Source organism: Streptomyces sp. M2CJ-2 (assembly GCF_016757295.1).
Taxonomy (GTDB): Bacteria; Actinomycetota; Actinomycetes; order Streptomycetales; family Streptomycetaceae; genus Streptomyces.
Window position 1 is genome coordinate 1 of record NZ_JAESIF010000008.1, and the last position, 57,671, is coordinate 57,671.

At 71.3% G+C, this 57,671-nt stretch carries 44 protein-coding genes, 1 tRNA gene and 2 pseudogenes (1 of these 47 running past the window's edge); 17 read left to right on the plus strand and 30 right to left on the minus strand.

Features of this window, described 5'->3' with window-relative positions; genetic code table 11:
• From JL475_RS39880 to JL475_RS09500, 3 genes are all read left to right on the plus strand, one after another.
• On the plus strand, positions 1–183 hold a 183-nt coding region (locus tag JL475_RS39880), incomplete at its 5' end, for a hypothetical protein (RefSeq protein ID WP_237406715.1).
• A 64-nt stretch (positions 184–247) separates the two neighbouring features.
• Positions 248–1,441 carry a hypothetical protein gene (locus JL475_RS09495; protein WP_237406717.1) on the plus strand — a complete coding sequence of 398 codons (1,194 nt, stop codon included), beginning with the start codon at positions 248–250 and terminating at the stop codon, positions 1,439–1,441.
• Positions 1,442–1,583: 142 nt separating this feature from the next.
• On the plus strand, positions 1,584–2,024 hold the full coding sequence (locus JL475_RS09500) for an ATP-binding protein (RefSeq protein ID WP_202277011.1): 441 nt from the start codon (positions 1,584–1,586) through the stop codon (positions 2,022–2,024).
• A gap of 54 nt (positions 2,025–2,078) precedes the next feature.
• Here JL475_RS09500 and JL475_RS09505 read toward each other — a convergent pair whose 3' ends face one another.
• The 4 genes and pseudogenes from JL475_RS09505 to JL475_RS41685 all read right to left on the minus strand — a co-directional run.
• Complete coding sequence (locus tag JL475_RS09505; protein ID WP_237406736.1) at positions 2,079–2,318, minus strand: DNA/RNA helicase domain-containing protein; 240 nt, start codon at positions 2,316–2,318, stop codon at positions 2,079–2,081.
• Positions 2,295–2,495 (minus strand): annotated as a pseudogene (locus tag JL475_RS09510) (ATP-binding protein); the annotation flags it as partial. The pseudogene JL475_RS09510 and the gene JL475_RS09505, both read right to left, overlap by 24 nt.
• A gap of 340 nt (positions 2,496–2,835) precedes the next feature.
• Complete coding sequence (locus JL475_RS09515; protein WP_202277012.1) at positions 2,836–4,956, minus strand: LamG domain-containing protein; 2,121 nt, start codon at positions 4,954–4,956, stop codon at positions 2,836–2,838.
• Positions 4,957–5,189: 233 nt separating this feature from the next.
• Positions 5,190–5,630, minus strand: a pseudogene (locus tag JL475_RS41685) (VOC family protein); the annotation flags it as partial.
• A 94-nt stretch (positions 5,631–5,724) separates the two neighbouring features.
• On the opposite strand from JL475_RS41685, the gene JL475_RS09525 reads away from it, so the two are divergent.
• Positions 5,725–7,329, plus strand: a complete 1,605-nt coding sequence (locus JL475_RS09525) for an acyl--CoA ligase family protein (RefSeq protein WP_202277013.1) — start codon at positions 5,725–5,727, stop codon at positions 7,327–7,329.
• Between the two features lie 144 nt (positions 7,330–7,473).
• Here the strand turns inward: JL475_RS09525 and JL475_RS09530 are convergent, their stop codons facing one another.
• The 3 genes from JL475_RS09530 to JL475_RS09540 form a co-directional block, all read right to left on the minus strand.
• Complete coding sequence (locus JL475_RS09530; protein WP_202277014.1) at positions 7,474–8,124, minus strand: YceI family protein; 651 nt, start codon at positions 8,122–8,124, stop codon at positions 7,474–7,476.
• 284 nt (positions 8,125–8,408) lie between these two features.
• Complete coding sequence (gene rbsK / locus JL475_RS09535; RefSeq protein ID WP_202277015.1) at positions 8,409–9,317, minus strand: ribokinase; 909 nt, start codon at positions 9,315–9,317, stop codon at positions 8,409–8,411.
• Complete coding sequence (locus JL475_RS09540) at positions 9,314–10,354, minus strand: LacI family DNA-binding transcriptional regulator (RefSeq protein ID WP_307825006.1); 1,041 nt, start codon at positions 10,352–10,354, stop codon at positions 9,314–9,316. The genes rbsK and JL475_RS09540 overlap by 4 nt, the downstream gene beginning before the upstream one ends.
• Positions 10,355–10,822: 468 nt before the next feature.
• Between JL475_RS09540 and JL475_RS09545 the strand changes: the two genes are divergently transcribed.
• The 3 genes from JL475_RS09545 (at position 10,823) to JL475_RS09555 (ending at position 14,963) form a co-directional block, all read left to right on the plus strand.
• Positions 10,823–11,770, plus strand: a complete 948-nt coding sequence (locus JL475_RS09545; protein WP_109379629.1) for a nucleoside hydrolase — start codon at positions 10,823–10,825, stop codon at positions 11,768–11,770.
• Positions 11,767–13,209, plus strand: a complete 1,443-nt coding sequence (locus tag JL475_RS09550; RefSeq protein ID WP_202277017.1) for an MFS transporter — start codon at positions 11,767–11,769, stop codon at positions 13,207–13,209. Before JL475_RS09545 ends, JL475_RS09550 begins: the two co-directional genes overlap by 4 nt.
• A gap of 344 nt (positions 13,210–13,553) precedes the next feature.
• A complete protein-coding gene (locus JL475_RS09555) occupies positions 13,554–14,963 on the plus strand; it encodes an MFS transporter (RefSeq protein WP_202277018.1) in 1,410 nt (469 codons plus the stop codon).
• Positions 14,964–15,121: 158 nt separating this feature from the next.
• Here JL475_RS09555 and JL475_RS09560 read toward each other — a convergent pair.
• The 4 genes from JL475_RS09560 to sucC form a co-directional block, all read right to left on the minus strand.
• Positions 15,122–15,206: transfer RNA gene (locus JL475_RS09560), tRNA-Leu, on the minus strand.
• 130 nt (positions 15,207–15,336) lie between these two features.
• Positions 15,337–16,893, minus strand: a complete 1,557-nt coding sequence (locus JL475_RS09565; protein WP_202277019.1) for an aldehyde dehydrogenase family protein — start codon at positions 16,891–16,893, stop codon at positions 15,337–15,339.
• Between the two features lie 77 nt (positions 16,894–16,970).
• Positions 16,971–17,855: a succinate--CoA ligase subunit alpha gene (gene sucD, locus JL475_RS09570; protein WP_202277020.1), complete on the minus strand. Its 885-nt coding sequence runs from the start codon at positions 17,853–17,855 to the stop codon at positions 16,971–16,973.
• 11 nt (positions 17,856–17,866) lie between these two features.
• On the minus strand, positions 17,867–18,997 hold the full coding sequence (gene sucC, locus JL475_RS09575; protein ID WP_202277021.1) for an ADP-forming succinate--CoA ligase subunit beta: 1,131 nt from the start codon (positions 18,995–18,997) through the stop codon (positions 17,867–17,869).
• Between the two features lie 224 nt (positions 18,998–19,221).
• Between sucC and JL475_RS09580 the strand changes: the two genes are divergently transcribed.
• From JL475_RS09580 to JL475_RS09595, 4 genes are all read left to right on the plus strand, one after another.
• Positions 19,222–20,904, plus strand: a complete 1,683-nt coding sequence (locus JL475_RS09580) for a thiamine pyrophosphate-binding protein (RefSeq protein WP_202277022.1) — start codon at positions 19,222–19,224, stop codon at positions 20,902–20,904.
• A gap of 11 nt (positions 20,905–20,915) precedes the next feature.
• On the plus strand, positions 20,916–22,148 hold the full coding sequence (frc, locus tag JL475_RS09585; protein ID WP_202277023.1) for a formyl-CoA transferase: 1,233 nt from the start codon (positions 20,916–20,918) through the stop codon (positions 22,146–22,148).
• A gap of 3 nt (positions 22,149–22,151) precedes the next feature.
• Positions 22,152–24,353 (plus strand): acetate--CoA ligase family protein, encoded by a 2,202-nt coding sequence (locus JL475_RS09590; protein WP_237406720.1) that lies wholly within the window; start codon positions 22,152–22,154, stop codon positions 24,351–24,353.
• 118 nt (positions 24,354–24,471) lie between these two features.
• Entirely contained in the window at positions 24,472–25,857 is a 1,386-nt protein-coding gene (locus tag JL475_RS09595; RefSeq protein ID WP_202277024.1) for an OFA family MFS transporter, read from the plus strand.
• A 143-nt stretch (positions 25,858–26,000) separates the two neighbouring features.
• On the opposite strand, the gene JL475_RS09600 is transcribed toward JL475_RS09595, so the two are convergent.
• The 19 genes from JL475_RS09600 to JL475_RS09690 all read right to left on the minus strand — a co-directional run bounded on the left by JL475_RS09600 (position 26,001) and on the right by JL475_RS09690 (position 50,082).
• Positions 26,001–27,218 carry a sugar phosphate isomerase/epimerase gene (locus JL475_RS09600; protein WP_202277025.1) on the minus strand — a complete coding sequence of 406 codons (1,218 nt, stop codon included), beginning with the start codon at positions 27,216–27,218 and terminating at the stop codon, positions 26,001–26,003.
• Positions 27,219–27,348: 130 nt separating this feature from the next.
• Positions 27,349–28,755, minus strand: coding sequence for a nucleotide pyrophosphatase/phosphodiesterase family protein (locus tag JL475_RS09605; protein ID WP_202277026.1), 1,407 nt, complete (start codon positions 28,753–28,755; stop codon positions 27,349–27,351).
• Complete coding sequence (gene eboE / locus JL475_RS09610) at positions 28,752–29,957, minus strand: metabolite traffic protein EboE (protein ID WP_202277027.1); 1,206 nt, start codon at positions 29,955–29,957, stop codon at positions 28,752–28,754. Before eboE ends, JL475_RS09605 begins: the two co-directional genes overlap by 4 nt.
• Positions 29,958–29,960: 3 nt before the next feature.
• Positions 29,961–30,854 carry a TatD family hydrolase gene (locus JL475_RS09615; RefSeq protein ID WP_202277028.1) on the minus strand — a complete coding sequence of 298 codons (894 nt, stop codon included), beginning with the start codon at positions 30,852–30,854 and terminating at the stop codon, positions 29,961–29,963.
• Positions 30,854–31,615 carry an EboA domain-containing protein gene (locus tag JL475_RS09620; RefSeq protein WP_202277029.1) on the minus strand — a complete coding sequence of 254 codons (762 nt, stop codon included), beginning with the start codon at positions 31,613–31,615 and terminating at the stop codon, positions 30,854–30,856. The genes JL475_RS09615 and JL475_RS09620 overlap by 1 nt, the downstream gene beginning before the upstream one ends.
• Before the next feature lie 14 nt (positions 31,616–31,629).
• Positions 31,630–32,544, minus strand: a complete 915-nt coding sequence (locus tag JL475_RS09625) for a sugar phosphate isomerase/epimerase (protein WP_202277030.1) — start codon at positions 32,542–32,544, stop codon at positions 31,630–31,632.
• Complete coding sequence (locus JL475_RS09630) at positions 32,541–33,614, minus strand: SCO3242 family prenyltransferase (RefSeq protein WP_202277031.1); 1,074 nt, start codon at positions 33,612–33,614, stop codon at positions 32,541–32,543. The genes JL475_RS09625 and JL475_RS09630 overlap by 4 nt, the downstream gene beginning before the upstream one ends.
• A complete protein-coding gene (locus JL475_RS09635) occupies positions 33,611–34,798 on the minus strand; it encodes an inositol-3-phosphate synthase (RefSeq protein ID WP_202277032.1) in 1,188 nt (395 codons plus the stop codon). Before JL475_RS09635 ends, JL475_RS09630 begins: the two co-directional genes overlap by 4 nt.
• 304 nt (positions 34,799–35,102) lie before the next feature.
• Positions 35,103–38,816 carry a ThuA domain-containing protein gene (locus JL475_RS09640; RefSeq protein WP_202277033.1) on the minus strand — a complete coding sequence of 1,238 codons (3,714 nt, stop codon included), beginning with the start codon at positions 38,814–38,816 and terminating at the stop codon, positions 35,103–35,105.
• A 268-nt stretch (positions 38,817–39,084) separates the two neighbouring features.
• The gene (locus JL475_RS09645; RefSeq protein WP_202277034.1) at positions 39,085–40,083 is read right to left on the minus strand and encodes a sugar phosphate isomerase/epimerase; all 999 of its coding nucleotides are present in this window, start codon (positions 40,081–40,083) and stop codon (positions 39,085–39,087) included.
• Positions 40,084–40,098: 15 nt separating this feature from the next.
• Complete coding sequence (locus tag JL475_RS09650; protein ID WP_202277035.1) at positions 40,099–41,325, minus strand: Gfo/Idh/MocA family protein; 1,227 nt, start codon at positions 41,323–41,325, stop codon at positions 40,099–40,101.
• Positions 41,326–41,405: 80 nt separating this feature from the next.
• The gene (locus JL475_RS09655) at positions 41,406–42,455 is read right to left on the minus strand and encodes a substrate-binding domain-containing protein (protein WP_202277036.1); all 1,050 of its coding nucleotides are present in this window, start codon (positions 42,453–42,455) and stop codon (positions 41,406–41,408) included.
• A 17-nt stretch (positions 42,456–42,472) separates the two neighbouring features.
• Positions 42,473–43,492 carry an ABC transporter permease gene (locus JL475_RS09660; RefSeq protein WP_202277037.1) on the minus strand — a complete coding sequence of 340 codons (1,020 nt, stop codon included), beginning with the start codon at positions 43,490–43,492 and terminating at the stop codon, positions 42,473–42,475.
• Positions 43,489–45,006, minus strand: a complete 1,518-nt coding sequence (locus JL475_RS09665; RefSeq protein ID WP_202277038.1) for a sugar ABC transporter ATP-binding protein — start codon at positions 45,004–45,006, stop codon at positions 43,489–43,491. The genes JL475_RS09660 and JL475_RS09665 overlap by 4 nt, the downstream gene beginning before the upstream one ends.
• A gap of 181 nt (positions 45,007–45,187) precedes the next feature.
• Complete coding sequence (locus tag JL475_RS09670) at positions 45,188–46,369, minus strand: ROK family protein (RefSeq protein WP_202277039.1); 1,182 nt, start codon at positions 46,367–46,369, stop codon at positions 45,188–45,190.
• Between the two features lie 288 nt (positions 46,370–46,657).
• On the minus strand, positions 46,658–47,335 hold the full coding sequence (locus JL475_RS09675) for a GntR family transcriptional regulator (RefSeq protein ID WP_202277149.1): 678 nt from the start codon (positions 47,333–47,335) through the stop codon (positions 46,658–46,660).
• A 149-nt stretch (positions 47,336–47,484) separates the two neighbouring features.
• On the minus strand, positions 47,485–48,432 hold the full coding sequence (locus JL475_RS09680) for a beta-ketoacyl-ACP synthase III (protein ID WP_202277040.1): 948 nt from the start codon (positions 48,430–48,432) through the stop codon (positions 47,485–47,487).
• A 164-nt stretch (positions 48,433–48,596) separates the two neighbouring features.
• Entirely contained in the window at positions 48,597–48,752 is a 156-nt protein-coding gene (locus JL475_RS09685; RefSeq protein WP_202277041.1) for a hypothetical protein, read from the minus strand.
• Complete coding sequence (locus JL475_RS09690; RefSeq protein WP_202277042.1) at positions 48,721–50,082, minus strand: OFA family MFS transporter; 1,362 nt, start codon at positions 50,080–50,082, stop codon at positions 48,721–48,723. The genes JL475_RS09685 and JL475_RS09690 overlap by 32 nt, the downstream gene beginning before the upstream one ends.
• Positions 50,083–50,322: 240 nt before the next feature.
• On the opposite strand from JL475_RS09690, the gene JL475_RS09695 reads away from it, so the two are divergent.
• The 6 genes from JL475_RS09695 to JL475_RS09720 form a co-directional block, all read left to right on the plus strand.
• On the plus strand, positions 50,323–51,294 hold the full coding sequence (locus JL475_RS09695) for a 2-dehydropantoate 2-reductase (protein WP_202277043.1): 972 nt from the start codon (positions 50,323–50,325) through the stop codon (positions 51,292–51,294).
• Positions 51,291–53,237 carry a molybdopterin oxidoreductase family protein gene (locus tag JL475_RS09700; RefSeq protein WP_202277044.1) on the plus strand — a complete coding sequence of 649 codons (1,947 nt, stop codon included), beginning with the start codon at positions 51,291–51,293 and terminating at the stop codon, positions 53,235–53,237. Before JL475_RS09695 ends, JL475_RS09700 begins: the two co-directional genes overlap by 4 nt.
• Before the next feature lie 10 nt (positions 53,238–53,247).
• Positions 53,248–55,080, plus strand: coding sequence for an NAD(P)H-dependent oxidoreductase subunit E (locus JL475_RS09705; RefSeq protein WP_202277045.1), 1,833 nt, complete (start codon positions 53,248–53,250; stop codon positions 55,078–55,080).
• Positions 55,077–55,937 carry a 2Fe-2S iron-sulfur cluster-binding protein gene (locus JL475_RS09710; protein ID WP_202277046.1) on the plus strand — a complete coding sequence of 287 codons (861 nt, stop codon included), beginning with the start codon at positions 55,077–55,079 and terminating at the stop codon, positions 55,935–55,937. Before JL475_RS09705 ends, JL475_RS09710 begins: the two co-directional genes overlap by 4 nt.
• 28 nt (positions 55,938–55,965) lie before the next feature.
• Positions 55,966–56,850: a formate dehydrogenase accessory sulfurtransferase FdhD gene (gene fdhD / locus JL475_RS09715; protein ID WP_202277047.1), complete on the plus strand. Its 885-nt coding sequence runs from the start codon at positions 55,966–55,968 to the stop codon at positions 56,848–56,850.
• A 169-nt stretch (positions 56,851–57,019) separates the two neighbouring features.
• Positions 57,020–57,671 carry the 5' portion of a DUF4185 domain-containing protein gene (locus JL475_RS09720; RefSeq protein WP_202277153.1) on the plus strand. The gene runs 578 nt beyond the window's last position, so the window shows 652 of its 1,230 coding nt (coding positions 1–652); it begins with the start codon at positions 57,020–57,022; its stop codon lies off the right edge, out of view.

Genomic DNA, 57,671 nt, shown 5'->3' on the forward strand with positions numbered 1-57,671 from the left:
GCTCCAGCTCGAACACGGCCGCACCACCTGAACGAAGATCACGAAACGTCACGAATGGTTACCGAGAAGGATTCAGTGCTGTTCACGGTGCCCAACCGACTCGGGGTTGCCTGGTGTGTGACGCAGTTGACCGCGGTGAAGGCGATCACGACGGAGGTCCACACAACGGCACCAACCGCATGATGACGCGCTAGGGTTTGCAGCTCACGGGACATCCGTCGACAGATGTGCCGGTTACTGAGTCACCATGTTGAGACGTCAGCGGGGTTGTCCGAACCAGGCGACCTGGCTACACGCTGAACCGCCCGGGGGGGCCATCATGACCGAAACTCCGGTTGACACTGCCGACACCGACGGCGACGAAGACGCCGACCGGAAGGTCGTCGAGCAAGAACAGGACGAGATACGAGAGTTCGTCAAAGGCCTGAGCGCGGACGATATCAAGTCCGGCAACTGGTTCACCAAGCTCAGTGCTCAGGCCATGAACTCCTACACCGCCAAGGTCGACTGGCAGTACTTCCAGGAGCGGTACGCGGGCGTACCCGCGGACGGCATCGTCGAACAGCGGATCAAGATGGCGGCCCGGTACGCCGCGCTCGAAGGCGGGCTCTCCGCCGGGGCCTACACGGCAGCCGTCGCCGCCACCATCGGAAGCCTTGGTGGCGCCTCGCCGGCGACTGTGCCGGCCGCCGTCGCGACCATGATGGTCGATGTCGCGTTCACCACCCGGCTCCAACTCCGCCTGGCCTACGACGTCTCAGTCCTCTATCGGGTCCCGCTCGACCTGTCCGATCCCGATGACATGTGGAAGCTCATTCGCGTGGCCTTCACGATCAAGAGCGGGGAAGTGGCCCGGGAAGGCGTGGTCAAGGCAGTCCCGGTCATGGTCCGGCCGGTGATCAAGCGCTTCTACTCCGGAGGGGTACTGACCGCCGCGAAAGGGCTCCCCGTCGTCGGTAAGCATCTCCTGCAGCGCAACGTCATCAAGATCGGTATCCCCCTGGTCGGCGTTCCCCTCGCGGCGCTGCTGAACCGCTATACGACGCTGCTCGCGGGCCGACACGCGCAGGCCGTCTTCCGGAACGAGGCGCGGGTGATCGAACTCGCAGAGAATCTGAGCAAGAGCAGCCGGCACCCGCAGTTGATGCTGTGGGTCGCGTGGCTCGTCATCAGGGCGAACCGCAAGATGGCCGACGATGAGACGCTGTTGATGCGGCACCTGGTGAGGGTGGTCCGGGAGCAGCATCAGGTGGTCGACGAACAGCTTGCTCAGCTTGTCGACATCGACCCCGCGGAGGTGTGGCGGCGGATAGACGCCGAGTCGGGGGATCTGAGCGACATCGTCGACGCGGCCGAGCGGGTGGCCGCCGTGGACGGTGACGTCAACGCGCGTGAGAAAGCCGTCATCTCCGAGCTTCGAGACCACTGCAACCGGGTCTGACTCCGCCCTGCCCTACCGAAGAGTGCGGTGGCTCACCAGTTCTACCGGCCGCCGCACTCTCCACCAGGCGCCTCCGTACGGTGACTCCCCGTACGCGGCGAGCTGCCGGCACCCGGCGCCCCACGCCCGTCACCGTGTCCCCATGAACGCAGCAACGCCCCAGCTCCCCACCGCCGTACGGACGTTCACGCAGCAGTTGTCGTCCACCCGCCGGGGTGCCCGTCTCGCCCGACTCCTCACCTACGAGCAGTTGCGCACCTGGCAGACGTCACCCGACGTCACCGATCGTGCCGAACAGATCGTCGCGGAACTCGCCAGCAACGCGGCGCTGCACCGCCGGGTCCAGGGCCGCGACTTCCGGCTCACCCTCACCCACGACCCGGCCGCCGGTCTCCTCCGTATCGCGGTCACGGACGCGTGCGGGAACCAACTGCCCTCACCCTTCCCCGTGACGGACTTCGCCACGCCACCGCACAGCGAGTCGGGCCGCGGCCTGCTCATCGTCACCGCCCTCGCCGACCGCTGGGACACGGAACCGTATCCGCCCTCCGGCAAGACTGTCTGGGCCGAGTGCGTGGGATGAAGAGGCAGGGCTTCGGGTCAGCTGCTCAGGCTTGAACGGGGCCGGGGACCAGCGTCAGCGGTAGTCGGCGAACATGCGGGCACCGTAGCCTTGGGAGCGACGGGCTTCCAGGAACGCCTCCATCTCCTGCGGGCTGTCGGCGACCAGTAGTTGCATGCGTCTGTCGGGTTCCTGGACGACCGGGCCGCCGGACTCGAGGCCAAGGAGCCTGACCACCCAGCGGAGGTGGGCGTCGCTGCCGCCGCACCGGGTGCACTCCGGCGAGCACGAGACATCGGCGCGCTTGCTGTTCAGCGGGAGGGCGTACTCGAGCATCATCTCCGCGTTGCCCGGACCCGCGTCGTTGAGCGCGGCGGCCGGAACGGGGAGGCTGCGTTCCCAGGAGCGGATCTCCGAGGTGCCGGGCCGGTAGCCGCGCATGTGGACGAACTGGTCGGTGAGGTGCAGGAACAGCGAACCGTCGAACGCCATGACGGCGACCGTTTTCGCGGACGCGCGGAACAGCGAGGACTTCTCCCAGACAGCACGAAATGACTCGTGCGGGTGGGGGGATGTCCTTCGAGACTCCACCAGGGTGGAGCGGAAGCCCGTCGGGCCGCGTTGACGACGCGTCCGAGATTACCTGGCGGCACTGACAACCGTGCAGGTGACCTGGAGCGGGAAAGGTGTCACCGCGACCACGCCCCGGAAACCGGGCACCGCACGGCTGTCGGCCCACTGGGCATCCGATCGGACTACCAAGTGGGCCGGGGCCTGGGGGACATATGGGAGGAGCGGGGTCGGGAACAGTCGGAGGATGCTCCCGCGGACCTCAGTAGAGGTAGGCGAACGACTTCGCCTGGGACGCGGTGAGGGCCCCGCTGAAGACGCGGACGGTGTCCGCCCCGCCGTGGAAGTGCTCGCCCCAGCCGCCGTCGGCGGTGTGGCCGCGGCCGATCTGAAGCGGGCCGGGAGCGCTCCAGGAGGCGTTGAACTCCGTGGTGGCCACCGCCTCGCCCCTGACGTACAAGGTGATGTGGCCCTCGGAGTCGTCGTACACGACGACCACTTCGTCGGTGTGGGACGTAGGAGCGCCAGGCCCGGCGACAACGGTCTCCGCGGCGCCCGGTTCGCTGCTGCCGGTGACGACCAGCTGCCACTCGGACGCGGCCGGGTCGTAGCGGACCTTGAAGGCGTCGCTGTCGGAGTCGCCCTGGGACAGGACGGTCATCGGCCGGTCGGGGGTGGTGTCGGCGAAGCGGACCCGCAGGCCCGCGCTGAAGCTGTCGGCGGTGTCGACGACGGGGCCGGCTGTGGCGGCGTAGTCGTCCGTGCCGTCCAGGGCGAGGTGGTCGTCGCCGTCGAGGGCGCCCGCCGGGAAGTCGACGCACTCGGGGTCTTCGAGGCAGGCGTCGTAGTCGGGGGTGTAGAAGCCGGCGCCGCCGTGCAGGGTGAGCGGCTTGTCGCCGTCCCGGTCGGGGATCACACCGTCATCGGTCCGCTCGATGTCCCAGGCGGCGACCAGTTCGGCGGGTCGGGAACCCAGCCTCTCGATCTCCTTGCGGGACACGACCCGGTCCCAGACGCGGACGTCGCCGATCTCGCCCTGCCAGCGCGCACCGGCGTCGCCGCGGGCGCGGCCGATCTGGAAGGCGCCGGGGGCGGTCACCGGGGCGACGCCGGCCTTGGAGGCGACCTCCTTGCCGTTGACGTAGAGGCGCAGGGTGTCGTCCTCGGTGTCGTACAGGCCGGTCAGGTGGGCCCAGCCGCCGGCGGAGGCGCTGCCGCCGGTGAGGGTGGTGGCGCCGTAGCGGAAGGCCCAGGCGGCCGGGGAGTCCGCGGTCGGGCGCAGGCCGAGGGTGAAGGCCGAGGTGCCGTCGGCGGCGTCCTGGCTGGCCACCGTCATCGGGGAGTCGGTGGCGGCGGGGCGGACCCAGGCGGAGAGGGCGAAGGTCCTGGCGGTGTCCGTCGCGGGGGCGTCCGGGGTGAGGTAGCTGTTGCCCCGGCCGTCGAGGGTGACGGTGGAGGTGAGGTCGGTGCGGGAGGGTGCGGGGGCGCCGAAGACGACGCCGTCCTCGGCGCGGGCCACGGGGCCGGCCTCGGCGGTGGCGTTGTCGGCTCCGGCCGGATCGGCGAGCGTCCAGTGGGCGACGGGGGCGCGGCCGGCGGCTACACGCATCCAGTGGGTCGTCTGGGAGCTGGACCGCCCGGCCCGGTCGACGGCGCGGACCTCCAGGTAGTAGGGCCCGCTGTCCTCCGGCATCCACCGGACGGTGACCGGTCCGCCCGGTTCCTCGGGCCGGACCCGCTTGGTTCCGGAGCCGAGGACGGAGTAGACGTACTCGACGACGTCCTCGGACGGGGAGTCGAACGTGAAGCTGCCGTAGACGCCGACGCCGTCGTGCCAGCCGCTGTCGTCGTCCGGGTACTGCTCCGAGACGACCGTCGCCGGCTCGGGGTTGACCGTGTCGATGACGAACCGGCAGGTGATGCCGGGGGACTCGTCGCTCCAGGCGGAGGTCGCGCCCTCGTCGTCGACGGCCCGGACATGCCAGGAGACGACGGTGTCGGCCGGGAGGTCGGAGGGGGTCCGCCACAGCCGGGTGATCGGGGAATGCACGATCCCGGAGGTGTAGGTGCGGCGCTGTTCGGCTCCGTCGCCGTCGGTCCACCAGGCCTCGAACTCGGCGCCGGCCCCGTTGGTCTCCCCCTCCTGGTTGTCCTCCGTCGTGTCCTCGACGACGGCCCGGAGTTCGGGCGCGCGGGGGACGTGGACGGGCTCGGCGGAGCAGGCCTTGGTCCAGTCGACGGTGAGGGTGTCGATGCTCGGCCGAAGCGGCGGAAGGTTCTCCCCGGCCGCCGTGGCGATGCCCGGGGTGGCGGCGAGCAGCACGGCTGCCAGTCCCGTGGCCGCGGCGGCGGTTCTGGCACGCCGGCCGGAATGCGGATTCATGCGGTGGGTCCCCCCTGTTTCGGTTGTCCGGTCCCGCGCGGGGGCGGTTCGCCGCCCTTCGGTTCGCGCAGGGGCCACGCGGACACCAACAGCTGTCATGCTCACCATCAGTCGCGGGCTGCACGACTATAGGGCGCTCTCCGAACGCGTTCAAAACGATTTCCGGTCCGGCGCGCAAGGCCCGTCACCGCAACCCGCCGCGCGCGGCGGGGCATGCCCGCGGAGCACCGCTGCTCGCTGTGCGCGATCTGGATCAGGTTGCCGCAGGTGTCGTCCAGGACCGCGGTGGTGACCGGGCCCGTTTCCAGCGGCTCCTGGGTGAAGTGCGTCCCGAGCCCGCGCAGCCGGCCGAGCTCCGCGTGTACGTCGTCCACGGCGAAGGAGGTGGCCGGGATGCCGTCCTTGACCAGGGCCGTCCTGTACGGCTTCACCACGGGGTGGCCGGAGGGCTCCAGCAGCAGTTCGGTCCCGTCGGGAGCCTCCGGCGGACCGCGGTGGCCCCGGTACGAGGGTGCCTGCACCGAGTCCACGACCTGCCTTCTCACCGGTGACGACCCACCTGATGACCATGCCGATGAGGAACGCCCCCGGACTTCCCCCGGCGACGCTCCCGGCAATCCCCCGGCCGGGCCGGTCAGTCCACCGTCACGAATGGCCGACACCACTCGGATCATGTCCCTTGCTTGCTCTTGACCGCGACCGGATCCCTGGCGTTGGATGATCTTCTTGAGTCAATTGCCCCATAGAGTCTTCGGAAAGTGGACCGCCATGCCCGAGACGTTCGTGACGCCGCTCACTCCCCTGTCGTTCCTGGAGAGATCGTCCGAGGTGTGGGCGAACAAGGTCGCGGTCCTGGATGACGACCGCAGCCTCACCTACGCAGAGCTCGGTGAGGAGGCCATGGGCGTGGCCCTCGGTCTGCGATCCCTGGGGCTGGAACCCGGTGACCGGGTCGCCTGCCTGCTCCCGAACAACTCGCCCATGCTGGTCGCCCACTTCGCGGTTCCCCTGGCGCGGTGCGTGCTCGTGGCCGTGAACACCCGCCTGTCCGCGGAGGAGATCCGGTACATCCTGGAGCACTCGGGCTCACGGATCCTCATCGCCGACCGGGGGTTCGAGGACCTCGCCCTCGGGGCCCTCGCCGGTGACACGGACGTGGAGCATGTGGTGTGGGTCGGCGACGGGAGCGCACCGCAGGACCGGCGGTCGATGTCCTACGAGGACCTGCGCGCGCGAGCCGCGGGCGGTGATCCTCTGACGTGGACGGTGGAGGACGAGAACTCCGTCATCTCGATCAACTACACGTCCGGCACCACCGGCCGCCCCAAGGGCGTCATGTACACGCACCGTGGGGCGTACCTCAACGCACTGGGCGAAGCGCTCCACTCCGGCTTCACGAAGGACTCCGTGTACCTGTGGACCCTGCCGATGTTCCATTGCAACGGGTGGTGCACTCCCTGGGCGATCACGGCCGTCGGCGCTCGTCACGTGTGCCTGCGTGAAGTCCGGCCGGAGGTGATCTGGGAGCGCATCCGGAATGCCGGGGTGACCCATCTCAACGCCGCTCCGACCGTGATCACCTCGATCCTCAACGCGACGACGGCCGGTCGCCTGGAGACGCCGGTCCAGGTGACGACGGCCGGTGCGCCGCCGAGCCCGACCACGATCGGGCAGATGGAGGAGATGGGCTTCGCCGTCACCCACGTCTACGGCCTGACCGAGGTCTACGGCCCCTACGCGGTCTGCGAGGAGCAAGCCGAGTGGGCGGACCTCGAACCGCCGGAGAGGGCGCGCCTCATCGCCCGTCAGGGCGTCGGCATGATCCAGGCCGAGCGGGTCCGGGTGGTCGACCCCGAGATGAAGGACGTTCCCGCCGACGGCGTCACCATGGGCGAGATCGTCATGCGCGGGAACAACGTGATGAAGGGGTACTTCAAGGACGCGGAAGGCACGGCGAAGGCCTTCGCGGGTGGCTGGTTCCACTCCGGTGACCTCGGCGTGATGCACCCCGACGGGTACGTCGAACTGCGGGACCGCAAGAAGGACATCGTGATCTCGGGCGGGGAGAACATCTCGACGGTCGAGGTCGAGCAGGCGCTGATGAGCCATCCCGCCGTTCTCGAGGTGGCCGTGGTCGGCGTTCCCGACGAGAAGTGGGGCGAGCGTCCGAAGGCCTTCGTCATCCCCAGGGCAGGCCGGACACCGAGTCCGGAGGAACTGATCGCGCACGTGCGGAGCAGGATCGCGCACTACAAGGCACCACGAGAGGTCGTCGTCGTGCCGGAGCTGCCGAAGACGTCGACCGGCAAGATCCAGAAGTTTGTCCTCCGCGACGGGGAGTGGGCGGGACAGGACAAGCGGATCCAGGGCTGAAACGGCCGGCGGCCCGCAGTGCGCACTGCGGGCCGCGAGCAACGGCGCTCCGGTCCGGGGGACGGATCGGGTCCGGCGGGCTTCTTGCCGGTCATAGGGAAAGCGAGCGTCTCACGTGAGGCGGGCGGCTCGAGCCGGGCGCGGTCAGGACGCGCGGACCGCCGAGATGTCGAACTCGAGCTCGATCTCCTCGCTGACCATCAGGCCGCCGGTCTCCAGCATCGCGTTCCAGGTGAGGTCCCACTGGGAGCGGTTGACGACGGCCGTGCCGTCGAAGCCGATCCGCTCGACGCCGAAGGCGTCGACCACCAGACCCGTGTAGAGGAGGTCGATGGTGATCGGATGCGTGCGGTCCTTGATGGTGAGGGCACCCGTCATCTGGAAGCGGTCCTCACCGACCTGTTCGGTGTAGGTGCTGCTGAAGGTGATGGTCGGGTAGCGCTCGACGTCGAGGAAGTCGGCGCTGCAGAGGTGACGGTCGCGCTGCGCGACGCGGGTGTCGACGGTGGCCGTCCGGACGACCACCCCGGCTCCGGAGCGTTCTGGTCGTTCACCGTCCAGGCGGAGCCAGCCGTCGAAGCCGTTGAAGCTCCCCCGGACCCGGGTGACCATGGCGTGCCGGGCGGCGAACCCGATGGTGCTGTGCGACTGGTCGAACAGCCATTCCCCGGAGAGCCAGGCCCGGGTGTGGCCGGCATCGAACGTCCGGGCGCCGGTGTCCGTCGGCGGGGCCGGTGCCGGTGTCGGCTTGGTGTCGGCAGACCGTGCTTTGCCGAAGAGCGAGCGGAGGACCATCAGATCTCCCGGTGAGGGTGCATGACAGCCGTAGGTGCGGCTTCAGGAGACCGCTATTCAACAGGTGCAGAGCACACCAAAACGATCTTGGCCGGATTCTTTCTCAAGTTGAGATCTTCGGCGCGGGCCGGGACCGGCGGCAGGGCTGGAGGGGCCGCGACTTCGGCGGTCCGCCGTGAGCCGCGCCGAGGCCCGGGCGCGGACCCGGTGTGGATCCCGCGCGGGCGGACCTCGGCCCGTGCCACGGCAACGGTCTCCCCGGCGCCTCCCGCCGGAACGGTGCTTCAGCTGTTCCCGGTGTTCCCGGCGAGGAAGGCCTCCACCTCGTCGCGGCGGGCGAGGGAGGGCTGGGCGCCCGCCCGCGTGGTGCTGATCGCCGCGGCGGCGCAGGCCCAGCGGGCGGACTGCTCGAGGGTGCGGCCCTCCGCGAGGGCGACGGCGAGCGCGCCGCAGAAGGAGTCACCGGCGGCGGTGGTGTCCACGGGCCGGACGGAGAAGGCGGGGACGTGCAGGTGCGCGGTGCCCTCGAGGAGGAGCACCCCGTCGCCGCCGAGCGTGACGATCACCGCGCCCGCACCGGTCAGCTTCCGGGCCGCGGCGACGACCTCGTCGATCGTCTCCGGTACGGGCGTGCCGGTGAGGGCCGCCAGTTCCGTGCGGTTGGGGACCAGCACGTCGACGTGGGGCGGCGGGACGGCGCCGGCGACGGCGGGGGCCGGGTTGTACAGCACGATGCCGCCGGCCAGCCGTGCGGCGGCGTGGTTGGCCTCGTCCGGGACCTCCTGCTGGAGGACGGTCACGGCCGCCTTCCGCAGCACGTCCGCGGCGGCCTCGCAGTCGGCGGCGCCCAGGCGGGCGTTGGCACCGGGGCTGACGATGATGGTGTTCTCGCCGGCCGGATCGACCGCGATCAGGGCGCGGCCGGTCGCCGTGTCCGGGGTGCGGGTGATGTGGGTGGTGTCCACGCCCTCCTCCCGGACGGCGCCGAGCATGACGTCGGCCGCGTCGTCCTCGCCGACCCGGCCGACGAAGGCGACGTTCCCGCCGAGCCGGGCGGCGGCGACCGCCTGGTTGGCGCCCTTGCCGCCGGGGTGCTGGGCGATGCCCCCGCCGAGGACCGTCTCGCCCGGCACCGGGTGCTGGGGAACCGGTACGACGAGATCCAGGTTGAGGCTTCCGACGACTGCGATCACTGGTTTTCCTCTGAGGTGCGGGTACTGCCGGTGTCCTGCGCCGAGGCGGCGCGGGGCGCGCTGGAGGCGCGTACGACGAGTTCGGGGGCAAGCCGGACCGACCGTCGCGGTCCGTCCGGGTGCCCGTTCTGCTGCCCGGCCAGCCGGTGGCCGAGCAGGTGCGCGGCCTCGGTGGCCAGTGCGCGCACGGGCTGGCGGACGGTGGTCAGGGGCGGTTCGGCGAGGTCCGCCACGGGGACGTCGTCGAAACCGGTGACGGCGATCTCACCCGGGACGTCCACGCCGAGTTGCCGCAGCCGTCGCAGCGCGCCGACCGCGATGAGGTCGTTGGCGCAGACGATGGCGTCCGGCCGGGAGGGCAGGATCCGGTCCACAGCGGCCCGCCCCCACTCCAACGAGAAGTCGCCGAGTTCGACGCGGCCGGGGGCTTCCGGGTCCAGGGCACCGGCTCCCGCCTTGTACGCCGCGAGCCGCTCGACCGCCGCCGAGGCGGTTCCGGCCGCGCCCACGAAGCACGGGCGACGGCGGCCGGTGGCGGCCAGGTGGTCCAGGACGAGCGCCATGCCGGCGGTGTTGTCGGTCGCGACCGAGTCGGCGACGCCGGGCCCGCAGCCGCGGTCCAGCAGCACCAGGGGCACGTGGGCCGCCGCCATCGCCACCGCCTCCCGGCTGTGCGTCTCGTCGACGGGGATGACCAGCAGGGCGTCGACCTGCCGGTCCAGCAGGGCGGTGATCCGGGTCGCCTCGGTCTCCGGGTCGTCGTCGCAGTCGGCGAACAGCACGGCGCGGCCCTCGGCGTGCAGCGCGTGCTCCACCTCCCTTACGAGGGAGGGGAAGAAGGGGTTGGTGATCTGCGGCAGGACGAGGCCGATGGTGCCGGTGGCGCGGCTGCGCAGGGCGCGGGCGACCTGGTTGGGCCGGTAACCGAGACGGTCGGCCGCCTCCTTGACCCGGCGGGCGATCTCGGGTCCGACCGGACGGGTTCCGCCCAGCACCCGGGACACCGTGGCAACGGAGCAGCCCGATGCGCGAGCCACGTCCTTCAGTGTGACCTCGGCCACTGCCGAGCCCCCCTTCACTCGGTGCGACTCCGCTTCGCTCGCCGGGCTTTCGCCGGGCGGGAAGCGGCCTTCCGGGACTGTTTCCGGCAAACGTTATCACCTGGGATTGCCGATCTTCAGTCCATCCGCGGGGAGTCGTGAGATATCGGTCATTGACAACTGCGGCTTCCATAAGCCAGTTTTCTGGAGAACGTTTTCCCAAACCGTTTCCAAGGAGGTGCTCAGTGTTCACCCCGATCACCCCGATCGCCGTCGGCGCCAGTCGATCGCCCCGTGCCGCTGCCATCCCTCCGGTGACGGTGACGGAGACGGCCACCACCTCCGGCGCCGGGCGTACCAGCCGGCCCGCCCTCCGGTAGCAGCCCTTCTTCGGCGCTCCAGAGACCCGCTTCACCCCCTGTTCCACCCGTTTCACCTGTTCCGCCTTGAGCAAAGGGGCTCCCGATGGCCAAAAAGATCATCCTCGACTGCGACCCCGGGCACGACGACGCCATCGCGATGCTGCTGGCGCACGGCAACCCGGACATCGACCTGGTCGCCGTCACGACCGTGGTCGGCAACCAGACGCTGGAGAAGGTGACCCGCAACGCCCTCTCCGTGGCGCGCATCGCCGGGATCACCGGTGTGCCCTTCGCCGCCGGCTGCCCGCGGCCGCTGGTGCGGGCCATCGAGACGGCCCCGGACATCCACGGCGAGACCGGTCTGGACGGACCGGAGCTGCCCGAGCCGACCCTCGAGCTGGACCGTCGGCACGCCGTCGACCTCATCATCGACACGGTGATGTCGCACGAGCCCGGCGAGATCACCATCGTCCCGACGGCGGGCCTGACCAACATCGCCCTCGCCGCGCGCAAGGAGCCCCGCATCGTCGAGCGGGTCCGCGAGGTCGTCCTGATGGGCGGCGGCTACCACGAGGGCAACTGGAGCGCGGTCGCCGAGTTCAACATCATCATCGACCCCGAGGCCGCCCACATCGTCTTCAACGAGAGCTGGCCGGTCACCATGGTCGGTCTCGACCTGACGCACCAGGCCCTGGCGACGCCCGAGGTCGCCGAGAAGATCGCCGCGGTCGGCACCAAGCCCGCCAAGTTCGTCGGCGAGCTGCTGGACTTCTTCGGCGCCACCTACAAGGAGGCGCAGGGCTTCGAGCACCCGCCCGTGCACGACCCGTGCGCGGTCGCGTACGTGATCGACCCCTCCGTCATGACGGTGCGCAAGGCTCCCGTGGACGTCGAGCTCAGCGGTGGTCTGACCCTGGGCATGACCGTGACGGACTTCCGTGCCCCGGCCCCGGCCGACTGCCACACCCAGGTCGCGGTCGAGCTCGACCGCGAGCGGTTCTGGGACCTCGTGGTGGACGCCCTCGAGCGGATCGGTGACGTCGAGGCATGAGCGCACCCACCACCGTGAACCGGCCCGACGAGGTGTCGGGCCGCCGCACGACCCGGGTGGGCGTGCTGATGGTCGCGCTCCTCGCGGCCTGTTTCGCCTTCCAGCTCAACGCGAGCATGCTCAGCCCCGCGCTGAAGAACATCGAGGAGAGCTTCGGGGCCAGCTCGGCCGAGATCGGGCTCACCCAGACCGCGTTCTTCACCTCGGCGGCCCTGTTCTCGCTCTTCCTGCCGAGGCTGGGCGACGTCATCGGCCGGCGCAAGGTGCTGGCCGGCATGCTGGCGCTCATGGCCGTCGGCTGTGTCGTCGCCGCACTGGCGCCGAGCGTGCCCGTGCTGTTCGTCGGCCGCATCATCCAGGGTGTGTCCGGCCCGGTCGTCCCCCTCTGCCTGATCATGCTGCGGCAGGAGGTGCGCGAACCGAAGAAGTACGGCACCCTGCTGGGCGTGATCACCGCCGTCAACGGCGGCATCGCCGGTATCGACGCCCTCGCCGGGGGCTACCTCGCCGACAACTACGGCTTCCGGTCGGTCTTCTGGACGATGGCCGTCGTGGCGGTCCTCGCCGCCGTGATGGTCGCCACCCTGACCCCGGAGACCAAGGCGCCCAACGCGACCCGGATGGACTGGCCCGGTGTCGCGCTCCTCGTCGTGTCCGTCGGCGCACTGCTCACCGCGCTGAACGAGGCCGGCAAGCTCGCCGACGCCGACTGGCTCCTCGTCGCCGTCCTCATCGTCGTCGGCGCGGTCGCCTTCGCCCTGTTCTGGCGGACCGAGGACCGCAGCACGCACCCGCTGGTCGCCACCCGGCACCTGAAGCAGCGCTCGACCTGGGCGACCCTGCTGACCACCCTGCTCACCATGACGGGCGTGTTCGCCGTCATGAACGGCCTGATCCCGGCACTCGCCCAGGACGGGAACGCCGGGCTCGGCATGGGCGCCGAGCAGTCCGCGTGGTGGACCCTCACCCCGTACGCCCTGGCGGGCCTGGCCATGGGGCCGATCGCCGGTCGGCTCGCCGCCACCTTCGGGTACGGCCGCATCCTGCGGCTGGGGCTGATCGGGGCCGTGGCGGGCGTGCTCCTGATGATCCTCACGGTCGACTCCCAGTCCCGCGCCATGCTGCTGCTGACCTCGGTCCTGGTCGGTATCGCCTACGCGGGTGTGGCGAACATCGTGCTCAACGGGCTCGGCATCGTCCTGTCCCCCAAGGAGAACCCGGGCTTCCTGCCCGGCCTCAACGCGGGGGCGTTCAACCTCGGCGCCGGTCTCAGCTTCGCGCTGCTGTACGCGGTCAAGACCGCGGCCCTGCCGGACGACCCCACGTCGCCCGCCGACTACACCGCCGCCATGATCGCCGGAGTGGTCATCCTGGCCGCCGCCTTCGCGACGTCCTTCATGATCCCGAAGCCGGTGGAGGCCGAAGCGCGCGACGACTGAGTCAGCCCTTCCGGTACCGCCGCGACCCGGCGGCGGTCCGGTCCGGCGACCTGACGACGGCCTGCGGCACGGGCCCGGGGATTCCTCCCGGGTTCCGTGCCGCAGGCCGTTCGCCGTTCGCCCACCGACTGCTCCGGCCCGCCCCTGCGCACGCTCAGGACACCCGGCACCACGAATTCGTCCCACATCCTGATACGGGCTGACTGGCACATGAGATGTTTGAGAACCTTGAAGTGCCTGTACCGTACACACGGCTTTCCTCCGGGAAGGCGCCTGCTGTCGGGCGGGCCGCCGACGGCACACCGTCGGCGTCTGTTCTCCGCCCTCGTGCGAAAGACCGAGAAATGCCCGCACCAGCCACCAGCCCAGCCCCGGCGCCCGTCAACTCGCGGTCCCGTGTCCTCGTCGCGAGCCTCATCGGCACGACGATCGAGTTCTACGACTTCTACATCTACGCGACCGCCGCCGTCCTGGTCTTCCCCGCCCTCTTCTTCCCGAACAGCGACCCGACCACCGCGCTGCTGTCGTCCTTCGCGGTGTTCGGCGCCGCCATGGTCGCCCGCCCGATCGGCGCCGTCGTCTTCGGACACCTCGGCGACCGGCTCGGCCGCAAGGGCACGCTGGTGGCCTCGCTTCTCACCATGGGCATCGCCACGTTCCTCATCGGCATGCTGCCCACCTACGAGCAGGCCGGCTGGATCGCCACCGCGCTGCTGGTGCTGATGCGGCTCGCCCAGGGCTTCGCGCTGGGCGGCGAGTGGAGCGGCGCCGCGCTGGTCGCCACGGAGAACGCCCCGAAGAACAAGCGCGCCCTCTACGGCACGTTCCCGCAGCTGGGTGCCCCGCTCGGCTTCATCATCGGCAACGGCCTCTTCCTGATCATCGGCGCGCTGCTGCCGTCCGCCGCGGGCGCCGACCCGTCGCAGCCCTCCGAGGCCTTCCTGAGCTGGGGCTGGCGCATCCCGTTCCTGTTCTCGGCCGTGATGGTCGTGATCGGCCTGTGGGTGCGGATGCGCCTGGTCGAGGCGCCGGTCTTCTCCAAGACCCGGGAGGCCGGGCTGGTGCGGAAGCTGCCGCTGGCCACCGTCTTCCGCAACCACTGGAGGCAGCTGGTCCTCGGCACCTTCTTCATGCTGGCCACCTACGTGCTCTTCTACCTGATGACCACGTTCTCGCTGAGCTACGGCCGTACCGCGACGGACGCCGCCGTGCCCGGCCTGGGGTACAGCTACACCACCTTCGTCCTGATGATGATCTTCGGAGTGCTGTTCTTCGCCGCGTTCACCCTGATCTCCGGTCCGCTCGCCGACAAGTACGGCCGCCGCACCACCCTGATCTGGGTCACCGCCGCGATCCTGGTCTTCGGTCTGGTGTGGGTGCCGCTGATCGGCCTCGGCACGCTCGGCGTGGTGCTGTGGCTGGTGCTCGGCTTCACGCTGATGGGCATGACCTTCGGCCCGATGGGCGCGCTCCTGCCGGAGCTGTTCCCGACGAGCGTGCGCTACACCGGCTCCGGCATCTCGTACAACGTCAGCTCGATCCTCGGCGCGGCCGTCGCCCCGTTCATCGCGGTGGCGCTGTGGGAGGCCGGCGACGGCTCGCCCTGGCTGGTCGGCGTCTACCTCTCCGCGATGGCACTGCTGACCCTGGTCTCGCTGCTGATCGGCAAGGAGACCAAGGACACCGCCCTCGACGAGGGCGAGGCTGCCGCCGACACCGACCGGGACGAGACCCCCGTTACTACGGCTTCCTGAACCGTCCGGCGTTCCACCGCGGCCTCCTTCCCCCCTTGTCCTGGGGGAAGGAGGCCGCGGTGTTTTCTGTGCGGGCGCCGTCGGGCGGGGCCGTGGACGCACGAAAAAGGGCCACGACCATAAGGTCGAAGCCCTTGCATCCGTATCGTCACTACGAGTGTCCGAGGGGGGACTTGAACCCCCACGCCCGATAAAGGGCACTAGCACCTCAAGCTAGCGCGTCTGCCATTCCGCCACCCGGACCAGGTGTGCCGCCTTGTCAGGGGCGTTCCCCTCGGCGACGTGGACAACCATACCAAGGTTTCGCAGTGCCTTTCACCTGCGTTTCCGTGCCCCGGGCAGGGGTCCGGACCTGCCCGGGGCACGGGGCTCGTCAGGGCATGAGGTGGTACTCCGGGAAGTTGCCCGGCAGCCGCTCCCCCGCCGGCCCCTGCGTCACGGCGCGGACCAGCAACTCGCCGCCGACGAAGGCGCCGCGCCAGGAGGCGCCGAACCCGCCGAACAGTTCGTCCCGGTCACCGCGGGAGCGCGGGGTGCCGTGGCCGACCTTGAAGGCGCGGATCTGCGGGGCGAGCCGGTCGTAGGTGGCCCGGTCGTCCGTGGACAGCGTGGCCACCAGCGCGCCGTTGGACGCGTTCATGGCGGCCAGCAGTTCCGCCTCGGTGTCGACCAGGACGATCGTGTCGACCGGCCCGAACGGCTCCGCGTGGTACAGCGGCGACGACGGGGGCGGGTCCAGCAGCGTGACGGGCTGGACGTACGCCGAGGTGTCCTGGCCGGGCAGGAAGCGGGCGTCCGCCTCGTCGCCGTGGTGCAGCGGTACGGCGCCGCGGTCGACGGCCTCGGTGACCTGGTCGCGCAGCTCCTTCGCCTTGGCCGCGTTGATCACCGGCCCGAAGTCCAGCCGCGGGTGGGGGTCGTCGGGGTGCTCCACGGCGAGCGGGTGACCGATCCTGAGCGTGCACACCGCGGGGAGGTACGCGGCCAGGAACTCGTCGAAGAGCTGTCGCTGGACGACGAAGCGCGGATACGCCGTGCAGCGCTGCTTGCCGTAGTCGAAGAGCTTGGGGACGACCGCCGCGAGCGCGTCCCAGTCCGAGTGGTTCCAGATGCCCCAGGTGTTGAGCCCCTCCTGTTCGAGGATGTGCCGCTTGCCGAGGTCGGCGACGGCCGTGGCCACCGCGGCGCCGGTGTCGCGGCCGCCGACGAAGGAGACGCAGCCGATCTCGGGCGCCCGCAGCAGGGCCTCCGACAGCTCGCCCCCGCTGCCGCTGACGAGGGTGACGGGGATCCCCTCGCGGGCGGCGAGCGCCGAGGCCAGGGTCAGACAGGCGACGCCGCCGTCGGTCGGGGTCTTGGCGATGACCGCGTTGCCCGCCAGTGCCTGGACCAGCAGGGCGTGGACGAGCACGCTCATCGGGTAGTTCCAGCTCGCGATGTTGGACACCGGCCCGTCCAGCGGGGCCCGGCCGGCGACCATGGCGTCGATGCCGTCGACGTACCAGCGCACACCGTCGATGGCCCGGTCGACGTCCGCCTGGGCGAGCCGCCAGGGTTTGCCGATCTCCCAGACGAGGAGGAGGGCGAGCAGTTCGCGGTGTTCGGTGAGGGCGTCCAGGGTGGCGGCGACGCGTGCGCGGCGTTCCGGCAGCGGGACGTGCCGCCAGGCGCGGTGCTGGTCGAGCGCGGCGCGTACGGCGTCCCGGGCGGTGGCCCGGTCCAGGCGCGGCGGGCCGACGACGGGGCTGCCGTCGACGGGGCTGACGGCGGGCAGTGTGCTGCCGTCAGCCTGCCAGGCGGCGTTCCAGAGGTTGAGGACGCGGTCGTCCCGGAAGGCCTCGGGGGCGACGGCGAGGCAGCGTCGCCAGGCGTCGGTCCAGGAGGTGCCGGCTTTGAGGGTGAGGGTGGATGGGGTGAAGGTGGATGCCATGCGGTTCTCTCCGCTCTCGGTGCACAGTCGAGAGGAGGGGGCCCGGGGGGCCGCCCTTGGCTGGGGTTCGCTCTGGGTCACCGTCCGGCTTCGAGGACGGCGAGTACGTGTCGTGCCGTTTCCGTGGGTGTGCCACCCACCCGGACGCCGACGGCTTCCAGGGCGTCCTGCTTCGCCTGAGCCGTGCCCGAGGAGCCGGAGACGATCGCGCCCGCATGGCCCATGGTACGGCCCTCCGGTGCGGTGAAGCCCGCGATGTAGGCGACGACCGGCTTGGTGACGTGCTCGCCGATGTAGGCGGCCGCGCGTTCCTCGGCGTCGCCGCCGATCTCGCCGATGAGGACGACGACGTCGGTTTCGGGGTCGTCCTGGAAGGCGGCGAGGCAGTCGATGTGGGTGGTGCCGACGACGGGGTCTCCGCCGATGCCGACGCAGGTCGAGAAGCCGATGTCCCGCAGCTCGTACATGAGCTGGTAGGTGAGCGTGCCGGACTTGGAGACCAGTCCGATGCGGCCCGGCTTGGTGATGTCGGCGGGGATGATGCCGGCGTTGGACTGCCCGGGGGTGATCAGACCGGGGCAGTTGGGGCCGATGACCCGGGTGCCCTTCTGCCGTGCGTACGTGGTGAAGGCGACGGAGTCGTGGACGGGGATGCCCTCGGTGATGACGACGGCCAGGCCGATACCGGCGTCGGCCGCCTCCATGACGGCGGCCTTGGCGTGGGCGGGCGGTACGAAGACGACCGTGACGTCGGCTCCGGTCTCCTGTATGCCGTCGGCGACCGATCCGAAGACGGGCACCGCACGGTCGTCGAAGTCGACGCTCCGGCCGGCTTTGCGCGGGTTGACTCCGCCGACGACGTTCGTGCCGGCGGCGAGCATCCGCCGGGTGTGCTTCATGCCCTCGCCGCCGGTCATGCCCTGGACGAGGACCTTGCTCTCCTTGGTGAGGTGGATCGCCATGTTCCGTCTCCTCAGGCTGTGGCGGCGAGTCGGGCCGCGCGGTTCGCGGCGCCGTCCATCGTGGTGGCCTGTTCGACCAGCGGGTGAGCGCGCTCGTCGAGGATGGCGCGGCCCCGGGCCGCGTTGTTGCCGTCGAGGCGTACGACGAGCGGTTTGGTCAGCCGGACGGTGTCCAGGGCGCGGACGATGCCGTCGGCCACCGCGTCGCAGGCGGTGATGCCGCCGAAGACATTGACGAAGACGGATTTCACGGCCGGGTCGGAGAGGATGACGGACAGTCCGTCCGCCATGATCTGCGCCGACGCCCCGCCGCCGATGTCGAGGAAGTTGGCGGGGCGGGCTCCGCAGCCGGCGACGACGTCGAGGGTCGACATGACCAGGCCGGCGCCGTTGCCGATGATGCCGACCTCGCCGTCCAGTTTGACGTAGTTGAGGCCCTTCGCCGCCGCGGCTGCCTCCAGCGGGTCGTCGTGGGCCGAGTCCTCCGCTCCCCACCGGGCCTGCCGGAAACGGGCGTTGTCGTCGAGGGTGACCTTGCCGTCGAGGGCCATGATCCGTCCGTCGCGCGTGCGGACGAGCGGGTTGACCTCGACGAGCAGGGCGTCCTCGCGGACGAGGACCTCCCAGAGCCGGACGAGGACGTCGACGGTCTGCGGTGGGAGGCCCGCCGCCTCGGCGATGCGGACCGCGGTCGCCGAGGTGACGCCCTCGGCGGGGTCGACGGGGATGCGCGCGACGGCCTCGGGGCGGGTGGCGGCGACCTCCTCGATGTCCATGCCGCCCTCGGCGGAGGCGATGGCGAGGAAGCGGCCGGCGGCGCGGTCGAGGACGTAGGAGACGTAGAACTCCTCCTCGATCTCCACGGGCTGGGCCAGCATGACCTTGCCGACGGTGTGTCCCTTGATGTCCATGCCGAGGATCTGGCGTGCCGTCAGTTCGGCGGCGGCCGGGTCGGCGGCGATCTTCACTCCGCCCGCCTTGCCGCGTCCGCCGGTCTTGACCTGTGCCTTGACGACGACGCGGCCGCCGAGCCGGCGGGCGATCGCGCGGGCCTCCTTGGGCGCGTCGGTGACCTCGGCCTTCGGCACCACGATGCCGTGTTCCTCGAAGAGTTGCCTTGCCTGGTGTTCGTACAGGTCCATCTCGGCTCCTGTCTGCGCATGTCTGCGAAGTCGCCGGAAGGTCGCTGGGAGAAGCCGGGGTCCGGCGTGGGAAAAGTGCCGCACACCCCCTGGACACCACTCATGGGATGCGGGATAACAAGCTTCATACAGTATTCGTCGACTGTATGCAATGTACTGCGAGAGCGGTACGCGAGCTGTACGCGAGAGCGTTCCCACCCCCTATGAAGGGACAGGACTTCGCCATGCCCGACGACACACAGGACCTGATCTCCGGCGGTCACCTCGTCGCCAAGGCCCTCAAGGCCGAGGGCGTCGACCGCATCTACACGCTGTGCGGCGGCCACATCATCGACATCTACGACGGCTGCGTGGACGAGGGCATCGAGGTCGTCGACGTACGTCACGAACAGGTGGCCGCGCACGCGGCCGACGGCTACGCGCGGATCACCGGCAAGCCCGGCTGCGCGGTCGTCACCGCGGGCCCCGGCACCACCGACGCCGTCACCGGCGTCGCCAACGCCTTCCGCGCCGAGTCGCCGATGCTGCTGATCGGCGGTCAGGGAGCCCTGACCCAGCACAAGATGGGGTCCCTGCAGGACCTGCCGCACGTCGACATGATGAACCCCATCACCAAGTTCGCGGCGACCGTGCCGGACACGGCGCGTGCGGCGGACATGGTGTCGATGGCCTACCGCGAGTGCTACCACGGCGCGCCCGGCCCCTCCTTCCTGGAGATCCCGCGCGACGTACTGGACGCCAAGGTCCCGGCGTCCGCGGCACGCGTGCCGCGGCAGGGCGCCTACCGTGCCTCGACGCGCTCGGCCGGCGACCCCGAGGCCGTCGAGAAGCTCGCCGACCTGCTGACGCACGCCGAGAAGCCGGCGATCCTGCTCGGCAGCCAGGTGTGGACCACCCGGGGCACCGAGGCGGCCGTCGAACTCGTCCGCACCCTCAACATCCCCGCGTACATGAACGGCGCGGGACGTGGCACCCTGCCGCCCGGCGACCCGCACCACTTCCAGCTGTCACGCCGGTACGCCTTCTCCAACGCCGACGTCATCGTGATCGTCGGCACGCCCTTCGACTTCCGCATGGGCTACGGCAAGCGGCTGTCGCCGACGGCGACCGTCGTGCAGATCGACCTCGACTACCGCACCGTCGGCAAGAACCGCGACATCGACCTCGGCATCGTCGGCGACGCGGGGCTGGTGCTGAAGTCGGTGACCGAGGCGGTGTCCGGAAGGATCAACGGCGGGGCCTCCCGGCGCAAGGAGTGGCTGGACGAGCTGCGCGCGGCCGAGCAGACCGCGCTGGAGAAGCGGCTGCCGCAGCTCAGGTCGGACGCCTCGCCCATCCACCCCTACCGGCTGGTCAGCGAGATCAACGACTTCCTCACCGAGGACTCGATCTACATCGGGGACGGCGGCGACATCGTCACCTTCTCCGGGCAGGTCGTCCAGCCCAAGTCGCCCGGCCACTGGATGGACCCGGGCCCGCTGGGCACCCTCGGCGTCGGTGTCCCCTTCGTGCTCGCGGCCAAGCAGGCGCGGCCCGACAAGGAGGTCGTCGCCCTCTTCGGCGACGGCGCCTTCTCCCTGACCGGCTGGGACTTCGAGACCCTCGTCCGCTACGACCTGCCCTTCGTCGGCATCGTCGGCAACAACTCCTCGATGAACCAGATCCGTTACGGCCAGGCCGCCAAGTACGGCAAGGAGCGGGAGCGGATCGGCAACACCCTCGGCGACGTCCCGTACGACCAGTTCGCGCGGATGCTGGGCGGTCACGGCGAGGAGGTCCGCGACCCCGCCGACATCGGCCCCGCGCTGCGCCGGGCCCGCGAGTCGGGCAAGCCGTCCCTGATCAACGTCTGGGTGGACCCGGACGCGTACGCCCCCGGAACCATGAACCAGACGATGTACAAGTGAGGTGAACGCCCATGACCGCCAAGGCACTTGACGGCATTCGCGTCCTGGACATGACGCACGTCCAGTCCGGGCCCTCCGCGACCCAGTTGCTGGCCTGGCTCGGCGCGGACGTCGTCAAACTGGAGGCCCCGACCGGGGACATCACGCGCAAACAGCTGCGCGACCTCCCGGACGTCGACTCCCTCTACTTCACGATGCTCAACTGCAACAAGCGGAGCATCACCCTCAACACCAAGACCGAGCGCGGCAAGGAGCTCCTCACCGAGCTGATCCGGCGCTCGGACGTCATGGTCGAGAACTTCGGACCGGGTGCCGTCGACCGGATGGGCTTCACCTGGGACCGCATCAAGGAGATCAATCCACGGATCGTCTACGCCTCCGTCAAGGGGTTCGGCGAGGGCCCGTACACCGACTTCAAGGCGTACGAGGTCGTCGCGCAGGCCATGGGCGGGTCGATGTCGACCACCGGTTTCGAGGACGGACCGCCGCTGGCGACGGGGGCCCAGATCGGGGACTCGGGCACGGGTATCCACGTGGTGGCGGGCATCCTCGCCGCACTGTTCCAGCGGGAGCACACCGGGCGCGGGCAGCGGGTGAACGTGGCCATGCAGCACGCGGTGCTCAACCTCTGCCGGGTGAAGCTGCGCGACCAGCAGCGCCTGACCCACGGTCCGCTCGCCGAATATCCCAACGAGGACTTCGGCGACGAGGTTCCCCGGTCCGGAAACGCCTCCGGCGGCGGGCAGCCCGGCTGGGCGGTCAAGTGCGCGCCGGGCGGGCCGAACGACTACGTGTACGTCATCGTGCAGCCCGTCGGCTGGAAGCCGATCAGTGAGCTGATCGGCCGGCCGGAGCTGGCCGAGGACCCCGAGTGGGCGACACCGGAGGCGCGGTTGCCCAAGCTCAACAAGATGTTCCAGCTGATCGAGGAATGGTCCTCGACGCTGCCCAAGTGGGAGGTGCTGGAGCGGCTGAACGCGCACAACATCCCGTGCGGGCCGATCCTGTCCACCAAGGAGATCATCGAGGACCCCTCGCTGGCCGCGAACGAGATGGTCGTCACCGTCCCGCACCCCGAGCGCGGCGAGTTCGTCACCGTCGGCAGCCCCCTGAAGCTCTCCGACTCCCCCGTCGACGTGGTCGCCTCCCCGCTGCTCGGCGAGCACAACGAAGAGGTGTTCGTCGGCGAGCTCGGGATCGGCGACGAGGAACTGCGTCTGCTCAAGTCGAACGGAGTGATCTGAGTGATGGCCGAGGACCGCACGCTCCGGGTGCGCGCGCTGCTCGACGCGGTGCGCGCCGACGGGCGCACCGCCCTCACCGCGCCCGAGGGCAAGGTGCTGGCGGACGCGTACGGGATCGCCGTACCGGGTGAGGAGTTGGCGACGGACGTCGAGGAGGCCGTGGCGTACGCGGCACGGTTCGGCGGGCCCGTCGTGATGAAGATCGTCTCACCGGACATCCTGCACAAGACCGACGCCGGCGGTGTGATCGTCGGTGTGGAGGGCGCGGCCGACGTGCGGGCGGCGTTCTGCCGGATCGTGGAGAACGCGCGCGCCTACGACCCCGCCGCCCGGATCGACGGTGTGCAGGTGCAGGAGCTGCTGCCGCAGGGGCAGGAGGTCATCGTCGGCGCGGTCACCGATCCGACGTTCGGGAAGGTGGTGGCGTTCGGGCTCGGCGGGGTGCTCGTCGAGGTGCTCAAGGACGTCACCTTCCGGCTCGCGCCGGTGGAGGCCGACGAGGCGCTGTCGATGCTGGACTCGATCCGGTCGGCGGAGATCCTGCGCGGGGTGCGCGGCCAGGAGGGCGTGGACCGGTGGGCGGTCGCCGAGCAGATCCGGCGGGTGTCGGAACTCGTCACGGACTTCCCGGAGATAGCCGAGGTGGACCTCAACCCGGTGATCGCCACCCCGGGCGGGGCCGTCGCCGCGGACATCCGCGTGATCCTGTCCACCGAGCCGCCCAGGGAACGCCGCCAGTACTCGCGCGAGGAGATCCTGACCTCGATGCGGCGGCTGATGCAGCCGCGTTCGGTGGCCGTGATCGGTGCCTCCAACGAGGCGGGCAAGATCGGCAACTCGGTGATGCGCAACCTCGTCGACGGCGGTTTCGCCGGGGAGATCCATCCGGTGAACCCCAAGGCCGATGACATTCTGGGCCGCAAGGCGTACAAGAGTGTCACGGACGTCCCCGGTGAGGTGGATGTGGCGGTCTTCGCGATCCCCGCCAAGTTCGTGGCCGCGGCGCTGGAGGAGGTGGGGCGCAAGAAGATCCCGAACGCCGTCCTCATCCCCTCCGGGTTCGCCGAGACCGGTGAGCAGGAACTCCAGGACGAGATCGTGGCGATCGCCGAGCGGCACGGCATCCGGCTGCTCGGGCCCAACATCTACGGCTACTACTCCACCTGGCAGGACCTGTGCGCCACGTTCTGCACGCCGTACGACGTCAAGGGCGGGGTCGCGCTGACCTCGCAGTCGGGCGGCATCGGGATGGCCATCCTGGGCTTCGCCCGCACCACCAGGACGGGTGTGTCGGCGATCGTCGGGCTGGGCAACAAGTCGGACCTGGACGAGGACGACCTGCTGACCTGGTTCGGGGAGGACCCGCGCACCGACTGCATCGCCATGCACCTGGAGGACCTCAAGGACGGGCGGGCGTTCGTGCGGGCCGCGCGGGAGACCGTGCCGAAGAAGCCGGTCGTGGTGCTGAAGGCGGGGCGTACGGCGGCGGGCGCGAAGGCCGCGGGCTCGCACACCGGCGCCCTGGCGGGTGACGACGCCGTGTACGACGACATCCTGCGGCAGGCCGGCGTGATCCGCGCGCCGGGACTGAACGACATGCTCGAGTACGCGCGCGCGTTGCCGGTGCTGCCCACCCCGAAGGGCGACAACGTCGTGATCATCACGGGGGCGGGCGGCAGCGGGGTGCTGCTGTCGGACGCGGTGACGGACAACGGGCTGTCGCTGATGGAGATCCCGCCGGATCTGGACGCGGCGTTCCGGGCGTTCATCCCGCCGTTCGGGGCGGCCGGCAACCCGGTGGACATCACCGGGGGCGAGCCGCCGTCGACGTACGAGGCGACGATCCGGCTGGGTCTCGAGGACCCGCGCATCCATGCGCTGGTGCTCGGTTACTGGCACACGATCGTCACGCCTCCCATGGTGTTCGCCGAGCTCACCGCGCGGGTGGTGGCCGAGTTCCGCGAACGGGGCATCGAGAAGCCGGTGGTGGCGTCGCTCGCGGGTGACGTGGAGGTCGAGGAGGCGTGCCAGTACCTCTTCGAGCGGGGGGTCGTGGCGTACCCGTACACGACCGAGCAGCCGGTGGCCGTGCTCGGCGCGAAGTACCGCTGGGCGCGTGCAGCGTCAAAGCTGGGGGCCGAAGGCCCCTCCGATAGGGCGGTGGCGGGCGACGGGCGGGATGTTGGGGGGCGGTTCATGAGGTGAGTGAACCGGGGGGCCGGCCGACGGTGCGCGTCGGCCGGCCCCGGGACCCGAGCGCGCACGAAAGGCATTGGACAGGGGGCGCTGGCCAGAACTTTCGACGCAAGGGGTGCAACACGACATGACAACGACCGATCTACCTGCTTCGGTTCCCTACCGGGAGGTGGCCGACGCGAACGGACGCGTCTACCGCCTCGGTGAGACCGACGTCGACATCATGGGCCGCAAACGCAAGTGGATGGTCATCCTGCCGTGGGTCGGCATGATGGGCATCAGCTCGGCGGAGTACGCGTTCGCGTCCGCCGAGGACACCCTGCACACGGCTCACTCGTGGAGCAGCGCGCACATCTTCTGGATGCTGGGAGTCTGGGTCTTCTTCCAGGCGGCGGTGGCCTTCCCGGCGGGCAAGCTGCGGGAGAGCGGCCGGCTGCCGGCCCGCTGGGCGATGATGTGCGGCGCGGTGGGGACGCTGCTGGGCTATCTCTCGCTCGCCTTCGCACCGCATGTGATCGTCGCGTATCTCGGCTTCGGCATGTTCAGCGGTATGGGCGCCGGCATGGTGTACGCGACCTGCGTGAACATGGTCGCCAAGTGGTATCCGGAGCGCAAGGGCGGCAAGACCGGCTTCGTGAACGGCGGTTTCGCCTACGGTTCGGTGCCGTTCGTCTTCATCTTCACCGGTTTCATGGACCTCACCAACTTCCGGTGGGTGCTGGTCTCCGTGGGTGTGTTCCTGGCCGGTGTGGTGGCGGTGTCCGGCTACTTCTTCAAGGACCCGCCGAAGAACTGGTGGCCGGCCGACATCGACCCGCTGAAGAAGCCGACCGACGCGCGCACCCGGCGCGCGCTGGAGAAGAACCCGCCGGCCGTGCACCAGTACACCCCCAAGGAGGCGTGGCGCACCGGCCGGGTGGCGCTGATGTGGTTCTGCCTGCTGTGCACCTCGGGCGTGAACATCTTCGGCATCGCCTTCCAGGTGCCCTTCGGTGACGACGCGGGCTTCGCCGGAGGCATCGTGGCGACCGCCATGTCCCTGAAGGCGATCGTCAACGGCACCGGCCGCGGTGTCATCGGCTGGCTCTCCGACCGATACGGCCGCAAGCAGTGCCTGATCTTCGTCTGTATCGTCCTCGGTCTGTCCCAGTACGGCATCCTGTTCTCCGGGAACATCGGGAACCTGCCGCTGTTCCTGCTGTTCTCGTCCATCTCCGGCTTCGGCGGCGGTGCCATCTTCCCGATGTTCGCGGCGATGACCGCCGACTACTTCGGTGAGAACAACAACGCCTCCAACTACGGCCTGGTGTACTCCTCGAAGCTGGTCTCCGGTCTGCTCGGGTCCGGCATGGGCGCCGTCGTGGTGGGCGCCTGGGACTACGCGGGCGCGTTCATCCTCGCCGGTTCGATCTCCCTGTTCGCCGGTTGCGTGGCCGTGTTCCTGCACCCCCCGGGGCGGCCGAAGGTCCGCATCACCCCGAATCCGCGGCCGCTCGGTGACGAGACTGCGTGAGCCCGCGGACCGCCTGAGCCGCACACCGTCCCTGTCACACGGCACCGGCACCGGCACCGGCGCGAGAGCTTCGTCCACACGGACCGGGCGGTCCCTCCCGCGTGCTGCGGGAGGGACCGCCCGGTCCGTGTGCGCTTTCGCGGTCAGCGGCGACGCTTGCGCAGGGCCGCCAGGTTGTCGTAGCTGATCTTGGCCTCGCGCAGCGACTGCCCGGGGTCGGTGGCGCTCGGGGCGGTGTCGTCCTCGACCATCGGGTTGTGGTAGTTCCGCTGCCCGACCCGGGAGAAGAACGTCGTGTAGTCGATGACGCCGGTTCCGAAGGGCACCATCTCGTAGCCCATGCCGTTGGTCGTGCTGACGACGCCGTCCTTGGCGTGGAACAGCGGGTAGCGCTTGTTGTTGCGGGCGACCAGGCCGGCCGGGTCGAAGACGTTCTGGCGCGTGGAGCCGTCGTGGGCGGTGTACGTGTGGAACTTGTACTGGGCGACATGCGCCCAGAAGACGTCCATCTCCAGCCAGACGGCCTTGGGGTCGGTGATCTTGAGGAAGTACTCCAGCTTCCGGATGCCCGAACTGCGGGTCGGCCGGCCCTGGTCGTCCAGCGGGCCGCCGTCGAGCAGGAAGCCGTAGGCGCCGTCGTGGTTGTGGGTGTAGAGCTTGATGCCCTCGCGGCGGGCGATCGCGCCGAGGGCGTTCCACTTGTCGGCGGCCACGTCCCAGTCGGCGCGGTGGGAGCTGCCGGTGGGGTCGCCTCCGGTGCCCATGTGGTCCAGGCCGAGGATGTTGGCGATCTCGAGGTGCTTCTTGAAGGTGTCCAGGTCCGCCGTGGTCAACGGCCAGGAGGACGGGATGAAGCCGTGGTTGCCCTGGGCGCGCAGGCCGTAGTCGTCGAGCCAGGAGCGCAGCAGCCTCGCTCCCGCGACGGATTCGAGACTGGCGCCGCCGGGTGCGTTCGCGTGCTGGTTGTAACCGGCGAACTCCACCTGGCGGTAGCCGTGGCGGGCCAGCTGCTTGAACACCTCGCGGAAGCCGGAGGGCAGATCGGTGGACAGGGGGTCGCGGCCGGTGGCGTCACGGACGGTGTAGAGGATGATGCCGCGCTTGTGCGGCGGGACGAGCACCTGCCCGCCGCTCCCGTGACCGTGGTCGTGCCCGTGGCCGTGGTCTCTGCCGCGGTCGTGGGCCAGGGCGGGGGCGGCCCCGAAGACGGGGAGCGCGACGGCCCCGGCCGCCACGGCGGTGCAGGTGCTGAGGAAACGGCGCCGGTCCACGCCCAGGGAGCGGCGCAGTCCCTCGTCCGGGGCGTCGGTGGCCGAGGCGGTGACGGTCTCGGCGCGGGAGTGGTCGGAGTACAGGGTCACGAGTGGCCTGCCTTCTCGGTCGTGGCCGGTTCCGGTCCCGCCGGGACCGGCCGTTGTCAGTGCCGTGTGTTTCACTCTCCGTAGCTGGATCTCGGAGGGGCCTGCCTGATGGTGCGTCAGCCGTGGTGCGTCAGCCGAGTCCGGCGAGCCGGAGCAGGAGTTGTTTGACATCGGTGGCCGCGACGCGGTCTCCGACGGCACGGGGGGTGGAGCAGATGAGGAGCGGACCGTCGTCGTCGCTCGCGGGGAGGCGGCCGTGGCTGCCCCGAATAGGTGACGGATCCAGGGGCACGACCGCCATCCGGTAGCGCATGCCGATCTTCTTGCGCGCCAGCGCGGTGGCCGCCTTGACCTTGACGTACGGGTCGAGGGGGTCCATGAAGAGCTCGACCGGGTCGTAGCCGGGTTTGCGGTGGATCTCGACGAGCTGCGCGAAGTCGGGCGCGCGCTCGTCGTCGAGCCAGTAGTAGTACGTGAACCAGGCGTCGGGTTCGGCGACGGCGACCAGTTCGCCGGCGCGCGGGTGATCGAGGTGATGGGCCTTCTTGCCCTCGTCGTCCAGGAGTTGGTCGATGCCGGGCAGCCCTTCGAGGGCGGCTCGGGTGGCGTCCAGGTCCTCGGGGCGGCGCACGTAGACGTGGGCGATCTGGTGGTCGGCGACCGCGAAGGCGCGCGACGCCATCGGGTCGAGGTATTCCATGCCGTCCTGCGTGTGCACCTCCAGCAGGCCCGCGCGGCGCAGGGCGCGGTTGATGTCCACGGTGCGGTTCACCCGGGTGATGCCGTACTCGGACAGCGCGACGACGGTGCGCCCCTCGGCGCGGGCGTCGTCCAGGAGCGGGGCCAGGGCGGCGTCCAGGGCGGCGGCGGCTTTCAGGGAGCGAGGGTCGTCGGGGCCGAAGCGCTGCAGGTCGTAGTCGAGGTGAGGGAGGTAGCAGAGGGTCAGGTCGGGGTGGCGGGTGCGGTTGATGTGGCGGGTCGCGTCGATGATCCACCGGCTGGAGACGAGGTCCGCGCCGGGGCCCCAGAAGTGGAAGAGCGGGAAGGTGCCGAGTTTCTCGGTGAGTTCGTCGTGCAGGGCCGGGGGCCTGGTGTAGCAGTCGGGTTCCTTGCGTCCGTCGGCGTAGTAGACCGGGCGGGGGGTGACGGTGATGTCGGTGTCGGCGCCCATGGCGTACCACCAGCAGATGTTGGCGACGGTGTAGCCGGGGTGGGCGCGCCGGGCGGCGTCCCAGAGTTTGTCGCCGGCGACGAGACCGTTGTGCTGGCGCCACAGCAGGATGTCGCCGAGTTCGCGGAAGTACCAGCCGTTGCCGACGATGCCGTGTTCGGAGGGGAGGGTGCCGGTGAGGAAGGTGGACTGGGCGGCGCAGGTGACGGCGGGCAGGACGGTGCCGAGCGGGGCCCGGGAGCCGGACTGGCCGAGCTTCTTGAGGTGGGGCATGTGGTCGAGGAGGCGGGGGGTGAGGCCCACGACGTCGAGGACGAGGAGGGGGGTGGGGCCGGCGGTGCGGTCCGTTGTGGGGTTCGGGGTCAAGGGAGTTCCTTCAGGCCTAGGTCCGTCAGCAGGTCGCGGGCGAGGGTGAGTTCGGCGGCGATGCCGTCGGCGAGCTGGGCGCGGCCCCGGGGCCGCAGTTCGGGTGGGAGGGCCTGCCAGGTGTAGGTCTCGACCTCGAGGTGGCGGGTGAGCGGGTGCGGGCCGCCGACGAGCCGGGTCAGGGCGGTCTTCAGGACGGGCAGCGTGGAGGTGAGGGGTGCGGTGGGGGCCGCGTGCAGCGGGACGTGGAAGTGGGCGCGCCAGGGTGCCGCGTCGGGCAGGGCGTCGCCGGTCAGGGCCTCGGCGAGGTCGTCGGTGCCGCGCAGTCCGGCGGCGATGGGGGTCCCTCCCGCTCGAGCGGAGTCGGGAGCGGGGGAGGTACGGGTCTGGTGCAGGAAGCGGGGTTCCGCGAAGGCGGCCAGGGCCTCGCGGACCTCGGGGAGGTGGGGCTGTTCGGCGTGGAGTGCGGCGGAGAGCTGGGACTTGACCACGGGGACGCCGGCCCGGGTGAGGTCGTCCAGGGCGGTGTGCGGGTCTTCGAAGGAGGTGGCGAGGTGGCAGGTGTCGACACAGATGCCGATGCGGTCGTGGCCGATCGCGGTGAGTGGTGCGATGGCGTCGTGGGTGGTTTCGACGACGCAGCCGGGTTCCGGCTCCAGGGCGATGCGGATGGAGCGCCCGGTCAGCTCCTGGAGCGCGTCGAGACGTTCGGCGAGGGTGCGCAGGGCGGTGCGGGAGGTTTCGGCGCGCTCCGGGTCGTGGGCGGTGCGCCAGGCCAGCGGCAGGGTGGAGATGCTGCCGTCGGGGACGTCGTCGGGGAGGAGTCCGGCGAGCAGGCGGGCCAGCGAGGTGGTGTGCTCCAGGCGTTCGGGATCGGCCCAGTCCGGCTTGTAGACGCGGTACTTGACCTCCTCGGCGCCGAAACCCTCGTAGGGGAAGCCGTTGAGGGTGACGACCTCGAGACCGCGCCGGTCGAGTGCGCAGCGCAGGCCGCGCAGGGCGGACGGGTCGGTGACCAGGGCGTGGGCGGCGTCCTTGGCGAGCCACAGGCCGATGCCGAGCCTGTCCCGGCCGAGGCGGCGGCGGACGGGCTCGCAGTGGTCCCGCAGCTGGGCGAGGACGCCGTCGAGGGTCTCGGCGGGGTGGACGTTGGTGCAGTAGGCCAGGTGGACGGTGGAGCCGTCGGGGTGGCGGAAGCGCATGGCTCACGCCTCCGCGGCGGGGGCGCCGGCGGTCCGCGCGGGCTCGTCCCTGGGCGCGCCGCGCAGGATGGAGTTGCCCTCGTGGGTGGCCTCGGTGGCGGTGACGTCGAGGGCCAGCCGGCCGCTGAGTCCGTAGAAGGCGACGGGGTTGCGCCACAGCACCCGGTCGACGTCGTCCTCGGTGAAGCCCTCGGCGAGCATCAGGTCGGCGACCTTGCGGGTCTTGAGCGGGTCGCTCTTCCCCCAGTCGGCCGCGGAGTTGACCAGGACCCGCTCGGGGCCGTGGGCGCGCAGGATCTCGACCATCCGCTCCTCGTCCATCTTGGTGTCGGGATAGACGGAGAAGCCCAGCCAGCAGCCGCTGTCCTTGGCCTCCTTGACGGTGGTCTCGTTGAGGTGGTCCATCAGGACACGGTCCATGGGCAGCGCGGACTCCCGGACGACGTCGAGCGTGCGGCGCAGACCGGCGAGCTTGTCGCGGTGCGGGGTGTGCACCATCGCGGGCAGGCCGTGGTCGGCCGCGAGCTGGAGCTGGGCGGCGAGCGCGGTGTCCTCGGCGGGCGTCATGGAGTCGTAGCCGATCTCGCCGACGGCCACGACGTTGTCCTTGACGAGATACCGGGGCAGCAGGTCGAGGACGGGCGTGCAGCGCGGGTCGTTGGCCTCCTTGGGGTTGAGGGCGAGGGTGCAGTGGTGGGCGATGCCGTACTGGGCGGCCCGGAAGGGTTCCCAGCCGAGGAGGGCGTCGAAGTAGTCGAGGAAGGAGGCCGGGGAGGTGCGGGGCTGGCCGAGCCAGAAGGCGGGCTCGACGACGGCGCGGACACCCGCCGCGTACATGGCCTCGTAGTCGTCGGTGGTCCGCGACGTCATGTGGATGTGGGGGTCGAAGAGGCGCATCAGGACTCCTTGCCGTGGGGGCCGTGGGTGCCGTGGGGGTCGTCCGTGGCGGGCGTCGAGGGGGCGGACTCGGGCCGGATCAGGGCCTGTACGCGGTGCAGGTCCTCCGGGACGGGGCGGCCCGCGGCGGTGCGCTCGTCGGCGTAGTCGCCGAGCATGCGGGCGAGTTCGCCGTCGCCCCGGGCGCGCTGGGGCAGGTCCGCCACCCGGTCCACGTCGACGCCGGTGAACAGGCACTTCAGTACGGCGTGCCGCCAGGCGTGGGCGTCGAGGTGCCGGGCGCAGTACGGGCCGACGGCGGCGGAGACGAGCCGGGTGTCGTTGGTGCGCAGCGCGTCCTCGACGAGCGGGCGGGCCTCGGGGCCGGGCACGAGGTGGGGCAGGGCGTGCAGGACGGCCCGGCGTTCGTCGGCGGTGCCCTGGTGGTAGACCCGGGTCAGCGCCTCGAGGTCGGCGCGGGCCACGTGCAGGATCAGGACGCGGGCGGCGTCGGCGTGGGCGGGGCCGCAGCGGCGGCCGGCCTCGGCCAGGCGCAGCTCCCAGACGGAGAGGGGCCCGTGGGTGCCGGGGCGGTCGGCCGCCTCATCGAGGGCCTGGTCGAGCCAGGCGCGGGCGGCTTCGCCGAGCTCGGCGGTGAGGGCGGCGCGCAGGTCGGCGGGCGGGACGTGGGCGGGGGTGGTGCCCTGGGGGTCCTGCCCGGTCGGGGTGCCGTCCGCGTCCCGGTGGTCGGAGGCGGCGCGGGGGGCGTGTGGCTGCGTCATGGGGGTGGCTCCCTTCAGTGGGTGGCGGAGGGCTCGCCCGAGTGGTTCGTGCGGGGGGACGCCGCCGCGGCCCGGTGGAGGAACGGGAGGGAGCGTTCGGCGAAGTGGGGTCCCGCGTGGGAGTGGCGGGGCAGTTCGACGACGGTCAGGCCCTGGTAGCCGGTGGCGGCGAGGGCCGCGAGGACGGGCGGGAAGTCGATCTCGCCGTCCCCGAAGGGCAGGTGTTCGTGGACACCGCGGCGCATGTCCTCGATCTGGACGTGGCGCAGCCAGGGGGCGGCGTCGCGTACGCAGTCGGCGGGAGGGAGGGGTTCGAGGCACTGGCAGTGGCCGATGTCCAGGGTGAGGCCGAGGGGTTCGGGGTCACCGAGCGTGCGGCGCAGGTGGTGGAAGTCGGCGAGGGTGGCGAGGAGGTGTCCGGGTTCGGGTTCGACGGCGAGCGGGACGCCGGCGGTGGCGGCGGCGTCCAGGACGGGGGTGAGGGTGTCGGCGAGGCGTTTCCAGGCGGTGTCCTCGTCCGTGCCGTCGGGGACGGTGCCGCTGAAGCAGTGCACGGCGTGCGCGCCGAGGTCGGCGGCGACGCGGACCGCCCTCAGGAGGAGGTCGACGCGGCGGGCGCGGTCGTCCGGGTCGGGGTCCAGCAGCGACGGGCCGTGCTTGCGGCGGGGGTCGAGCACGTAGCGGGCGCCGGTCTCCACGGTGACGCCGAGCCCGAGCGCGTCCAGCCGGTGCGCGACCCGGCGGGTGCGGGCTGCGAGGTCCGGGGCGAGCGGGTCGAGGTGCATGTGGTCGAGGGTCAGTCCGACCCCGTCGTAGCCGAGGTCGGCGAGCAGGGCCAGGGCGTCGTCGAGGCGGAGGTCGGCGAGGCCGTTGGTCCCGTAGCCGAAGCGGAGCAGGGGCGAGGGGACGCCGTTCGGGTTCCGGCTCACGTGATGCTCACCTTCCTCATGGCGGACCTCCTCGCGAACATCCGGCCGGTCGGGGCCAGGGCCGCGACGAGCAGGGAGGTGACGGCCGAGCCGGAGCGGGCGGCGAGCGCGGCCTGGAGCGGGATCGTGGCCCGGATGCCGCTCCCGACGGCGCGTTGGGTGAGCGGGGGCGAGGGGTTGAGCGTGGCGTGGAGGTAGGACCGGGCGGCCGTGGCGGCGTAGGCGGCGCCCAGGGCGGTGGTGAGGGCGCTGGTGGTCCGAGGTGGGCGTCCGGCGTGGCTGGAGCCCGGCAGGCCGGGGGCGGCTGCTGCCCGCCGGCCTGCCGGGAGTCGGGTGGGGCGGGTGACCAGTCGCGTCAGCGCCCCCGTCGTCGCGAGGGCCGCCAGCGGGGCCAGGACCGAGCCGCCGGTGGTCTCCCGGCGGGAGACGGCCGTGACCGCGAGGGTGTGCGTGCCGAGCAGCGCGGCGGAGGGCAGTGCGGCCCGGGTGCCGCCGCCGGTGGCGGCCGCGCCCAGGAGCAGGTCCAGTCCGCGGGCGGCGGCCATGGCCGCGGGACCGGCGGGGGTGTGCTTCAGGGCGAGGTCGTAGGCCCAGACGGTCGCCGCCAGGGGCGCGGCCACCGCGAGGGCGGGGCGTCCCGCACCGGCGGCGAGCGCCAGTCCGGCGCCGGTGAGGGCACCGGCGGCGGTGAGGGCGGCGGCCGGGCGGATGCGGCCGGAGGGAAGCGGGCGGTGCGGGCGTTCCACGGCGTCCTCGGCACGGTCCGCCCAGTCGTTCAGGGCCATGCCGGCCTCGTACAGGCACAGGGAGGAGCCGATGGCGAGCAGGGTGCGGGGCCCGGGGCGCGCGCCGGCCGCCGCCGCGCCGGCCAGGGCGTCGCCGGGGACGGTGAACAGCGCGGGCAGGCGCAGCAGTTCGGCCCAGGCGCCCGCGCGGCCGGAGCGGGGGCGGGAGGTGCGGGGCGCGGAGCCGGAAAGGGGCGTGGCGGCGCTCCCGTGGGCCCGGCCGTCCGTCGCCGTCGGCCCGGCCGTCGCGGGCGTGTCCCGTGCCGGGGCGGCCGCGCGGCTCATCGCCGCACCCCGTGCTCGTCGGCGCCGTCCCGCAGCCGTCCGGCGAAGCGCCTCAGCTCCGCGTACTGCTCGGCCAGCGAGGACGGGCCGTCCCCCACCGGGTCCTTGAAGTAGAAGCCGAGCTCGCCCAGCGGGCCGGACAGGCCCCGCTGCCGGGCGCGGACGACCAGCCGGGCCAGGTCGAGGACGAGCGGCGCGGCGAGCGCCGAGTCGCAGCCCTGCCAGGTGGTCTGCAGGACCATGCGGGCGCCGAGGAAGCCGTCGAAGGCGATGTGGTCCCAGGCCGTCTTCCAGTCGCCGAGCGCGGGTACGTCGTCGATGTGGACCTCGCCCTCGGGGGTGGTGCCGAGGGTGTCGGCGAGGACGCGGTCCTTGCCGGCGTTCTTGGCGGCGGCGGCCGCGGGGTCGGCGAGGGCGGCACCGTCGCCGCCGCCCAGGAGGTTGGTGCCGGACCAGGCGCGCACGGCGAGGGCGCGCTGCAGGAACATCGGGCCGAGCACGGAGCGCAGCAAGGTCTGCCCGGTCTTGCCGTCGCGGCCCGCGTACGGCAGACCCGAGGACTCGGCGAGCGGAGCCAGTGCCGGGTGGTGCAGGCCCGTGGAGGGGGTGAAGTTCACGTAGGGGCAGCCGGCGCGCAGGGCGGCCGCCGCGTAGCGGGAGCTCGGCGGCAGGGAGCCGTCGGCGGGAGCGGGCTCGGTGGAGGCGACGTTCACCACGACGGCGCCCGCGAGGCCCTGGCGGCGCACGAAGTCGCGGATGTCGTCGGCGAACACGTCGATCAGTTCGTCGTCGTGGCCGTCCGAGCCGCCGTCCGTGGCACCGGGCAGGGGGCCGCCGGGTCTGATCTCCCGGTCGGCGGCGACGAGTTCGGCGTGCACGGCGGAAGGCAGGCCGTGCGGCAGGACGCCGCCGGCGGCGAGGTGTTCGGCACGTTTGGGCAGCGGGCAGTCGACGGTGTCGTGGCCGCCGAAGACGAGGGAGGACAGCGGCGGCAGGCCGCACGAGGTGAAGTCGGGGGTCTCGGTGACCATGCCGGTCGGCGGGTGGAGTCCGGCGGTGACGGCGGCGCAGCCCGCGATCGCGGTCGTGGCCACGGATCCGCGCGCCCCGATGAGCCAGACGCCGAAGCGCGGGGCCGGGGAGGGGACGGAGGTGGGGGTGGGGAGGGACGGTTCGGCGGACATGGGCAGCCTCCTTGTCGTACGCGAACCGGGTGTGAGGCGCCGGAAGCGGGCCCGCGGGGCCCGGCGGGGTGCCGGGCGCGAGGCCCGGCCGGACGGCGGGCGGAGGTCCGGCGTCCTCCGCCCGCCGCCGTTCCGGTCGCCCTCAGGGCCTCTCGTTTGGATCACGCCGGGCTCGCGGGCCCTGGCACGCGCATCTGCGGCGTTGTCGTCGGTCGCCATGGCTCCGCCATGACTCCCTCCTCCGCCTTGCAGCTGCACGCACCAGGCCCCGCTCCCTGATCCGGCCTGATCCAAACAAAAGACCCTAGGAGGGCAGCTCCTTCAGCTGGATGTTGCGGAAGGAGACCTGGTCGTCGGCCCCGTGGTTCTGGAGGCCGATGTAGCCGTCGGTCAGGCTCCGCTCGGGGTCCTTGTTGGTGAAGTCGTTGATCTTGACTCCGTTGAAGAACACCTGGAGCCGTTCGCCCTGGACCTTGATCTCGTAGGAGTTCCACTGGCCGGACGGACGCAGGACCTGGTCACGGGCCTTGATGTTCGCCGACTGGAACGAGTAGACGGAGCCCGTGGTGCGGTCGGGCGCGTCCGTGGCGTCGATCTGGATCTCGTAGCCCTTGTTCACCGCGGACCAGGGGTCGTCGGAGGCCGGGAAGCCCACGAAGACACCGGAGTTGTCGTCGCCCCGCATCTTCCAGTCGAGCTTGAGGGAGTACGACTTCAGCTCCTTGGCCTGGTACCAGAGCAGGCCCATGCCGCCCTCGGTCTCCAGGGTGCCGTCCTTGACGTCGAACTTGCCGGGGCCGGCCTGTTTCCAGCCGTCCAGGGTCTGGCCGTTGAAGATCTTCCGGTAGTCCTTGCCGGGCTTGCAGTCCGCCTTGACCTGGCCGGTGGCGTACTGCAGACCGCCGAGCAGATGGGCGCGGAAGGCCTCCTCGGCGTAGGACTCCTTGGTGTGGCCGCCGCCGGTGTAGAAGGAGCGGCCGCCGCCGTAGCTCTGGCACCAGGCGATCGGGTGGTCGCCCTTCATGGTGCCGCCCTGGTAGGTCGTCTCGTCGAGGGTGGCGAGGACCTTGGCCTGCTCACGCGGGTTGGTGCGGTAGTTGTACCACTCGTCGGTGCGCTCCCAGGCGTCGTCCAGGTGCGCGGTGGACGGGTGGTCGTGGTCCTCGACGCGCACGGTGGCCTTCTGGATGGCCGGGTGCGAGTCGAAGTACGCGCCGACGAGACCGCCGTAGAACTCCCAGTCGTACTCGGTGTCGGCGGCGGCGTGGATGCCCAGGTAACCGCCGCCGTTCTTGACGTAGTCCTCGAACACCTTCTGCTGGGCGGTGTTCAGCACGTCACCGGTGGTGGACAGGAAGGCCACCGCGTCGTACTTGGCGAGGTTGGTGGTGGTGAACTGTCCGGCCTCCTCGGTCGCGTCGACCGTGATGCCGGCCGGGGCGCCGAGTTCCTTGAGGGCGGCGATGCCTGCCGGGATCGAGTCGTGCCGGAAGCCGGCCGTCCTGGAGAAGACCAGGACCTTCTTGCCGGCCTTGAACGGCTCGGTGGAGAAGTCGAAGTCGTCCACGTCGTACAGCGCGCCGTCGCCGCCACGGAAGACCAGGTAGATCTCCGTGGTCTTCTTCGGCAGGGACCGCAGCGGCACGTCGACGTTCTGGAACGTCTCCCAGCTGCCGGTCGGCGGGATGTACGCCGAGCCGTGCAGCGGCCCGTCGGGCGAGCCGGTGCGCAGTTCGATGAAGCCGCCGGCGCCGCCGGAGGAGGCCCGCACGGTCATCTTCTTCTGCCCGTCGAACCGGTAGGGGCTGAAGGAGATCCAGTCGCCGTCGTGGATGTCGCCGACGGTCTTGCCGCCGTTGGCGGCGGTCTTGTCGAAGGTCTTCACTCCCGACTGGGTGGTGAAGTGCTCGGCCTGGCGGTGCAGCGGCTGGAGCACGGTGCGCGCGGTGCCGGTCAGGACCTCCTGGCCGTTCGCCCCACCGTCGGTGTAACTGGCGCCGACGACACCGTAGATGTTGGCGTTGGGGTCGTGCCCGCCGTCCCCGGCGGGCGGCTTGAGGGTGCCCTCACAGCCCGTCTCGCTGGTCAGCTCGTGGGCGTGGGAGTCGTGGCCGAGGCTGTAGACGACCTTGACCTTGGAGCAGTCGACCTTCTCCTCGGGGTCGGTGACGGTCACCTTGAAGGGGACGGGCTCACCGAAGGCGGCCAGGCTGCCGTTGCCCGGGACGTCGATCGTCACCTTGGGCTCGGTGTTGCCGACCACGATGCGGACGCTGGCGTTGCCGGTGTTGCCCTCGGGGTCCTTCGCGGTGAAGGTCGCGGTGTAGGTGCCGACCTTCTTGTACTTGTGGGTGGGCTTGAGACCCTCGCCCTTGGTGCCGTCGCCGAAGTCCCAGCTGTAGGTGAGGTCCGGGGAGTCGGCGTCCTTGGCGGAGGCGGTGAAGGCGACCTTGAGGCCGGCCGCGCCGGAGGTCTTGTCGGCGCTCACCTCGGCGATCGGGGAGAAGCCGTCCTGGGCGTTCTCGATCCGGTACAGCGCGGAGTTGTCGTCGCCCTGGAACCAGGAGAGGCCGTAGTCCAGGACGTAGAGCGCGCCGTCGGGGCCGAAGTCCATGTCCATGATCTGGGTGCCGGTCCACGGGAAGTCGTTGATCTTCGCGACGGAACCGTTCTCAGTCTGCTCGATCCGCTTGATCCAGCGGCGGCCGAACTCACCCGCGAAGAAGTCGCCGTCGTACGCCTCGGGGAACTTCACCTTGGAGTCGAGGTCCGGGTCGTAGCGGTAGACCGGGCCGGCCATCGGGGACTCGGAGCCGCTGCCGAACTCGGGCACGGAACCGCCGTCGTAGGGGATCCAGGCGGGCTGGGCGGGCGGCAGGTCGGTGAGACCGGTGTTGTGCGGCGAGGTGTTCTTCGGGGCGTCGCAGTCGAACGTCTCGCCGGAGGTCTTGGTGGCGAAGTCGTAGTCGACGTAGGCGTCGTTGTCGCCGGTGCAGAACGGCCAGCCGAAGTTGGCGGGCTCGGTGACCTTGGCGAACTCGACCTGTCCCGCCGGGCCCCGCTTCGGGTCGGCGGCGCCGGCGTCGGGGCCGTAGTCGCCGACGTAGACGGTGCCGGTCTTCTCGTCGACGCTGATCCGGAACGGGTTGCGGAGGCCCATCGCGTAGATCTCGGGGCGGGTCTTCTCGGTGCCGGGGGCGAAGAGGTTGCCCTCCGGGACGGTGTACGAGCCGTCCTCGGCGACCTTGATGCGGAGGATCTTGCCGCGCAGGTCGTTGGTGTTGCCGGAGCTGCGGCGGGCGTCGAAGGCGGGGTTGCGGCCGGGCCGCTCGTCGATCGGCGTGTAGCCGTCGGAGGCGAAGGGGTTGGTGTCGTCGCCGGTGGACAGGTAGAGGTTGCCCTCGGCGTCGAAGTCGATGTCGCCGCCGACGTGGCAGCAGGTGCCGCGGGACGCCTCGACGTCCAGGACCTTCTTCTCGCTGGCCATGTCCAGCGTGCCGCCCGGGTTGAGGACGAACCGGGAGAGGCGGTTGACGCCGTCGAACTTCTCGAAGTCCTCGGCGGTGCCGGTCTCCGGGGCGTCGCCCGCGGGGGTGTCGAGCGGCGGGGCGTAGTAGAGGTAGACCGCCCGGTTGTTCTCGAAGTCCGGGTCGATGCCGACGCCCTGCAGGCCCTCCTCGTCATGGCTGTAGACGGGGATCCTGCCGGCGACCTTGGTGACGCCGCCCTGGTCGGTGAGGCGCAGTGTGCCGTCGCGCGAGGTGTGCAGGACGCTGCGGTCCGGGAGCACGGCGAGCGACATCGGCTCGCCCGTCTCGGGCTCGCCCTTGGCGAGCGGCACCTGCTGGAACTGCCCCTCGGCGGCCGCCGGTTCGTCGTGCTCCGGGTGGCCCGGGTGGGCGCCGGCGACGGTCGCCGGGGCGCCCACGGCCAGCATCAGGCCGGTGAACAGGGCGAGGGTGGTGCGAAGTCTGGGACGCCTCGTGGTGTGGGTGGGTTTGAGTCTGCTTCTGTGCACGAAGTCCCTCCGGGAACGGGGTGGGGCCGTACGGAACGGTGCGAAGACGTGCGGTGCGTGCGGATGCCGGGGTGCGCCGTCACCCCGGAGGCGTGGGTGTCCTGAACACTTCAGGGACGGTAACCGCGTTCTTCCGGAACGAACACCCCTTGGGCCAGTGCTGTCCGAACTTTTCCCCGACGCAGGACAAAGCGGGATCCGGGCAGGCCGGACCGGGGGCCGGCGGATGCTCCGGCCCCCGCCCCCGACCTGCCGTCGGGCGTGCGGTTCAGCTGTTGAACGCGGCGTCGAAGGACGCGCTGGGCGGCTCGAAGTCGTACGCCTTGAGCCGGGTCAGCGCCTCCGGGGCGCCCTGGAGCCGGTCCATGCCGGCGTCCTCCCATTCGACGGAGACGGGGCCCTGGTAGTCGATGGAGCGCAGCATGCGGAAGACGTCCTCCCAGGGGACGTCGCCGTGGCCGGCGGAGACGAAGTCCCAGCCGCGCCGGGGGTCGCCCCAGGGCAGGTGGGAGCCGAGGCGGCCGTTGCGGCCGTCGAGGCGCTTGCGGGCCTCCTTGCAGTCCACGTGGTAGATCCGGTCGCGGAAGTCCCACAGGAAGCCGACCGGGTCGAGGTCCTGCCACACGAAGTGGGAGGGGTCGAAGTTGAGCCCGAAGGCCGGCCGGTGGTCGACCGCCTCCAGGGTGCGCACGGTGGTCCAGTAGTCGTACGCGATCTCGCTGGGGTGCACCTCGTGCGCGAACCGCACGCCCTCGGCGTCGAAGACGTCCAGGATCGGGTTCCAGCGCGTCGCGAAGTCCTCGTAGCCGCGGTCGATCATCGACTCGGGAGCGGGCGGGAACATGGCGACCAGGTGCCAGATCGCCGACCCGGTGAATCCGATGACGGTGTCGACGCCGAGGCGGGCCGCGGCGCGCGCGGTGTCCTTGATCTCGGCGGCGGCCCGCTGTCGTACGCCCTCGGGTTCGCCGTCGCCCCAGATCCTGGCGGGCAGGATGGCCTGGTGGCGCTCGTCGATGATGGCGTCGCACACCGCCTGGCCGACCAGGTGGTTGGAGATCGCCCAGCACGTGAGGCCGTACTTGTCGAGGAGCTGGTGACGGGAGGCGACGTAGGACGGGTCGGCTAGCGCCTTGTCGACCTCGAAGTGGTCTCCCCAGCAGGCGAGTTCGAGGCCGTCGTAGCCGAAGTCGCGGGCCAGTCGGCAGACCTCCTCCAGGGGCAGGTCCGCCCACTGTCCGGTGAACAGCGTGAAGTTGCGCGGCATCGGTGTCCGTCCTCCTCAGGCGGCGATCGGCGTGTAGAGGGAGTTCTTCTCGGCGCTCTCCTCCACGGCCGCGAGCACGCGTTGCACCTGCAGCCCGTCGGCGAAGGAGGGTTCGGGTGTGCGGCCGTCGGCGACCGCGTGGACCAGGTCGCGGGCCTGGTGCACGAAGGTGTGCTCGTAGCCGAGGCCGTGGCCCGGCGGCCACCAGGCGTCCAGGTAGGGGTGGTCGGGTTCGGTGACGAGGATGCGGCGGAACCCCGCGTGCGCGCCGGGCTCGGTGCCGTCGTGGTAGGAGAGCTCGTTGAGCCGTTCCAGGTCGAAGGCCAACGAGCCGCGCTCACCGTTGAGTTCGATGCGCAGGGCGTTCTTTCGGCCGGTGGCGTACCGGGTGGCCTCGAAGGAGGCCAGGGCACCGGAGGCGAAGCGGCCGGTGAACAGGGCGGCGTCGTCGACGGTGACCTGGCCGGTGCCGGTAGCCCCGACGGCATCGACGGCGGCCAGTCCGCTGGTGGGCCCGGCGGGCAGCGGCCGCCGGCGGACGAACGTCTCGGTGAGCGCGGAGACGCCCGCCAGCCGCTCCCCCGCCAGGTACTGCGCCAGGTCGACGATGTGCGCGCCGAGGTCGCCGAGCGAGCCGGAGCCGGCCTGTTCCCGGCGCAGCCGCCAGGTCAGCGGGAACGCGGGGTCCACCAGCCAGTCCTGGAGGTACGCCACCCGTACGTGCCGCAGGGTGCCGATGCGGCCCTCGGCCACCATCCGCCGGGCCAGCGCGGTCGCGGGTATCCGGCGGTAGTTGAAGCCGACCATCGCCAACCGGCCCTGTCCCTGGGCCTCTTCGGCGGCGCGGACCATCGCCTCGGCCTCGGCGACGGTGTTGGCGAGGGGCTTCTCGCACAGCACGTGCTTGCCCGCGGCGAGGGCGGCCACCGCGATCTCGGCGTGGCTGTCGCCCGGCGTGCAGATGTCGACGAGGTCGACGTCGTCCCGTTCGACCAGGGCACGCCAGTCGGTCTCGGTGTCCGCCCAGCCGTGGCGGTCGGCCGCCGCGCGCACCGCGGTGGCGTCCCGGCCGCAGAGCACGGCCAGTTCGGGGCTCAGCGGCAGGTCGAAGACGCGGCCCGCGGTGCGCCAGCCCTGGGAGTGGGCGGCGCCCATGAAGGCGTAGCCGACCATGCCGACGCGCAGGGGTGGCTTCCCCGTTTCTGCGCCGTCTACCCCATCTGACTGCTGCGGCTGTGCCATACGGTTGTCCTCCTCGTCGTCGTGGCGGGCGGGGGTGGGCCCCGCCCGGTGGGCCGGTCAGGCCCGTGGGGCGGGGCTCCTCACTTGAAGCCGGTGGACATGTACTGGTCGACGTTCTCCTTGTCGACCACGGCCGAGTAGCAGGTCAGCGAGGTGGGGATCTCGAACTCGGCGAGGCCGCCGACACCCTTGCCCTGGCCGAGGGCGCGGGCCAGGTCGATCGCGGAGGCGGCCATCGACGGCGGGTACAGCACCGTCGCCTTCAGGACGCCGTTGTCCGCCTTGATGGCCTCGAAGGCGGAGAGCGCGCCCGCGCCGCCGACCATCAGGAAGTCGTCGCGCCCGGCCTGCTCGACTGCGCGCAGCGCACCCACGCCCTGGTCGTCGTCGTGGTTCCACAGGGCGTCGAACTTCGACTGTGCCTGGAGGAGTTGGGCCATCTTGGCCTGACCGGACTCGACGGTGAACTCGGCGGCCTGACGGGCCACCTTCTTGATGTTGGGGTAGTTCTTCAGTGCGTCGTCGAAGCCCTGGGTGCGCTGCTTGGTGAGTTCCAGGTTGTCCAGGCCGGCCAGTTCGACGACCCGGGCGTTCGGGGTGTCCTTGAGCTTCTCACCGATGTAGTGCCCGGCGTTCAGGCCCATTCCGTAGTTGTCGCCGCCGATCCAGCAGCGGTAGGCCTGCGGGGTGTTGAAGATGCGGTCGAGGTTGACGACGGGGATGCCGGCCCGCATCGCCTTCAGCCCGACCTGGGTGAGCGCCTTGCCGTCGGCGGGCAGTACCACCAGGACGTCGACCTTCTTGTTGATGAGGGTCTCGATCTGGCCGATCTGCTGGGCGGTGTCGTTGGAGCCCTCGGTGGTCTCCATGGTGACGTCGGAGTACTTCTCGGCGCGCTTCTTGGCCTGGTCGTTGATGGCGTTGAGCCAGCCGTGGTCGGCCTGCGGTCCGGCGAAGCCGATGGTGACCGGCTTGCCGGACTTGTCGTCGGCGGCCGGCTGGTCGCTCGCGGCCGGCTTCGCGTCGCTCGGTTCGTTGCTGGTGCAGCCGGTGACGAGGACACCGGCGGACACGGCGGCGGCTGAGAAGAGCAGCCCTCTGCGGCTCGTGAAAGGCATCGGCTCTGGCATGGCGGTGAACCCTTTCGTCAGGTCGTGCTCGCGGTACGGCGCTGGACCAGCACGGCGGCGACGATGATCGCGCCCTTGGCGATCTGCTGGACGTCGCTCTGCAGGTTGTTCAGGGCGAAGATGTTGGTGATCGTGGTGAAGATCAGGACGCCCAGCACGGAGCCGACGATGGTGCCGCGGCCTCCGGTGAGCAGGGTGCCGCCGATGATCGCGGCGGCGATGGCGTCGAGTTCGTAGAGGTTGCCGTTGGTGTTCTGGCCGGATCCGGCCAGGACGATCAGCAGGAAGGCGGCGATGCCGCAGCACAGCCCGGACAGCAGGTAGAGGTACAGCCGCTGGCGCCGGACGTCGATGCCGGCGAGCCGGGCCGCTTCCGGGTTGCCGCCGACGGCGATGGTGCGGCGCCCGAAGGTGGTCCGGTTGAGCACCAGCCAGCCGATGACGGTGACCGCCGCGAACACCAGGACCAGGGGCGGGATGCCGAGGACGTAGGAGTCGCGTTCACCGAGGTCGAGGACCCCGTCGACGGTGACGACCTGGGTCCGCCCGTCGGTGATCAGCAGGGCCAGGCCGCGGGCCGAGGCGAGCATGGCGAGCGTCGCGATGAACGGGACCATCCCGCCGTAGGCGATGAGCACCCCGTTGACCAGGCCGCAGCCCAGTCCGACGAGGACGGCGGTGAACAGGATGCCGGCGAAGCCGAACTCCTGGGTGGCCACGGTGGTCGCCCACACCGAGGACAGGGCGACGATCGCGCCGACCGACAGGTCGATGCCGCCGGAGGTGATGACGAAGGTCATGCCGACGGTGACGACGCCGATGACGGAGGCCAGGGTGAGGACGAGTTGGAGGTTGCGGGTGTCCAGGAACTCGTCGGGTCTGGTGATGCCGCCGATGAGGACGAGGGCGGCGAGCACGCCGATCAGCGACAGCGTACGGGCGTCGGCGCGGAACAACACGGCGCGCCGGGCGGGCGTTTCGCCGGTGGCCGGCACCTTGTCGGTGCTGTCCCGCGGCGGGGAGACGGGCTGCGTCATGACGCCGGACTTCCTTCCATGACGAGGTCGAGTACACGGTGTTCGTCGAGCTCCCGGGCGGGTGCCGTGTGGACGACGTCGCCTTCCCGGAGCACCAGGACGCGGTCGGCGAGGCCGAGCACCTCGGGCACCTCGCTGGAGACGAGCAGCACGGCGAGGCCTTCGTCCGCCAGGCGGCGGACGACCGCGTACAGTTCGGCGCGGGCGCCGACGTCGACGCCGCGGGTGGGTTCGTCCAGCAGCAGCACCCGGCAGCCGCGCAGCAGCCAGCGGGCGAGCACGGCCTTCTGCTGGTTGCCGCCGGACAGGGTGCGCACCGGCACGTCCGGGTTGTCCGGCCGGAGCGACAGCTCACGGGTGGCGGCGCGGGCGGCGCCCAGTTCCGCACCCCGGTCGATCCAACCGGCGCGGGAGAAGCGGGACATGGAGGAGACCGACACATTGCGGGTGACGGACTCCAGCATGAGCAGGGCCTGCGCCTTGCGTTCCTCGGGGGCGAGTCCGATCCCGGCGCGCACGGCGGCGCGGACGCTGCCCGGCCGCAGCGGGCGTCCGTCGACCAGGACACGGCCGGTGTCCGGTTTGCGGGCCCCGTAGACGGTCTCCAGGATCTCGGAGCGCCCGGAGCCGACCAGACCGGCGAGCCCGACGATCTCCCCGGGGCGCAGCTGGAGGTCGAGGGGGGCGAACTCGCCCTTGCGGGACAGCCCTTCGACGGTCAGCACCGGTTCGCCGGTCGGCGGGGAGGCGGGCCGCCGGGGGAAGACGTACTCGACGTCGCGGCCGGTCATCAGGGAGACCACCTCACGGGTCGGGGTGGACTTCGCGGGCAGCCCGCCCGCGACGGCCCGGCCGTCCTTCAGCACGGTCACCCGGTCCCCGATGCGCCGGATCTCCTCGAGGCGGTGCGAGATGTAGACGACGGCGACTCCGTCGGCGGTGAGATCGGCGACGATTCTGAAGAGGTTCTCGACCTCGTCCGGGTCGAGTGCCGCCGACGGTTCGTCCATCACGATGAGGCGTACGTCGTGCGAGAGCGCCCGTGCCATCGAGACGATCTGTTGCTGTGCCGCCGACAACTCCCCCACCGGCCGGGTCGGTTCGATCTCCGGGTGCCCGAGCCGGGCCAGCAGCCGGCTCGTCGCCTCCCGGGACGTTCTCGGGCGGACCACGAACCCGGCGGTCGTCGGCTCCTGGCCGAGGTGGACGTTCTCGGCGACCGTCATGTGCTCCACCAGGTCGAGTTCCTGGTAGATGGTGGCGATACCGAGGCGCATGGCGGCGATCGGCGAGCGCAGGGTGACCGCTTCTCCGCGCCAGCGGATCGTGCCCGTGTCGGGCTGGTGGGCGCCGGCCAGCACCTTGATCAGGGTGGACTTGCCGGCGCCGTTCTGGCCGAGCAGGCAGTGCACCTCACCGGCCTGGACGTCGAGGTCGACGCCGTCCAGGGCCCGGACGCCGGGGAACGACTTGGTGATGCCGGACATGCTGAGCAGCGGTGGTTCGGGTGCCATGCGGATTCCCCTCGGCGGGCGTGCGGGCCGGTGTCAGGGCGCGGTCGGGCCAACGTTGTCAGAGCAGGGATGGAGCGGCGGAGCCGTACGTGGTGCCGGTGCGCTGTTCCGTGCGGTGAAAGCCGTGAAGCCGTGAAGCCGTGAAGAACGGTGCGAACGGTGCGGTGGTGCCGTGGGCTGCTTACGCGGGTGAGAACAGGTGGTCGCTGATGAGCCGGGCCGCGCCGATGACTCCGGCGGTGGGGCCCAACTCCCCGAGGACGATGGGCAGGTTGCCGGTCGCCAGGGGCAGCGACTGGCGGTAGACCTGGGTGCGGATGGCGGCGAGCAGGGTGTGGCCGAGACCGGTCACACCGCCGCCGATCACCACCAGGCCGGGGTTGAAGAAGCTGACCAGGCCGGCGATGACCTGGCCGGTGCGGTTGCCGCCCTCGCGGATCAGGTCGAGGGCGGTGGCGTCCCCCGCGGCGGCCGCGGCGGCGACGTCGACGGCGCTGAGCGTGCCGTTCGTCTCCAGGCGGTTCGCGAGTTCGGCGGAGAGCCGCTGTTCGGCGGCCTCCATGGCGTCCCGGGCGAGGGCCGAGCCGCTGAAGTGGGCCTCCAGACAGCCCCGGTTGCCACAGGCGCACGGGCGGCCGTCGGGTACGGCCTGGATGTGTCCGATGTCGCCGGCGCTGCCCGTCGTACCGCGGTAGACCTCACCGCCGACGACGATGCCGCAGCCGATGCCGGTACCGATCTTGACGCAGAGGAAGTCGCCGACGGTGCGGGCCACACCCGCGTGCTGCTCCCCCATCGCCATCAGGTTCACGTCGTTGTCGACCATGACCGGGCAGCCGAGGTCCTGGCTGAGCGCCTCCCGCACGGGGAAGCCGTCCCAGCCGGGCATGATCGGCGGCGCCACCGGGACGCCCTCGGGGAAGCGGACCGGGCCCGGGACGCCGATACCGGCGCCGTCGAACCCCTCGGCGAGCCCGGTGGCCTTCAACTTCGCCGCCATGGAAAGGACTTGTTCGAACACCGCGACCGGTCCGTCACGGACGTCGATGGGCTGGTTGAGGTGCCCGAGGATCTCCAGTTCGGCGTTGGTGACGGCGACGTCGACCGAGGTCGCGCCGATGTCCACGCCGAGGAGACGCAGGTGCGGGTTGAGGCGGATGTTGTGGGAGCGCCGGCCGCCGCGCGAGGCGGCGAGTCCGTCGGCCACGACGAGTTCCGTCTCCAGCAGCCGGTCCACCTCCACGGCCAGCTTCGACCGGGAGAGGTCGACCTGGTCGCCCAACTGGGCACGGGAGTTGGGGCCACCGTCGCGCAACAGCCGGAGCAGTCGGGCCTGATGGGCGTTCGCGGGTCGTGCGGTCATACGTCTCACGAACCCCTCCCCGCCTCTGTCGGCCTGTGCGCGCCGGATTCCGGCCACGTGCGTGGCGTGCTTTCGGAGGGAACGTAGCAGTGGCTGCCGGAGGTGGGAAGAAGTCGCGCAGGAATTGGCCCCCACTTTTTCCACTCACAGGACAAAGGGGCCCGTGCGGAGCCACGCGGGCCCCTTCCCGCGGTCGGGTTCCCGCGCCCTGGAAGCGCGGTCAGGACTCCACTGCCGACAGGGCTTCACTGCCGACAGGACGTCGATGTCGTCAGGAAGCCGGTGACGTCAGGACTTCGCCTGCGCGAGGTACGAGCGCCGGGTGTGCTCGGTGTGTTCGCGCATGAGCCGCTCGGCCAGCCGCTCGTCGCGGTCGGCGACGGCGGCGATCAGGTCGCGGTGCTCGGCCCAGGACCGCTCTCCGCGCTGCCGGGCGACGGGGGCGTGGTACCAGCGCACCCGGCGGCCGACCCGGGCGGCGAGTTCGGCGAGGACCGCGTTGCCGGCCAGGTCCATGATCTTGGCGTGGAAGCGGGCGTTGAGGACGACGGCGGCGTCCACGTCGTCGGAGGCGACGGCCTCCAGGCCCAGCGCCAGGATCTCCTCCAGGGCCTCGACGCCCGCGCTGTCGGCGTTGAGCGCGGCGAGCCTGGCGGCCTCGGCCTCCAGCAGCGTGCGCACGGTGAGGAGTTGGTCGGCCTCCTGCTCCGTGGGCTCGTGCACGAACGCGCCCTGCGCGGGGCGCAGATCGACCCAGCCCTCGGTGTTCAGCCGCTGCAGCGCCTCGCGCACCGGCTGCCGGGAGACCCCGAGGTGACCGGCGAGTTCACTCTCGACCAGATGCTGGCCGGGCTGGAGGGCGCGCGTGGTGATGAGTTCGAGCAGTGCCTCGTAGACCCGGTCCCGTAGCGGTCCCGGTCGTTCGAGCTTGGGCACCGCCCCCTGGGGCAGTCCGGTCGACAGCATCACGGTCCCCCTCCTCGGCAGCTCGCGCCCGGCCGCACGGCCGGTCGTTCGGCGCCGCCAGTAGTGATTGTCTTTCGTCTACAGTCTACGGCGCCCACATACCAGGGAGAGGGGGAGTCGATCGCGTCACACCCGTGCGAGGGGGATCTTCAGGGGCAGCGGACGACCTGCCCCGCGTACGACAGGTTCCCGCCGAAGCCGAAGAGCAGGACCGGGTCGCCGGACGACACCGCGCCCCGCTCGACGAGCTTGGCGAAGGCGAGCGGGATGCTCGCGGCCGATGTGTTGCCCGACTCGGTGACATCGCGGGCGACGACGGCGTTGACGGCGCCGATCTTGAGCGCGAGGGGTTCGATGATCCGCAGGTTGGCCTGGTGCAGCACCACCCCGGCGAGTTCCTCCGGGGCCAGTCCCGCCTTCTCACAGGCCTGGCGGGCGATGGCCGGCAGCTTCGTGGTCGCCCAGCGGTACACGCTCTGCCCCTCCTGCGCGAACCGCGGCGGCGTCCCCTCGATCCGCACCGCGTTGCCCATCTCCGGCACCGAGCCCCACAGCACGGGACCGATCCCGGGCTCCTCGGAGGTCTCGGTCGCCTCGACGACCGCGGCCCCCGCCCCGTCGCCGACGAGCACGCAGGTGGAGCGGTCGGTCCAGTCCGCCACCTCGGACATCTTGTCGGCGCCGACGACCAGCGCGCGGCGCGCGGCGCCGGCCCGCACGGCGTGGTCGGCGGTGGCCAGCGCATGGGTGAACCCGGCGCACACCACGTTGACGTCCATCGCGGCCGGCCCGGGGATGCCGAGGCGGGCGGCGACCCGGGCCGCCATGTTGGGCGAGCGGTCGATCGCGGTGGACGTGGCGACCAGCACCAGATCGATCTCGGTGGGGGTGCGGCCGGCCGCCGCCAGCGCCTTGGCCGCGGCGTGGGCGGCCAGTTCGTCGACGGGCTCCTCCGGGCCCGCGATGTGACGGGTGCGGATGCCGACCCGGCTCGTGATCCACTCGTCGCTGGTGTCGACCATGCCCGCCAGCTCCTCGTTGGTGAGCACCCGGGCGGGCTGGTAGTGGCCGACGGCGGCGATGCGCGAGCCGATCATGGGTGGATCCCCCTCGTGTTGCGGTTGCGGGATCCTTCAGTCTGGTCAGTGACCCACGGGTACACCGGCAGGTGATGCGACAGGAATCGGGCGCCGGGCTTGTCGGCTTCGGTCAGGCCCGCGGACGTCCGGACACGCGTCCCGATGTGCCCGGACACCGCCCGTCACCCGGTGAACAGTTGTGTCGCCTTCCGTACGAGTTCGTACAGCCCGTAGGCGAGCGGCACCCCCACCCACAGCCAGGCGAAGGTGATCAGCCCGCGGCGGGCGGGGCCGGCTCCGCCCGCGTCAGGCGGACTCGTGCTGCTGTCGCCGGTCATCGGCGGCCTCCTTCGTCAGGTCGGGGCGGGGGACGTGGTGGCGGGGATGCACGGGCCGGACGAGTTCGTTGGCGACGAAACCGACCACGAGCAGGCCGATCATGACGAGGAACGACAGCCCGTACAGCGACGAGCCGTGCTTCCCCGCCTCCTCCTGCCGGTCGGCGACCCAGTTCACGATGAGCGGCCCGAGCACGCCGGCCGTGGACCAGGCGGTGAGCAGCCGGCCGTGGATGGCGCCGACCTGGTAGGTGCCGAAGAGGTCCTTCAGATACGCCGGTGCCGCGGCGAAACCGCCTCCGTAGAAGGAGAGGATGACCAGCGCGCACAGCACGAACAGCGGCTTGGAGGTGTCACCGAACAGCGCGATCAGGGCGTACATCAGCGCGCCGACGCCCAGGTAGAGGCGGTAGACGTTCTTCCGGCCGATCACGTCGGAGGCGGAGGACCAGCCGATGCGGCCCGCCATGTTCGCCGCCGACAGCAGGGCGACGAAGCCGGCGGCCGCGGTCGCCGACACCGGCGCGGAGGTGTCCGCGAAGAAGTCGGTGATCATCGGGGCCGCCTTCTCGAGGATCCCGATGCCGGCGGTGACGTTCATGCAGAGCGCCAGCCACAGCAGCCAGAACTGCGGGGTGCGCAGGGCACCGCGGGCCGAGACCTGCGGACCGGTGAGGGCGGCGGTCCCCGGAGCGCGGCCCGTCGGAGCGTGGCCCGTCGGCCGCGCGGGACGCGGCACTCGCACCAGCATCACGCCGAGCAGCATGAACAGGGCGTACGTCAGCCCGTGCACGAGGAAGGCCAGGGCGATGCCGGTGTTGTCGGTGCCGAAGGACTCGAGCATCTGCGCCGACCACGGCGAGGCGATCAGCGCGCCGCCGCCGAAGCCCATGATGGCGATCCCGGTGGCCATGCCGGGCCGGTCTGGGAACCACTTGATCAGGGTCGACACGGGCGAGATGTAGCCGATGCCGAGGCCGACGCCGCCCACGAAACCGTAGCCGAGGACGATCAGCCAGTACTGCTCGGTGGCCGCGCCGAGGGCGGAGAGCAGGAAGCCGGAGGAGAAGCAGACGAGGGCGACGGTCATCGCCCAGCGCGGCCCCTTGCGCTCCACGAGGGTGCCGCCGAACGCGGCGGACAGGCCCAGCATGACGATGCCGAGCTGGAACGGCAGCGCGCTCTGGGTGCCGCTGAGGCCGAGAGCGGACTCGAGGGGAGGTTTGAACACGCTCCAGGCGTAGGCCTGGCCGATGGAGAGGTGGACCGAGAGGGCGGCGGGCGGAACGAGCCAGCGGCTCCAGCCCGGGGGCGCGACGGGTGGACTCATGAAACCCGGACGGTAGGGAGAGCCCGGGTGGTTGAAAACCCGTCGGGTCGACGGTATGCGGTGAGCGGTATGCAGTCTGCGACGAACGGTCGGACCGCCCGGTACCCGAAAGGCGGAGCGTGCGCGAACCCTTGCTGAGCCAACCTCCATACTGTAGACAATATTTCGTCGACATACGTCGAATTCGGCCGTCGACCCCCACCTCCGCGGTACTCCCTCGACCGAACGGAGCGTTCCCCAGTGAAAGTGGCAGTTCTCGGCGCCGGGGCCATCGGCGCCTATGTCGGCGCCGCGCTCCATCGCGCGGGTGCCGATGTGCACCTCGTCGCCCGTGGACCGCATCTGGCGGCCATGAGGCAGCACGGCGTGCGGGTGCTCAGCCCGCGCGGCGACTTCACGGCGCGCCCCCACGCGACCGACGACCCGGCCGAGATCGGCCCGGTCGACTACGTCTTCCTCGGCCTCAAGGCCAACGCGTACGCGGCGTGCGGGCCGCTGATCGCACCCCTGCTGCACGACACCACGGCGGTCGTGGCCGCCCAGAACGGCATTCCCTGGTGGTACTTCCACCGGCACGGCGGCCCCCACGACGGCCACCGCGTGGAAAGCGTGGACCCCGGCGGCGCGGTCAGTGCGGTGCTCGCGCCCCGGCGGGCGATCGGCTGTGTCGTCTATGCGGCCACCGAGCTCGAAGGGCCCGGCGTCGTACGGCACTTGGAGGGCACCCGGTTCTCGATCGGGGAGCCCGACCGCAGTGTCTCCGCGCGCTGCCTCGCGTTCAGCGGGGCGATGGTGGACGGCGGGCTGAAGTGCCCGGTGGAGCCCGAACTGCGCGGCGACATCTGGGTCAAGCTGCTCGGCAACATCTCCTTCAACCCGATCAGCGCCCTCGCCCGCGCGACCATGCGGCAGATGTGCCTGCACGGCGGTACCCGCAGGGTCATCGAGATCATGATGAACGAGACGCTCTCGGTCGCCCGCGCCCTCGGCTGCGAGGTCGGCGTGTCCGTGGAGCGCCGGCTGGCCGGCGCCGAGCGCGTCGGCGACCACCGCACGTCCACGCTCCAGGACCTGGAGCGCGGCAAACCGCTCGAACTCGACGTACTGCTCGCCGTCGTCGTCGAGTTGGCGGACATCACCGGCGTGGAGGTGCCCACCCTGCGCACCGTGCACGCCATCTCGGACCTGCTCGCGCTGAGGAGCGCCGCATGAAGAGCACCAGGAAACGCGACCGGAGCCCGAAGACCTACACCAGGCTCACCCATCCCCTGGTCCGCGACTCGCGTGACGAGCCGTTCCGGCGGGCCACCTGGGACGAGGCCCTGGAGCGGGCCGCCCGGGGGATCGGCGCCGCGCGCGGCGCGTTCGGGATGTTCTCCTGTGCCCGCGCGACCAATGAGATGAACTACGTGGCGCAGAAGTTCGCCCGGGTCGTCATGGGCACCCACAACGTGGACTCCTGCAACCGCACCTGTCACGCCCCGTCCGTGGCCGGGCTGTCGGCCGCGTTCGGCTCCGGCGGCGGGACCTCGTCGTACGAGGAGATCGAGCACACCGACGTCATCGTGATGTGGGGTTCCAACGCCCGCTTCGCACACCCGATCTTCTTCCAGCACGTGCTGAAGGGCATTCACAACGGCGCCCGCATGTACGCGGTCGACCCGCGGCGGACGTCGACCGCCGAGTGGGCGGAGAGCTGGCTCGGGCTGAACGTCGGCACGGACATCCCGATGGCGCACGCGATCGGCCGCGAGATCATCCACGCCGGCCTGGTCAACGAGGCGTTCGTCCGGGGGGCGACCACCGGCTTCGAGGAGTACCGGGCACTCGTCGAGCCGTGGACGCTGTCCCTCGCCGAGAAGGTGACCGGCGTGCCGGCCGCCGCGATAAGGGAGTTGGCGCACGCCTACGCCCGCGCCGAGCGCGCCCAGCTGTGCTGGACCCTCGGCATCACCGAGCACCACAACGGCACCGACAACGTCCGCGCCCTGGTCAACCTCTCGTTGCTCACCGGCCACGTCGGCCGCTACGGCGCCGGTCTGCAGCCGCTGCGCGGCCAGAACAACGTGCAGGGCGGCGGCGACATGGGGGCGATCCCCAACCGGCTGCCCGGCTTCCAGGACATCCTCGACCCGGCGATCCGGCTGAAGTTCGAGTCCGCCTGGGGCACCGTCCTCCCGCCGCGCTACGGGATGACGCTCACGGAGATGTTCGAGGCCATGGACGACGGTTCGCTGCGGGCCGTCTACTGCATCGGGGAGAACCCGGCGCAGTCCGAGGCGGACGCCGAGCAGGCGGTACGGCGGCTGAGCGGGCTGGACTTCCTGGTGGTGCAGGACATCTTCCTGACGAAGACCGCCGAACTCGCTGACGTCGTCCTGCCGGCCACCGCGGGGTGGGCGGAGACCGACGGCACCACCACCAACAGCGAGCGCAGGGTGCAGCGCGTCCGCCGGGCGGTGACGCCGCCCGGTGAGGCACGCGAGGACATCGACATCATCTGCGATCTCGCCACCCGCCTCGGCCACGACTGGAAGTACGCCGACGCCGAGGCCGTCTGGGACGAGCTCCGGTCCGTCTCCCCCGACCACCACGGCATGACCTACGGGCGGCTGGACGAGCACCAGGGCATCCAGTGGCCGTGCCCGAGCACCGACGCGCTCGAACCGCCGTATCTGCACGGCAGGTTGTGGGACCCGGATCCGGACCGGCGGGGCCGGCCCGCGCCGTTCGGGATCGTGCAGCACGACCCGCCGGTCGACCTCACCGACGAGGAGTACCCGATCCGGCTCACCACAGGACGCCGACTCGACTCGTACAACACCGGTGTGCAGAGCGGCGGTTACTCCTCGCCCCTGCGGCGCGGCGAGGCCGTCGAGCTGTGCCCGGAGGACGCCGAGCGCTACGGCGTGGTGGTCGGCGAGCAGGTGCGGGTGACGTCCCGGCGCGGGTCGGTGCTGGCACCGGTGTGGGTGGACACCGCGCTGCGGCCGGGGCTCGCCTTCATGAGCTTCCACTTCCCCGACGAGGTGGACACCAACGTGCTGACCATCGAGGCCAACTGTCCCATCGCCGGGACCGCGGAGTTCAAGGCCTCGGCGATCCGGATCGAGAAGCTCCCGGCTCCGCGCCCCAGTGCCCCAGTGATCCAGTGAGGTGACGTAAGTGGACCTGCGCTTCGGTGACAGCAAACCGACGGACGAGGAGCGGGCGGCGGTCGACACGCTGCTCGGTCCTCCCGAGTCCTCGTGGGAGGGTGCCGACCGCGACGGGATGCGGGCCGGCGATCTGAGGTGGGCCCGCGGCGGGCGGGAGGCCCGGGACCGCCGCGACCAGCTGCTGCCGGGGCTGCACGCGCTCAACGACCGGGTGGGCTGGATCAGCGAGGGCGCCCTGGACTACCTGTGCCGGCGGCTGACGGTGCCGCCGTCGGAGGCGTACGGGGTGGCCACGTTCTACGCGATGTTCTCCGTCAAGCCGCGCCCGGCGACCGTGCTGCACGTGTGCACGGACCTCGCGTGCGCGGCGGCCGGGGCCGGGGCGCTGTGCGCCGGGATCGAGTCGCGGCTCGGGCCCGGCAGCGGGGTGAGCGTCGAGCGCAGCCCCTGTCTGGGCCTGTGCGAACGCGCCCCGGCGGCCCTGGCGATCAGGGCCGGGGAGCCGGTGCGTACGGCGGTGTCGGCGCCGGCGACGGTGGACTCGGCGGTGCTCGCGGCGAGCGCGCCCGACGCCGCCCCCGAGGAACCGGCCGCGGCGATGGCGGTGCCCCAGGCCGGGGACCCCTCGCTGACGCTGCTGCGCCGGGTCGGCGCGGTCGACCCGGCGTCGCTGGACGACTACCGCGCCCACGGCGGCTACGCGGCCCTGCGCCGGGCCTTCGCGCTGGGGCCGGCCGGGGTGATCCGGGAGGTCACCGACTCGGGCCTGGTCGGACGGGGCGGCGCCGCCTTCCCCACCGGCCGCAAGTGGCAGGCCACGGCGTCCCAGCCGGACCGGCCGCACTACCTCGTGTGCAACGCCGACGAGTCCGAGCCCGGGACCTTCAAGGACCGGGTGATCATGGAGGGCGATCCGTACGCGCTGGTGGAGGCGATGACCATCGCCGCCTATGCGACCGGCGCGCACCAGGGATACCTCTATCTGCGCGGTGAGTACCCGCGAGCGCTCCACCGCATGCGACACGCCATCGACCAGGCGCGGGCGCGCGGCCTGCTGGGCGACGACGTCCTCGGCCAGGGGTACGCCTTCGACATCGAGATCCGACGCGGCGCGGGCGCGTACATCTGCGGTGAGGAGACCGCGCTGTTCAACTCCATCGAGGGCTACCGGGGCGAGCCCCGCTCCAAGCCCCCCTTCCCGGTGGAGAAGGGCCTGTTCGGCAAGCCGACGGTGGAGAACAACGTCGAGACGCTCGTCAACGTCCTGCCCGTCCTGACGATGGGCGCCCCGGCGTACGCGGCGATCGGCACCGAGCGGTCCACCGGCCCCAAGCTGTTCTGCGTGTCCGGCAGCGTCGGCCGGCCCGGGATCTACGAACTGCCGTTCGGCGCGACGCTGGGCGAGCTGCTGGAGCTGGCCGAGGTGCGCGACGGGCTGAGGGCGGTGCTGCTCGGCGGGGCGGCCGGCGGCTTCGTGCGCGCCGACGAACTGGACATCCCGCTCACCTTCGAGGGCACCCGCCAGGCGGGTACGACGCTCGGCTCGGGGGTCGTGATGGCCTTCGACGGCACCGTGCCGCTGCCCCGGCTGCTGCTGCGCATCGCGCAGTTCTTCCGTGACGAGTCCTGCGGGCAGTGCGTGCCGTGCCGGGTCGGGACCGTACGCCAGGAGGAGGCGCTCACCCGGATCGTGGAACGCACCGGCTCCGGCGCTGCCGGTGACATCGCCCTGCTGCGCGAGGTGGGCAGCGCGATGCGGGACGCCTCGATCTGCGGTCTGGGCCAGACCGCGTGGAACGCCGTGGAATCCGCCATCGACCGTCTGGGGGCCTACGAATGACCGTGACACCGCTGGGGATTCCCCGCCGCCTGCTGGAGTTCACCCTGGACGGCGAGCCGGTCCGGGCGCCCGAGGGCTCGACGATCCTGGACGCCTGCCGGGCGGCCGGGAAGGACGTCCCGACGCTGTGCGAGGGCGACACGCTGACGCCGAAGAACGCGTGCCGCGTGTGCGTGGTGGAGGTCGAGGGCTCGCGCACGCTGGTCCCGGCCTGCTCGCGCAAGGCCGAGCCGGGCATGGAGGTGCGCACCGACACCGAGCGGGCCCGGCACAGCCGGAAGGTGGTCCTCGAACTGCTCGCGTCCTCCGTCGACCTGTCGACGACCCCGCGGGCCGCCGAGTGGATCAAGGAGTACGAGGCGAAACCGGACCGCTTCGGCCCGGACGCGGCCCGGATCGACGAGGAGCCGAGGGTCGACAACGACCTGTACGTGCGCGACTACGGCAAGTGCATCCTCTGCTACAAGTGCGTGGACGCCTGCGGCGACCAGTGGCAGAACTCCTTCGCGATCTCGGTCGCGGGCCGTGGTTTCGACGCGCGGATCGCGGTCGAACACGACGGTCCGCTGACCGAGTCGGCGTGCGTGTACTGCGGGAACTGCATCGAGGTGTGCCCGACGGGTGCCCTGTCGTTCAAGTCGGAGTTCGACATGCGGGCGGCGGGCACCTGGAACGAGTCGGCGCAGACGCGGACGACGACGGTGTGCGCGTACTGCGGAGTGGGCTGCAACCTCACGCTGCACGTGCAGGACAATGAGATCGTGAAGGTCAGCTCACCGCACGACAATCCGGTGACCCACGGCAACCTGTGCATCAAGGGCCGCTTCGGCTATCAGCACGTACAGAACCGGGACTGACACCAGGAACCGACCAGGGACTGGGGACATGGGACGAGTCACAGAACGACGCAAGGTGGTCCGCATCCGCGACGGGGTGGTGTCCACCCGCCCGGACACGCTCGTCACCGAGGAACCCCTGGAGATCCGGCTGAACGGGAAGCCGCTGGCGATCACGATGCGCACCCCGGGTGACGACTTCGCGCTGGCCGTCGGCTTCCTGGTCAGCGAGGGCGTCCTGGCGGTCGGCTCCGACCTGCGGAACGTCGTGTACTGCGCGGGGGCCACGCGTGGGGGCACCTCCCGCTCGAGCGGAGCCGAGAGTGGGGGAGGTTCGAACACGTACAACGTGGTGGATGTGCAGACCGCGCCGGGCGTGGCGATCCCGGACATCACACTCGAGCGCAACGTGTACACGACCTCGTCCTGCGGTCTGTGCGGCAAGGCGAGTCTGGACGCGGTGCGCACCACGACCCGCCACCCGATCGCCGACAGCCCGCCCCTGCGCCTCACCCCGGAGCTGCTGGCCGCTCTGCCCGACCGGCTGCGCGCCTCCCAGCGGGTCTTCGACCGGACGGGCGGCCTGCACGCGGCGGCCCTGTTCGACGAGGACGGCGAGCTGCTGGACGTGCGGGAGGACGTGGGCCGGCACAACGCGGTCGACAAGCTGGTCGGCCGCGCGCTGCAGAACGGGAACCTGCCGCTGTCCCGGACCGTCCTGATGGTCTCCGGCCGGGCCTCCTTCGAGCTGGCGCAGAAGGCGGTCATGGCGGGCGTCCCGGTGCTGGCGGCCGTCTCGGCGCCGTCCTCGCTGGCCGTGGACCTGGCGGCGGAGACGGGGCTGACCCTCGTGGGGTTCCTGCGGGGCAGTTCCATGAACGTGTACGCGGGTGAGGACCGTATCGTCCTGCGGACCGCGGTCGCCCAGGGCTGACCGGTTCCCCGCGGCACGGCGGCGGGGTCCCTCCCGGCGGGGAGCGCCCCCTGCGCCGTGGGGGCCCCGCCTCGACGCGTGACCACCCCGCCATGGACCCGGGCCACTCCGGCCACTAACGTCCCGGAGCGTGCCCGACGACACAGCACGAGCAGGCGTACGAGCAGGGGTGTGCTTACGGGGGAGGACGGCGGCCAGGACACGCCTGCTGCTCGCGGCGGCCCTGGCGCTGGTCCTCGGCGCCGTGCTGGTCTCCGTCCTGCCGGAGAACGACGACCGGCGCGGCGACGGCGTCTGCGCGCCGCACACCGTCGCCTCCTGGGCGGCGGAGGACACCCTCACCGCCGAGTTCGCCCGCTACGGCGACGACGCCGCACGCACCGACGACTGGACGGGCGGTGACGGCACCCACTCGGTGCGGCTGCCCGACGGCCGGCTGCTGTGGCTGTTCTCCGACACCTACCTGGGCCACGTGTACGGCCCGCCCAACCCGGTCGGCGAGTCCCACGCCTGGCGGGACCCCGCCACTCCGCTGGTGCGCAACTCGGCCGTGCTGATGCGGGACGGCCGGCTGGAGACCACCCTTCCCGCGCCGCTCTTCCCCGACCCCGCGCCGGACCGGTGGCGCTGGCCGGTCGCCGCCCGGGTCGAGCCCCGCTCCCCCGGTTCCGCGGAACGGGTCGTCCGGGTCGTGCTGTGGGTGCGTACGACCGGGCAGTCCCCGTGGATCTACGGCGTGCCCACCGCCACCGAGGTCGCCACGCTCTCCCTGCCCGATCTGCGTCTGGAGTCGGTGGTGGAGGTGCTCGACCAGCGAAACG

Bases quoted from the DNA above. Each gene is read 5' to 3' on its own strand.
- JL475_RS09690 (WP_202277042.1), bottom strand. From the start codon at position 50,082: ATGAGTCCACCCGTCGCGCCCCCGGGCTGGAGCCGCTGGCTCGTTCCG.
- JL475_RS09550 (WP_202277017.1), top strand. From the start codon at position 11,767: ATGAGCGCACCCACCACCGTGAACCGGCCCGACGAGGTGTCGGGCCGC.
- JL475_RS09545 (WP_109379629.1), top strand. From the start codon at position 10,823: ATGGCCAAAAAGATCATCCTCGACTGCGACCCCGGGCACGACGACGCC.
- JL475_RS09525 (WP_202277013.1), top strand. From the start codon at position 5,725: ATGCCCGAGACGTTCGTGACGCCGCTCACTCCCCTGTCGTTCCTGGAG.
- JL475_RS09670 (WP_202277039.1), bottom strand. From the start codon at position 46,369: ATGACCGCACGACCCGCGAACGCCCATCAGGCCCGACTGCTCCGGCTG.
- JL475_RS09630 (WP_202277031.1), bottom strand. From the start codon at position 33,614: ATGAGCCGCGCGGCCGCCCCGGCACGGGACACGCCCGCGACGGCCGGG.
- JL475_RS09590 (WP_237406720.1), top strand. From the start codon at position 22,152: ATGGCCGAGGACCGCACGCTCCGGGTGCGCGCGCTGCTCGACGCGGTG.
- JL475_RS09680 (WP_202277040.1), bottom strand. From the start codon at position 48,432: ATGATCGGCTCGCGCATCGCCGCCGTCGGCCACTACCAGCCCGCCCGG.
- JL475_RS09660 (WP_202277037.1), bottom strand. From the start codon at position 43,492: ATGACGCAGCCCGTCTCCCCGCCGCGGGACAGCACCGACAAGGTGCCG.
- JL475_RS09685 (WP_202277041.1), bottom strand. From the start codon at position 48,752: ATGACCGGCGACAGCAGCACGAGTCCGCCTGACGCGGGCGGAGCCGGC.
- JL475_RS09495 (WP_237406717.1), top strand. From the start codon at position 248: ATGTTGAGACGTCAGCGGGGTTGTCCGAACCAGGCGACCTGGCTACAC.
- JL475_RS09595 (WP_202277024.1), top strand. From the start codon at position 24,472: ATGACAACGACCGATCTACCTGCTTCGGTTCCCTACCGGGAGGTGGCC.
- sucD (WP_202277020.1), bottom strand. From the start codon at position 17,855: ATGGCGATCCACCTCACCAAGGAGAGCAAGGTCCTCGTCCAGGGCATG.
- JL475_RS09615 (WP_202277028.1), bottom strand. From the start codon at position 30,854: ATGCGCCTCTTCGACCCCCACATCCACATGACGTCGCGGACCACCGAC.
- JL475_RS09565 (WP_202277019.1), bottom strand. From the start codon at position 16,893: ATGGCATCCACCTTCACCCCATCCACCCTCACCCTCAAAGCCGGCACC.
- JL475_RS09650 (WP_202277035.1), bottom strand. From the start codon at position 41,325: ATGGCACAGCCGCAGCAGTCAGATGGGGTAGACGGCGCAGAAACGGGG.
- eboE (WP_202277027.1), bottom strand. From the start codon at position 29,957: ATGCGCTTCCGCCACCCCGACGGCTCCACCGTCCACCTGGCCTACTGC.
- JL475_RS09580 (WP_202277022.1), top strand. From the start codon at position 19,222: ATGCCCGACGACACACAGGACCTGATCTCCGGCGGTCACCTCGTCGCC.
- JL475_RS09675 (WP_202277149.1), bottom strand. From the start codon at position 47,335: ATGCTGTCGACCGGACTGCCCCAGGGGGCGGTGCCCAAGCTCGAACGA.
- JL475_RS09645 (WP_202277034.1), bottom strand. From the start codon at position 40,083: ATGCCGCGCAACTTCACGCTGTTCACCGGACAGTGGGCGGACCTGCCC.
- JL475_RS09620 (WP_202277029.1), bottom strand. From the start codon at position 31,615: ATGACGCAGCCACACGCCCCCCGCGCCGCCTCCGACCACCGGGACGCG.
- JL475_RS09500 (WP_202277011.1), top strand. From the start codon at position 1,584: ATGAACGCAGCAACGCCCCAGCTCCCCACCGCCGTACGGACGTTCACG.
- JL475_RS09555 (WP_202277018.1), top strand. From the start codon at position 13,554: ATGCCCGCACCAGCCACCAGCCCAGCCCCGGCGCCCGTCAACTCGCGG.
- sucC (WP_202277021.1), bottom strand. From the start codon at position 18,997: ATGGACCTGTACGAACACCAGGCAAGGCAACTCTTCGAGGAACACGGC.
- JL475_RS09665 (WP_202277038.1), bottom strand. From the start codon at position 45,006: ATGGCACCCGAACCACCGCTGCTCAGCATGTCCGGCATCACCAAGTCG.
- fdhD (WP_202277047.1), top strand. From the start codon at position 55,966: ATGGGACGAGTCACAGAACGACGCAAGGTGGTCCGCATCCGCGACGGG.
- JL475_RS09700 (WP_202277044.1), top strand. From the start codon at position 51,291: ATGAAGAGCACCAGGAAACGCGACCGGAGCCCGAAGACCTACACCAGG.
- JL475_RS09635 (WP_202277032.1), bottom strand. From the start codon at position 34,798: ATGTCCGCCGAACCGTCCCTCCCCACCCCCACCTCCGTCCCCTCCCCG.
- JL475_RS09710 (WP_202277046.1), top strand. From the start codon at position 55,077: ATGACCGTGACACCGCTGGGGATTCCCCGCCGCCTGCTGGAGTTCACC.
- frc (WP_202277023.1), top strand. From the start codon at position 20,916: ATGACCGCCAAGGCACTTGACGGCATTCGCGTCCTGGACATGACGCAC.
- JL475_RS09515 (WP_202277012.1), bottom strand. From the start codon at position 4,956: ATGAATCCGCATTCCGGCCGGCGTGCCAGAACCGCCGCCGCGGCCACG.
- JL475_RS09530 (WP_202277014.1), bottom strand. From the start codon at position 8,124: ATGGTCCTCCGCTCGCTCTTCGGCAAAGCACGGTCTGCCGACACCAAG.
- JL475_RS09655 (WP_202277036.1), bottom strand. From the start codon at position 42,455: ATGCCAGAGCCGATGCCTTTCACGAGCCGCAGAGGGCTGCTCTTCTCA.